At 69.1% G+C, this 54,546-nt stretch carries 56 protein-coding genes and 3 tRNA genes (1 of these 59 only partly in view); 33 read left to right on the plus strand and 26 right to left on the minus strand.

Annotation, left to right across the window (positions count from 1 at the left end; genetic code table 11):
- The 3 genes from V6M51_RS09500 to V6M51_RS09510 form a co-directional block, all read right to left on the minus strand.
- The coding region (locus V6M51_RS09500) for a GTP-binding protein (RefSeq protein ID WP_332766972.1) at positions 1–132 on the minus strand (132 nt) is incomplete at its 3' end.
- 29 nt (positions 133–161) lie between these two features.
- Positions 162–235, minus strand: a tRNA-Gly gene (locus V6M51_RS09505).
- A 51-nt stretch (positions 236–286) separates the two neighbouring features.
- Positions 287–372, minus strand: a tRNA-Tyr gene (locus V6M51_RS09510).
- A 92-nt stretch (positions 373–464) separates the two neighbouring features.
- Between V6M51_RS09510 and rlmB the strand changes: the two genes are divergently transcribed.
- The 6 genes from rlmB to V6M51_RS09540 all read left to right on the plus strand — a co-directional run bounded on the left by rlmB (position 465) and on the right by V6M51_RS09540 (position 5,510).
- Positions 465–1,262, plus strand: coding sequence for a 23S rRNA (guanosine(2251)-2'-O)-methyltransferase RlmB (rlmB, locus tag V6M51_RS09515; RefSeq protein ID WP_332766635.1), 798 nt, complete (start codon positions 465–467; stop codon positions 1,260–1,262).
- A 71-nt stretch (positions 1,263–1,333) separates the two neighbouring features.
- Positions 1,334–2,059 carry a TerC family protein gene (locus V6M51_RS09520; protein WP_332766636.1) on the plus strand — a complete coding sequence of 242 codons (726 nt, stop codon included), beginning with the start codon at positions 1,334–1,336 and terminating at the stop codon, positions 2,057–2,059.
- Positions 2,060–2,102: 43 nt separating this feature from the next.
- Entirely contained in the window at positions 2,103–3,035 is a 933-nt protein-coding gene (locus tag V6M51_RS09525) for a nucleoside hydrolase (RefSeq protein WP_332766637.1), read from the plus strand.
- Complete coding sequence (locus V6M51_RS09530; protein ID WP_332766638.1) at positions 3,032–3,880, plus strand: ribokinase; 849 nt, start codon at positions 3,032–3,034, stop codon at positions 3,878–3,880. The genes V6M51_RS09525 and V6M51_RS09530 overlap by 4 nt, the downstream gene beginning before the upstream one ends.
- Complete coding sequence (locus V6M51_RS09535; protein ID WP_332766640.1) at positions 3,877–4,800, plus strand: isopenicillin N synthase family dioxygenase; 924 nt, start codon at positions 3,877–3,879, stop codon at positions 4,798–4,800. Before V6M51_RS09530 ends, V6M51_RS09535 begins: the two co-directional genes overlap by 4 nt.
- A complete protein-coding gene (locus tag V6M51_RS09540) occupies positions 4,797–5,510 on the plus strand; it encodes an EcsC family protein (RefSeq protein WP_332766642.1) in 714 nt (237 codons plus the stop codon). Before V6M51_RS09535 ends, V6M51_RS09540 begins: the two co-directional genes overlap by 4 nt.
- A gap of 59 nt (positions 5,511–5,569) precedes the next feature.
- Here the strand turns inward: V6M51_RS09540 and V6M51_RS09545 are convergent, their stop codons facing one another.
- Both V6M51_RS09545 and V6M51_RS09550 read right to left on the minus strand, forming a co-directional pair.
- Positions 5,570–6,658, minus strand: coding sequence for an NADH:flavin oxidoreductase (locus V6M51_RS09545; RefSeq protein ID WP_332766644.1), 1,089 nt, complete (start codon positions 6,656–6,658; stop codon positions 5,570–5,572).
- A 20-nt stretch (positions 6,659–6,678) separates the two neighbouring features.
- On the minus strand, positions 6,679–6,981 hold the full coding sequence (locus tag V6M51_RS09550; RefSeq protein ID WP_332766646.1) for an ArsR/SmtB family transcription factor: 303 nt from the start codon (positions 6,979–6,981) through the stop codon (positions 6,679–6,681).
- A gap of 65 nt (positions 6,982–7,046) precedes the next feature.
- On the opposite strand from V6M51_RS09550, the gene V6M51_RS09555 reads away from it, so the two are divergent.
- Together V6M51_RS09555 and V6M51_RS09560 are read left to right on the plus strand one after the other, a co-directional pair.
- Positions 7,047–7,910 (plus strand): PhzF family phenazine biosynthesis protein, encoded by an 864-nt coding sequence (locus V6M51_RS09555; RefSeq protein ID WP_332766648.1) that lies wholly within the window; start codon positions 7,047–7,049, stop codon positions 7,908–7,910.
- A gap of 5 nt (positions 7,911–7,915) precedes the next feature.
- Complete coding sequence (locus V6M51_RS09560; protein ID WP_332766650.1) at positions 7,916–8,830, plus strand: DMT family transporter; 915 nt, start codon at positions 7,916–7,918, stop codon at positions 8,828–8,830.
- Positions 8,831–8,956: 126 nt separating this feature from the next.
- Here V6M51_RS09560 and metG read toward each other — a convergent pair whose 3' ends face one another.
- The gene (gene metG / locus V6M51_RS09565; protein ID WP_332766651.1) at positions 8,957–10,762 is read right to left on the minus strand and encodes a methionine--tRNA ligase; all 1,806 of its coding nucleotides are present in this window, start codon (positions 10,760–10,762) and stop codon (positions 8,957–8,959) included.
- Between the two features lie 189 nt (positions 10,763–10,951).
- Here metG and V6M51_RS09570 point away from each other — a divergent pair, with 189 nt between their 5' ends.
- The 5 genes from V6M51_RS09570 (at position 10,952) to V6M51_RS09590 (ending at position 15,379) form a co-directional block, all read left to right on the plus strand.
- Positions 10,952–11,359, plus strand: a complete 408-nt coding sequence (locus V6M51_RS09570; protein ID WP_332701233.1) for a DUF1761 domain-containing protein — start codon at positions 10,952–10,954, stop codon at positions 11,357–11,359.
- A gap of 75 nt (positions 11,360–11,434) precedes the next feature.
- Positions 11,435–12,538: a polyamine ABC transporter substrate-binding protein gene (locus V6M51_RS09575; RefSeq protein WP_332766652.1), complete on the plus strand. Its 1,104-nt coding sequence runs from the start codon at positions 11,435–11,437 to the stop codon at positions 12,536–12,538.
- Positions 12,535–13,698 (plus strand): ABC transporter ATP-binding protein, encoded by a 1,164-nt coding sequence (locus tag V6M51_RS09580; protein ID WP_332766654.1) that lies wholly within the window; start codon positions 12,535–12,537, stop codon positions 13,696–13,698. Before V6M51_RS09575 ends, V6M51_RS09580 begins: the two co-directional genes overlap by 4 nt.
- Positions 13,695–14,594: an ABC transporter permease gene (locus V6M51_RS09585; protein ID WP_332766656.1), complete on the plus strand. Its 900-nt coding sequence runs from the start codon at positions 13,695–13,697 to the stop codon at positions 14,592–14,594. Before V6M51_RS09580 ends, V6M51_RS09585 begins: the two co-directional genes overlap by 4 nt.
- Positions 14,591–15,379 carry an ABC transporter permease gene (locus tag V6M51_RS09590; RefSeq protein WP_332766658.1) on the plus strand — a complete coding sequence of 263 codons (789 nt, stop codon included), beginning with the start codon at positions 14,591–14,593 and terminating at the stop codon, positions 15,377–15,379. The genes V6M51_RS09585 and V6M51_RS09590 overlap by 4 nt, the downstream gene beginning before the upstream one ends.
- Here the strand turns inward: V6M51_RS09590 and V6M51_RS09595 are convergent.
- Positions 15,376–16,788, minus strand: coding sequence for an amidase (locus V6M51_RS09595; protein ID WP_332766660.1), 1,413 nt, complete (start codon positions 16,786–16,788; stop codon positions 15,376–15,378). The genes V6M51_RS09590 and V6M51_RS09595 overlap by 4 nt on opposite strands.
- A gap of 105 nt (positions 16,789–16,893) precedes the next feature.
- Here V6M51_RS09595 and V6M51_RS09600 point away from each other — a divergent pair.
- Both V6M51_RS09600 and V6M51_RS09605 read left to right on the plus strand, forming a co-directional pair.
- Positions 16,894–16,969 (plus strand) — tRNA-Thr (locus tag V6M51_RS09600).
- A 146-nt stretch (positions 16,970–17,115) separates the two neighbouring features.
- Positions 17,116–17,241 (plus strand): hypothetical protein, encoded by a 126-nt coding sequence (locus tag V6M51_RS09605; protein ID WP_332766662.1) that lies wholly within the window; start codon positions 17,116–17,118, stop codon positions 17,239–17,241.
- On the opposite strand, the gene V6M51_RS09610 is transcribed toward V6M51_RS09605, so the two are convergent.
- Positions 17,238–17,381: a hypothetical protein gene (locus V6M51_RS09610; RefSeq protein WP_332766664.1), complete on the minus strand. Its 144-nt coding sequence runs from the start codon at positions 17,379–17,381 to the stop codon at positions 17,238–17,240. The two genes, V6M51_RS09605 and V6M51_RS09610, sit on opposite strands and share 4 nt — an antisense overlap.
- 176 nt (positions 17,382–17,557) lie before the next feature.
- Between V6M51_RS09610 and V6M51_RS09615 the strand changes: the two genes are divergently transcribed.
- The 4 genes from V6M51_RS09615 (at position 17,558) to V6M51_RS09630 (ending at position 19,824) form a co-directional block, all read left to right on the plus strand.
- Positions 17,558–17,878: a hypothetical protein gene (locus V6M51_RS09615; RefSeq protein WP_332766666.1), complete on the plus strand. Its 321-nt coding sequence runs from the start codon at positions 17,558–17,560 to the stop codon at positions 17,876–17,878.
- A 142-nt stretch (positions 17,879–18,020) separates the two neighbouring features.
- Positions 18,021–18,695, plus strand: coding sequence for a PEPxxWA-CTERM sorting domain-containing protein (locus tag V6M51_RS09620; protein ID WP_332766668.1), 675 nt, complete (start codon positions 18,021–18,023; stop codon positions 18,693–18,695).
- A 132-nt stretch (positions 18,696–18,827) separates the two neighbouring features.
- On the plus strand, positions 18,828–19,313 hold the full coding sequence (locus V6M51_RS09625; RefSeq protein WP_332766670.1) for a YaiI/YqxD family protein: 486 nt from the start codon (positions 18,828–18,830) through the stop codon (positions 19,311–19,313).
- A gap of 61 nt (positions 19,314–19,374) precedes the next feature.
- Complete coding sequence (locus V6M51_RS09630) at positions 19,375–19,824, plus strand: c-type cytochrome (RefSeq protein ID WP_332766672.1); 450 nt, start codon at positions 19,375–19,377, stop codon at positions 19,822–19,824.
- Positions 19,825–20,002: 178 nt separating this feature from the next.
- Here V6M51_RS09630 and V6M51_RS09635 read toward each other — a convergent pair whose 3' ends face one another.
- From V6M51_RS09635 to V6M51_RS09645, 3 genes are all read right to left on the minus strand, one after another.
- Positions 20,003–23,209: an efflux RND transporter permease subunit gene (locus V6M51_RS09635; RefSeq protein ID WP_332766974.1), complete on the minus strand. Its 3,207-nt coding sequence runs from the start codon at positions 23,207–23,209 to the stop codon at positions 20,003–20,005.
- Entirely contained in the window at positions 23,209–24,402 is a 1,194-nt protein-coding gene (locus V6M51_RS09640) for an efflux RND transporter periplasmic adaptor subunit (RefSeq protein ID WP_332766674.1), read from the minus strand. Before V6M51_RS09640 ends, V6M51_RS09635 begins: the two co-directional genes overlap by 1 nt.
- 246 nt (positions 24,403–24,648) lie before the next feature.
- Positions 24,649–25,419 (minus strand): class II aldolase/adducin family protein, encoded by a 771-nt coding sequence (locus tag V6M51_RS09645; RefSeq protein WP_332766676.1) that lies wholly within the window; start codon positions 25,417–25,419, stop codon positions 24,649–24,651.
- A gap of 290 nt (positions 25,420–25,709) precedes the next feature.
- On the opposite strand from V6M51_RS09645, the gene V6M51_RS09650 reads away from it, so the two are divergent.
- Positions 25,710–26,288, plus strand: a complete 579-nt coding sequence (locus V6M51_RS09650; RefSeq protein WP_332766678.1) for a CHRD domain-containing protein — start codon at positions 25,710–25,712, stop codon at positions 26,286–26,288.
- A gap of 25 nt (positions 26,289–26,313) precedes the next feature.
- Here the strand turns inward: V6M51_RS09650 and glpK are convergent, their stop codons facing one another.
- Positions 26,314–27,810 (minus strand): glycerol kinase GlpK, encoded by a 1,497-nt coding sequence (gene glpK, locus V6M51_RS09655; RefSeq protein ID WP_332766680.1) that lies wholly within the window; start codon positions 27,808–27,810, stop codon positions 26,314–26,316.
- A gap of 126 nt (positions 27,811–27,936) precedes the next feature.
- On the opposite strand from glpK, the gene V6M51_RS09660 reads away from it, so the two are divergent.
- The 3 genes from V6M51_RS09660 (at position 27,937) to V6M51_RS09670 (ending at position 30,453) form a co-directional block, all read left to right on the plus strand.
- A complete protein-coding gene (locus tag V6M51_RS09660) occupies positions 27,937–29,052 on the plus strand; it encodes a DUF2336 domain-containing protein (protein ID WP_332766682.1) in 1,116 nt (371 codons plus the stop codon).
- Between the two features lie 59 nt (positions 29,053–29,111).
- The gene (locus V6M51_RS09665; protein WP_332766684.1) at positions 29,112–29,894 is read left to right on the plus strand and encodes an NAD kinase; all 783 of its coding nucleotides are present in this window, start codon (positions 29,112–29,114) and stop codon (positions 29,892–29,894) included.
- 76 nt (positions 29,895–29,970) lie between these two features.
- On the plus strand, positions 29,971–30,453 hold the full coding sequence (locus tag V6M51_RS09670; protein ID WP_305677059.1) for an Hpt domain-containing protein: 483 nt from the start codon (positions 29,971–29,973) through the stop codon (positions 30,451–30,453).
- A gap of 19 nt (positions 30,454–30,472) precedes the next feature.
- Here V6M51_RS09670 and V6M51_RS09675 read toward each other — a convergent pair whose 3' ends face one another.
- Both V6M51_RS09675 and V6M51_RS09680 read right to left on the minus strand, forming a co-directional pair.
- Complete coding sequence (locus V6M51_RS09675; protein WP_332766686.1) at positions 30,473–31,243, minus strand: NUDIX hydrolase; 771 nt, start codon at positions 31,241–31,243, stop codon at positions 30,473–30,475.
- A gap of 48 nt (positions 31,244–31,291) precedes the next feature.
- A complete protein-coding gene (locus V6M51_RS09680; RefSeq protein WP_332766687.1) occupies positions 31,292–32,440 on the minus strand; it encodes a DUF2336 domain-containing protein in 1,149 nt (382 codons plus the stop codon).
- A gap of 163 nt (positions 32,441–32,603) precedes the next feature.
- Here V6M51_RS09680 and V6M51_RS09685 point away from each other — a divergent pair, with 163 nt between their 5' ends.
- Complete coding sequence (locus tag V6M51_RS09685) at positions 32,604–34,418, plus strand: ATP-binding protein (protein ID WP_332766688.1); 1,815 nt, start codon at positions 32,604–32,606, stop codon at positions 34,416–34,418.
- Positions 34,419–34,495: 77 nt separating this feature from the next.
- Positions 34,496–35,692 carry a CaiB/BaiF CoA transferase family protein gene (locus V6M51_RS09690; protein ID WP_332766689.1) on the plus strand — a complete coding sequence of 399 codons (1,197 nt, stop codon included), beginning with the start codon at positions 34,496–34,498 and terminating at the stop codon, positions 35,690–35,692.
- Here the strand turns inward: V6M51_RS09690 and V6M51_RS09695 are convergent.
- Entirely contained in the window at positions 35,689–36,525 is an 837-nt protein-coding gene (locus V6M51_RS09695) for a transglycosylase SLT domain-containing protein (protein ID WP_332766690.1), read from the minus strand. The genes V6M51_RS09690 and V6M51_RS09695 overlap by 4 nt on opposite strands.
- Positions 36,526–36,770: 245 nt before the next feature.
- Here V6M51_RS09695 and V6M51_RS09700 point away from each other — a divergent pair, with 245 nt between their 5' ends.
- Both V6M51_RS09700 and V6M51_RS09705 read left to right on the plus strand, forming a co-directional pair.
- On the plus strand, positions 36,771–37,373 hold the full coding sequence (locus V6M51_RS09700; RefSeq protein ID WP_332766692.1) for a TonB family protein: 603 nt from the start codon (positions 36,771–36,773) through the stop codon (positions 37,371–37,373).
- A 64-nt stretch (positions 37,374–37,437) separates the two neighbouring features.
- The gene (locus V6M51_RS09705) at positions 37,438–38,190 is read left to right on the plus strand and encodes a TylF/MycF/NovP-related O-methyltransferase (protein ID WP_332766693.1); all 753 of its coding nucleotides are present in this window, start codon (positions 37,438–37,440) and stop codon (positions 38,188–38,190) included.
- Here V6M51_RS09705 and V6M51_RS09710 read toward each other — a convergent pair.
- The 6 genes from V6M51_RS09710 to V6M51_RS09735 form a co-directional block, all read right to left on the minus strand.
- Complete coding sequence (locus V6M51_RS09710) at positions 38,187–39,356, minus strand: acyl-CoA dehydrogenase family protein (RefSeq protein WP_332766695.1); 1,170 nt, start codon at positions 39,354–39,356, stop codon at positions 38,187–38,189. The genes V6M51_RS09705 and V6M51_RS09710 overlap by 4 nt on opposite strands.
- Positions 39,353–40,396 (minus strand): NAD(P)/FAD-dependent oxidoreductase, encoded by a 1,044-nt coding sequence (locus V6M51_RS09715; RefSeq protein ID WP_332766697.1) that lies wholly within the window; start codon positions 40,394–40,396, stop codon positions 39,353–39,355. Before V6M51_RS09715 ends, V6M51_RS09710 begins: the two co-directional genes overlap by 4 nt.
- Before the next feature lie 99 nt (positions 40,397–40,495).
- Positions 40,496–41,623: a ferritin-like domain-containing protein gene (locus V6M51_RS09720; RefSeq protein WP_332766698.1), complete on the minus strand. Its 1,128-nt coding sequence runs from the start codon at positions 41,621–41,623 to the stop codon at positions 40,496–40,498.
- A gap of 78 nt (positions 41,624–41,701) precedes the next feature.
- Complete coding sequence (locus V6M51_RS09725; protein WP_332766700.1) at positions 41,702–42,298, minus strand: TetR-like C-terminal domain-containing protein; 597 nt, start codon at positions 42,296–42,298, stop codon at positions 41,702–41,704.
- Positions 42,298–42,726: a DUF5360 family protein gene (locus V6M51_RS09730; RefSeq protein WP_332766701.1), complete on the minus strand. Its 429-nt coding sequence runs from the start codon at positions 42,724–42,726 to the stop codon at positions 42,298–42,300. The genes V6M51_RS09725 and V6M51_RS09730 overlap by 1 nt, the downstream gene beginning before the upstream one ends.
- Positions 42,727–42,936: 210 nt before the next feature.
- Complete coding sequence (locus tag V6M51_RS09735; protein ID WP_332766702.1) at positions 42,937–43,812, minus strand: sigma-70 family RNA polymerase sigma factor; 876 nt, start codon at positions 43,810–43,812, stop codon at positions 42,937–42,939.
- Positions 43,813–43,970: 158 nt separating this feature from the next.
- Here V6M51_RS09735 and V6M51_RS09740 point away from each other — a divergent pair, with 158 nt between their 5' ends.
- Complete coding sequence (locus V6M51_RS09740) at positions 43,971–44,618, plus strand: glutathione S-transferase family protein (RefSeq protein ID WP_332766703.1); 648 nt, start codon at positions 43,971–43,973, stop codon at positions 44,616–44,618.
- Here V6M51_RS09740 and V6M51_RS09745 read toward each other — a convergent pair.
- Positions 44,615–47,044, minus strand: coding sequence for an ATP-binding protein (locus tag V6M51_RS09745; RefSeq protein WP_332766705.1), 2,430 nt, complete (start codon positions 47,042–47,044; stop codon positions 44,615–44,617). The genes V6M51_RS09740 and V6M51_RS09745 overlap by 4 nt on opposite strands.
- Positions 47,045–47,139: 95 nt before the next feature.
- Positions 47,140–48,132: a LysR family transcriptional regulator gene (locus V6M51_RS09750; protein WP_332766707.1), complete on the minus strand. Its 993-nt coding sequence runs from the start codon at positions 48,130–48,132 to the stop codon at positions 47,140–47,142.
- 128 nt (positions 48,133–48,260) lie between these two features.
- Between V6M51_RS09750 and V6M51_RS09755 the strand changes: the two genes are divergently transcribed.
- The 5 genes from V6M51_RS09755 to V6M51_RS09775 all read left to right on the plus strand — a co-directional run bounded on the left by V6M51_RS09755 (position 48,261) and on the right by V6M51_RS09775 (position 50,762).
- Positions 48,261–48,788, plus strand: a complete 528-nt coding sequence (locus V6M51_RS09755; RefSeq protein ID WP_332766709.1) for a hypothetical protein — start codon at positions 48,261–48,263, stop codon at positions 48,786–48,788.
- Entirely contained in the window at positions 48,788–49,420 is a 633-nt protein-coding gene (locus V6M51_RS09760) for a GNAT family N-acetyltransferase (RefSeq protein ID WP_332766711.1), read from the plus strand. The genes V6M51_RS09755 and V6M51_RS09760 overlap by 1 nt, the downstream gene beginning before the upstream one ends.
- Positions 49,417–49,956: an isochorismatase family protein gene (locus V6M51_RS09765; RefSeq protein WP_332766712.1), complete on the plus strand. Its 540-nt coding sequence runs from the start codon at positions 49,417–49,419 to the stop codon at positions 49,954–49,956. The genes V6M51_RS09760 and V6M51_RS09765 overlap by 4 nt, the downstream gene beginning before the upstream one ends.
- Positions 49,953–50,210 (plus strand): hypothetical protein, encoded by a 258-nt coding sequence (locus V6M51_RS09770; RefSeq protein WP_332766714.1) that lies wholly within the window; start codon positions 49,953–49,955, stop codon positions 50,208–50,210. The genes V6M51_RS09765 and V6M51_RS09770 overlap by 4 nt, the downstream gene beginning before the upstream one ends.
- 99 nt (positions 50,211–50,309) lie before the next feature.
- Positions 50,310–50,762 (plus strand): helix-turn-helix domain-containing protein, encoded by a 453-nt coding sequence (locus V6M51_RS09775; protein WP_332766715.1) that lies wholly within the window; start codon positions 50,310–50,312, stop codon positions 50,760–50,762.
- On the opposite strand, the gene V6M51_RS09780 is transcribed toward V6M51_RS09775, so the two are convergent.
- The 3 genes from V6M51_RS09780 to V6M51_RS09790 all read right to left on the minus strand — a co-directional run.
- Entirely contained in the window at positions 50,759–51,520 is a 762-nt protein-coding gene (locus V6M51_RS09780; RefSeq protein ID WP_332766716.1) for a TrmH family RNA methyltransferase, read from the minus strand. The genes V6M51_RS09775 and V6M51_RS09780 overlap by 4 nt on opposite strands.
- A gap of 56 nt (positions 51,521–51,576) precedes the next feature.
- Positions 51,577–53,694, minus strand: a complete 2,118-nt coding sequence (locus V6M51_RS09785; protein ID WP_332766718.1) for a M13 family metallopeptidase — start codon at positions 53,692–53,694, stop codon at positions 51,577–51,579.
- Between the two features lie 117 nt (positions 53,695–53,811).
- Positions 53,812–54,546: the 3' portion of a sugar kinase gene (locus V6M51_RS09790; protein WP_332766720.1), read on the minus strand. Its footprint extends 288 nt past the window's final position; the window shows 735 of its 1,023 coding nt (coding positions 289–1,023); the start codon falls outside the window, past its right edge; the stop codon is at positions 53,812–53,814.

Genomic DNA, 54,546 nt, shown 5'->3' on the forward strand with positions numbered 1-54,546 from the left:
CGACTTGGCCCCGCCCGTCTTCGCCAGCGTAAACGTGATCGCCGCCGTCAGCGTCGTCTTGCCATGGTCAACGTGACCAATCGTGCCGATGTTGCAATGCGGCTTGTTGCGTTCGAACTTTTCCTTGGCCATCGGGGTCCTGCCGGCGTTTGAGGTTTAGTTGGAGCGGGTAGCGGGAATCGAACCCGCATATTCAGCTTGGAAGGCTGCTGCACTACCATTGTGCTATACCCGCCGAAGATGCGCGGCGTCGCGCCAGTCTCCTTGAACAGTTCGCTCCGAGGCGTGGTGGGGGAAGTAGGACTCGAACCTACGAAGGCGTACGCCAGGGGATTTACAGTCCCCCCCCTTTGCCACTCGGGACATTCCCCCAGCGCGCTCGGAACCATATCGAAAGCCTGGACAAAAGTTCCGTCGCGTGAGCGAAGGAACCGTCCGGCCCCCAATTTGGAGCGCGTCTTATAGTGTCCTCATCCCGCGAACGCAACGCGCCCTGGAAGGCTGGCAAAAAGGGCGGTCCCAGACCCTTCAACCGCAAGCCCGACAACGTCTCGGACGACTGGCTGTGGGGCTGGCACGCCGTCAGCGCGGCCCTGGGCAACACCGCCCGGGAGCATCCGATGCGCCTTCTGGCCACCGCGGAACGGGCCAAGGAGATCGAGCAGAGATTCGGCCGCCAGAAGATCCTGGAGATCCTCGACCCCCAGGCGATCGGCCATAACCTGCCCGCCGGGGCGGTCCACCAGGGGGTGGCGCTGCGCATTCCGCACCTCCAGGCCTGGGGCCTGGACGCCTTCGAACCCAAGCCTGGCGCCGTGCTGCTGATGCTGGACCAGGTGACCGATCCGCAGAACGTCGGCGCCATCCTGCGCTCGGCCGCGGCCTTCGGGGCGAGCGGCGTGATCTTGCAGGACCGCCATGCCCCCAAGCTGGCCGGGGCATTGGCCAAGGCCGCCGCCGGGGCCGTGGACACGATCCCCTCGGCGCGGGTGATCAATCTCTCGCGGGCCCTGGAAGAGCTGGCCGAGCTGGGCTGGCGGGCCGTGGGCCTGGCCGGCGGGGCGGACAAGACCCTGGAACAGGCGCTCGACGGAACCCCCACCGTGCTGGTGCTGGGCTCCGAGGGCGAGGGCCTGCGCCGGCTGGTGGCCGAGCACTGCGACGACCTTGCCCGGATCGACATGCCCGGCGGCTTCGAAAGCCTGAATGTGTCGGCCGCCGCCGCCGTCGCCCTGTACGAAGCCGCCCGTACCCGAAGCTAGGGCCTAGTTTTTCGCAACCGCCCGGCCATAGGCGGTTGCGGAGGCCGGCGCGCTGTCGCATTCAGGGCGCGATGTTGGAAACCCTATTCGCACCCGGCGCCTTCGCCGCCTTCCTTTCAGTCCTGATGATCGACCTGGTCCTGGCCGGCGACAACGCCGTGGCCGTGGGCCTGGCCGCCGCCGCCCTGCCGACCGATCAGCGCCGCAAGGCCATCCTCTGGGGCCTGGCCGCGGCGGTGACCATGCGGATCGGCTTCGCGCTGATCACCACCCAGCTGCTGGGCATTGTCGGCCTGCTGTTCGCGGGCGGCCTGCTGCTGCTCTGGGTCTGCTGGAAGATGTGGCGGGAGCTGAAGGAACAGGCCGAGCCCGAGGAGGCCGCCGCCGAGGCGGCCATGGACGACGACCCGTCGACCGAACCCTCCGCCGCCATGGCCGCCAAGCAGCCCAAGACCTTCAAGGCCGCCTTCATCCAGATCCTTGTCGCCGATGTCTCCATGTCGCTGGACAATGTCCTGGCGGTGGCCGGCGCGGCGCGCGAACACCCCGCCATCCTGGTGTTCGGCCTGCTGCTCTCCATCGCCCTGATGGGCATGGCCGCCAGCTTCATCGCCCGCCTGCTGCACCGCTATCGCTGGATCGGCTATGTGGGCCTGGCCATCGTGCTCTACGTGGCCCTGCACATGATGTGGGAGGGGCACCAGGACGTGGTGCGCGACCTGGGCCAGGCCGCGGCCTACAACGAGATCGTCCCCGATTTCATGGACATCAAGCCCAAGGCGCCCGCCGCCCACTAGCTTCGGCTTGCGGTGGGCCCCCGAATTCCTCGACAATGGGTCGGTGACAAAGCTCATCATCGATTGCGATCCGGGCGTCGACGACGCCGTCGCGCTCTTCCTGGCCTTCGCCTCGCGTGATCTCGAGATCCTCGCGGTGACCACGGTGGGAGGCAATGTCGGCGCGGACCTGACCGCCCGCAACGCCCGGATCATCCGCCAGATCGCCGGCCGCGAGGACGTGCCCGTCCACGCGGGTTCCCCACGGCCCCTCTTCCGCCCGCCGGTCGAGGCCGACCATTTCCACGGCGAATCCGGCCTGGGCGACCTCAAGGTGTTCGACCCCTCCGCGCCGCTCGCGTCGGGCCACGCCGCCGATGTCATCATCCAGACCCTGATGGCCCAGCCGGCCGGCAGCGTGACCCTGGCGGTCACCGGACCGATGACCAATGTGGCGCTCGCCTTCATCCGCGAGCCGGCGATCGTCGGCCGCCTGGCCCAGGTCGTGGTCATGGGCGGCGCCCGCACCGAGGGCGGCAACATCACCGCCTCGGCCGAGTACAACATCTATGCCGACCCGCACGCAGCCCAGGTGGTGTTCGCCTCGGGCTGCCGCTGCGTGGTCCTGGGCCTGGACGCCACCCATCAGGTGCGCGCCACCGCCGGACGGGTCGCCGCCCTCCGCGCCCTCGGCACGCCGGCGGCCCTGGCGGCGGCGCAGGTGATCGACTTCTCCAACGGCATCGAGCGCGACATCGTGGGCGGCAAGAGCGCGCCGCTGCACGACCCCTGCGTGATCGCCTACGTCCTTGCGCCCCAGCTATTCACCGCCCGGCCCTGCAGGCTGGAGGTCGAGACCGGCTCGGCCCTGACGCTGGGCCACACCGCCGTGGACTTTCGCCTGGACGATCCGGCCGCGGCCACGATCCAGTGGGTGACCGAGGTCGACGCCGACGGGGTCTTCGCGCTGCTGAACGAGCGGCTCGCCGGCCAATGACCGGCCCCGCCATCACCGTCGTCGGTTCGGTGAACCTGGACCTGGTCGCCACCGGCAAGGCCCTGCCGGCGCCGGGCGAGACGGTGACCGGCGCGGTGCTCGCGCGCCATCCCGGCGGCAAAGGCGCCAACCAGGCGCTTGCGGCCCAACGGCTGGGCGCGGCGGTCGCGCTCATCGCCCGGGTCGGGGAGGACGCCATGGCCGACGAGGCCCTGGCGCTGCTGGCGGCGGGCGGGGTCGATCTGTCCGGCGTCGCGCGAGACCCGCTGGCCCCCACCGGCGTCGCCCTGATCGCGGTCTCGGAGACCGGCGAGAACCAGATCGTGGTGGCGTCCGGCGCCAACGCCGCCTTTACGCCCGAGCGCCTGGGTCCGCTGCCGGCCGGGGCCCTGATCTGCCAATTGGAGATTCCGCTCGCCACCGTGGAGAAGGCGGTGGCCCAGGCTGAAGGCTTCGTCTGCCTGAACCTAGCCCCGGCCGCGGCGATCCCGGACGCCCTGTTCCAGCGCGCCGACCTGATCGTGGTCAATGAGACCGAGGCGGCGTTCTACGGCGACCAACTGCGGCAAGCGCGCGGCCTGGTGGCCTTGACCCTGGGCGGACGCGGCGCGGAGCTGCGACGCGGCGGCGAGCTACTGGCCTCGGCCAGTCCGCCCAAGGTCGAGGTGGTCGACACCACCGGCGCGGGCGACACCTTCGTGGCGGCGCTCACCCTCGCCCTGTTGGAGGCGCGCGCCTTGCAGGCCGCCCTGGCCTTCGCCTGCGCCGCCGGCGCGCTCGCCACCACTCGAGCCGGCGCCCAGCCCTCCCTGCCCCCGCGTTCCGAGGTCGAGGCCCTGCTATGACCCGCCACGTTCCCGAACTCAGCCTGAAGGCCTTCACCCATGGCGACGCCGCCGAGCGCGCCCGGTTCTCCGACGCCCTGATGGCGGGTCTTCAGGACTACGGCTTCGTCATCCTGAAGGACCACAACGTCCCGGTGGAGCTGCTGAACCGGGCCTATGGCCTGGCCGAACAGGTCTTCGCCCTGCCCGAAGCCGAAAAGCGCCGCCACGCCAAGGGCCTGCGCGGCTACACCCCGTTCGGGGTGGAGCACGCCAAGGACAATCCCCACGCCGATCTCAAGGAGTTCTGGCAGATCGGCCGCGAGCCGCGCCCGGACCTGGCCGAAGTGCTGCCGCCCAATGTCTGGCCCGATGGCGCGCCGGAATTCAAGGCGACCTTCTCGGCCCTGTTCGCCGGCCTGGACGAGACCGGCGCCCTGCTGCTGCGGGCGCTCGCCCCCAGGCTCGGCCTCGACGAGGGCTATTTCGATCCCCTGGTGGCCGATGGGACCTCGATCCTGCGGGTGCTGCACTATCCGCCGATCCCCGGCGACGCCGACCCCGAATGCGTCCGCTCCGCGGCCCACGAGGACATCAACTTCATCACCATCCTGGTGGCCGCCAAGGGGGCGGGCCTGCAGCTGCTGGACCGCGACGGAACCTGGCTGCCGGTGGAGACCGCCCAGAGCAATCTGATCGTCGATAGCGGCGACATGCTGCAGCGCCTGACCAACGGGGTGATCCCGTCCACAACCCACCGGGTGGTCAATCCCGAGGGGCCGAACGTCAGCCGCTATTCCATGCCGTTCTTCATGCACCCCACCTCGGCCACCTCTCTGGAGGTCCTGCCCTCCTGCGTCGGCGAGGGAGCGAAATATCCGCCGATCACCGCCGGCGCGTTCCTCGACGAGCGGCTGAAGGCTATCGGCCTGGCCAAATGAGCGAAGTCTACGAGGTCCAGGCCCGCGCCGAGCTGGCGGCCTGGAAGCGCAAGATCCTGAAGAAGCCGGGCGTCCTGGGCGAGGCCGCCCGCGCCGTCCAAGGCCGCATCAATCGCGCCATCCCGGAGAAGGTCCATGCGGTGATCACTGGGGTCATCGAGCAGATGACACGCGGGATCATGACCGGCTCCGACATCACCACGCCGGAACCGCTGATCGGCGCGGGCCTGGAGGAACGCGAGGCGCGGGTCCGCGAGAAGATCGCGCTCTACCGCACCACCGCGGCGGCCGAGGGCGGGGTCGCGGGGGCCGGAGGCTTCCTGCTGGCGGCGGTCGACTTCCCGGCCCTGATCGGGCTGAAGATCAAGCTGCTGTTCGACATCGCCGCCCTCTACGGCCACTACGGCGAGCGGCCGGCGGAACGGCTCTACATCCTGCAGATCTTCCAGCTGGCCTTTTCCAGCCCCGGCCACCGCCACGCCATCTACGACGCCATGACCCGGACCGGTTCGACGCCGGTCTCGCTGGAGGACTTCGACTGGCGGAAGTTCCAGCAGGAGTACCGCGACCACATCGACCTGGCCAAGCTCGCCCAGCTGATCCCGGTGATCGGCGCGCCGGTGGGCGCCATCGTCAACTTCGCCCTGGTCGACAAGCTGGGCGAGACCGCGATGAACGCCTATCGGATGCGCCGGTTCGAGGGTCGCTAACGTCCTTCTCCCCTTGCGGGAGAAGGTGGCAGGCGAAGCCTGACGGATGAGGGGGGCTCCTAGGCGTCCTGCGTCTCCTGCACGACGAAGCCCTTCCAGGTGTTCATGTAGTCGAGGAAGGCCGGGCCCAGGCCCTCGGCGCGCAGGTGCTCGCGGGTGACCGGCAGGGGGACGGGCCGGAAGGCGGCGTCGGCCGCCTGCTTCGGGAAATCGTGGTGCAGAATGGCCGCGCGGCCGATGATGACGAAGTCGGCGCCGGCCTCCAGGCAGGCCGCGGCCTCGGCCGGGGTGGTGATCTTGCCGGCCACGCCCAGGCGGACGGCGCCGCGCGGAAGGTCGGTGAAATAGGACATGAGGCTGGCGCCCTGGAAGGCCTCTTCCACCGGCTCCTTCCTGTGGTCCCACAGGGACATGTCCAGATAGTCGATCTTGCCCTCCGCCATCAGTTGGCGGGCCAGGTCGACGATGTCGGCGAGCTGCAGGCCGAAGCGTTCCGGCGACAGGCGCAGGCCGAGGTTGAAGTCCGGCCGGCAGCGGGCGCGCACGCCGTCGATGATCTCGTGGATGATCCGCGCCCGGTTCTCCGCCGAGCCGCCGTAACGGTCGGTGCGCTTGTTGATCTCCGGCGAGAGGAACTGGCAGAGCACATAGCCGTGGGCGCCGTGCAGCTCGACGCCGTCGAAACCCGCCTTCTCCGAGCGCACCGCCGCGGCGATGAAGTCCTCGATGAGCCCCGCGACCTCGGCCTCGGTGAGCGCGCGGGCGCCGAACTCCGCCTCGTCGGACGGACAGACCGGCGCCTCGCCGATCAGGTCCTTGGGCGAACGCATGCCGGCGTGGTGGAGCTGGACCACCGCGATGCTGCCGGCCGCCTTGATGGCGCTCGCCAGCCGGGTCAGGCCCTCCAGATGCTCGTCGCCGAACACCCCGAGCTGGCCCGGGAAGCCCTGGCCGATCCGCTGGACGTGGGCCGCGCAGGTCATGGTCAGGCCGAACCCGCCCTCAGCCCTCATGGTCAGCCACTTGAACTCGTCGTCCGACAGCCGCCCGTCGGGGTGGCTCTGCAGGTTGGTCAGGGGCGCCAGCATGAAGCGGTTCTTCATGGCCGGGCCGCGGGCGAAGGTCATCGGCTGGAACAGGTTGGGCAAGGCGGTCTCCTGGGAGGAATTCAAACGGCGGCCTCGATGGCCTTGGTCACTTCGGCGATGCGGACGTCGTTGCGGCGGTAAAACGTCCATTGCTTGATCTTGGTGGGCGTCACCAGGCCCGCCTGGATCAGGACGCGCATGTGTTCGCTGAGCGTCGGATGGCTGATGCCCAGTTTGTCGGCCAGATAGACGCCGCACACGCCGTCGGCGATCAGGTCGCCATGGATCTGGGGCGGGAAGTTCCCGACAGGGTCCTTCAGCCACTCCAGGATCTGCAGTCGCCGCTCGTTGGCGAGCGCGCGGAAGATGTCGGCCAATTCCATTTTGGGACTTTGCCAATCGACGAAGTTATGTCAAGCCTTGCCGCCTCCCAGCGACGGAATGTCCGATGCCCGCCTTTCCCTTCGTCACCCTCGACGTGTTCACCGACACCCGGTTCGGCGGCAATCCGCTGGCCGTCTTCACCGACGCCCGCGGCCTGACCGACGCCCAGATGCTGTCCCTGGCCGCGGAGATGAACCTGTCGGAGACCACCTTCATCCTGCCCGCCGAGGATGCCGCCAACACGGCGCGGGTGCGGATCTTCAACCGCACGGCCGAGATGCCCTTCGCCGGCCACCCGACCATCGGCACCGGCTGGGTGCTCTCCCAGATGGGTCGCGGGACGGACCTGCGCCTGGAAGTTCCCGCCGGCATCGTCGGGGTGACCGTGACCGAGCACGGCGCCACCATCGCCGCGCCCCAACCGCTCTCCCTGGGCGCCGAACTGCCGGTGGAGGTCGCCGCCGCCTGCGCCGGAATCGCGCCCTCCGACATCGTCACCACCGGCCATCGTCCGGTTGAGGCCACGGTCGGCGTCAACTTCATCTTCGCCGAGGTGACGGGCGGGGCCCTGACCCGCGCCGCGCCGGACCTGGCCGCGTTCCGCAAGGCGGGCGACGGCGACCCCGACTTCGGCGACCGGCTCTCCCTGCACCTCTACGCCCGCAACGGGCGGTCGATCCGGGCGCGCATGTTCGCTCCCAATTCCGGCACGGTCGAGGACCCGGCCACCGGCAGCGCCAACGCCACCCTGGCGGCGCTCCTGCTGTCGCTCTCCGGCGAGGCGAGCGGCGCCTGGGACATCGTCCAGGGCGTCGAGATGGGCCGTCCCTCGCGCCTGCGCGCCACCGCCCATCGCGCCGAGGACGGCGTTAGGGCCACGGTCGGCGGCGGCTGCGTCCCCGTCCTGCGCGGCGAAGCGACCCTCTGAGCGGCATGCGCAAGCCCCTCGACCTTCTGGCGGTCACCCTGATGATCGCCCTTTGCGTCTGCTGGGGCTTCACCCAGGTGGCCGTAAAGCTGATCGCCGACGACGTGACCCCGATGATGCAGATGGGCGTGCGCTCGGCCATCGCGGCGGTCGTCCTGGGCGCCATCACCTGGCGTCGCGACGGCGCGCGGATCTTCACCGACGGCACCCTGCCCTCCGGCCTGCTGGTGGGCTTCCTGTTCGCGGTGGAGTTCCTCTTCATCGCCCAGGGCCTGACGCTCACCAGCGCCTCGCACATGGTGGTGTTTATCTACAGCGCGCCAATCTTCTCGGCCCTGGGCCTGGCCCTGCGCTTCGCCGAGGAACGGCTGTCGGCTCTGCAATGGACGGGCGTGCTCATCGCCTTTGGCGGGATCGCGCTCTCGTTCCTGGGCGGCGGCGAGACGCTCGGCGCCACGATGCTGCTGGGCGACGCCTTCGGTCTACTGGCCGGCCTCGCCTGGGGCCTGACCACCGTGGCGATCCGCGGATCGAAGCTGTCTGACGCCCCGGCCGTGAAAACCCTATTCTACCAGGTGGCCTTCGCCGGCGTGGCGCTGATGGGCGTCGCGGCCTGGACGGGCGAGTTCCACGTCAACCTCACCTCGGAAGTCCTGCTGAACATGGGCTACCAGGCGGTCGTCGTGACCCTGATCAGCTACGTCGCCTGGTTCTGGCTGCTGACCAAGTACCTGGCCTCGCGCCTGTCGATCCTGTCGTTCCTGACCCCGCTGTTCGGGGTGATCTTCGGGGTGGCCGTGCTGAACGAGCCGCTGGAGCCGTCCTTCGTGGTCGGCGCCATCCTGGTCCTGGCCGGGGTGTCGCTGGTCAGCGGCGCGGAGCTGCTGCGCGACCGCTTCGCGCGCGCGGCCATCCCTTAACTCGTCATCCTCCGGTCGTCTGAAAGACGATCCGGGGGACCCAAGCTGACTCTCAGAGTGTGGCGGGCTCCGCTTGGGTTCCCCGGATCTCGCTTCGCGAGCCCGGGGGATGACGAAGGCTATGGGCTACTGTCCTTCCGCCCCGCCGAAGCGGGCGATCCAGTCGGCGACCTGTTCGTTCTCGACCTTCTTGAACAGCACCTCCGGCGCGGCGACCTTGCGGCCGGCGGGCAGGATGTCGAGGGCCGAGCTCCCCGTCGGCCAGGCGCCTGGGAACGGCTCGCCGACGGCGAGCGCGATCTTCTCCGCCGCGAAGGGGATGAAGGGCTCGGAGACCTTGGCGAACAGGGCGACCAGGTTGAGGCCGGTGCGTACGGCCGTGGCCGCCCGTTCCGGATCGGTCTTGATCGCCGTCCAGGGCGCGGCCTCGGTCAGGTACTGGTTGCCCAACACCCAGAGCTGGCGCAGCGACTGGCACGACTTCCTCATCTCGATGGCGTCGAGGTTCTCGGTCAGCTCGGCGAGCTTGGCGCTCACGTCGGCCTGGAGCTTGAGTTCGAGTTCGCCCGGCGCGCCGCCTTCAGGGACCACGCCCTCGAAGCGGGTCTCGGTGAACTTCAGGATGCGGTTGACGAAATTGCCGAGCACGTCGGCGAGGTCGGCGTTCACCTGGGCCTGGAACTGCTCCCAGACGAAGCTGGCGTCCGAACCCTCCGGGGTGTTGGCGGTGATCCACCAGCGCCAGTAGTCGGGCGCCAGCAACTCCAGGGCATGGTCCATGAACACCCCGCGCTGCTGCGAGGTCGAGAACCGGCCGCCATAATAGTCGAGCCAGTTGAAGCCCTTGAGCCGGTCGACCAGCTTCCAGGGGGCGTTGTTGGCCGGCCGCCAGGAGCCGTCGGCCTCCAGCCGCTCGTTGGAGCCGATCAGGGTGCAGGGGAAGCCCACGGTATGGAAGGGCACGTTATCCTTGCCCATGAACTGCACATAGGTGACGTCGGCCGCGGCGGGGCCGCGCCACCAGCGCTCCCAGTCCGAGTCCGGCGCCGGGCCCCTGCTCGCCTCGGCGGCCTGGGCGTCGGCCCACTCCCAGGTGGCGGCGATATATTCGATGGGGGCGTCGAACCAGACATAGAAGACCTTGCCGGCCAGGCCCTCGATGTCGGGCAGCTCGCCCTTGGGGTTGGAACCCCATTCGAAGGCGTTGACCGGCACGCCCCATTCCAAGTCGCGGGTGATGCCGCGGTCCTGCAGGCCTTCGTCCAGCCACTTGAGCGCGATGGAGGTGACCAGCAGAGGCCAATCGCCCTTCTTGCCGTCGATCCAGGCGCGCAGCTTGTCGGAGAACAGGCTCTGGCGCAGGAACAGGTGCTTGGAGTCGCGGATCTCGATGTCTTCCGAGCCCGAGATCGCCGAGCGTGGATTGATCAGGTCGGCGGGGTCCAGCACCCGGGTGCAGTTCTCGCACTGGTCGCCGCGCGCCGCGCCATAGCCGCAGTGCGGGCAGGTCCCGATCACGTAGCGGTCGGGCAGGAAGCGCTTGTCGAACTTCGAATAGACCTGCTGGGTGACCCGCTCCTCGATGAAGCCGGCCTCCCAGAGGCCCTGAGCCAAGCGCTGGGTCAGCCGGTGGTTCTGCGGCGAGGACGAGCGGCCGAAATGGTCCCAGGACAGACCGAACCTGCGGCCCAGGTCGTGCTGCACCTGATGCTGCTCGGCGCAGAAGCTGGCCGGGTCCTGGCCGGCCTCGGCGGCGGCCAGCTCGGTGGGGGTGCCGTGCTCGTCGGTGGCGCAGATATAGAGGGTCTCATTGCCCCGCGAGCGCTGGAACCGCGCATAGACGTCAGCCGGCAGCATGGAGCCCGCCAGAGTCCCCAGGTGCTTGATCCCGTTGATGTAGGGCAAGGCCGAGGTGATCAGGATGCGGGACATGGGGACTCTCGAAATGGGGAGGAGCGGCGGCTTATAGGGCGCCCCATCTGGTTCGCCAAAGCGCTCGCCGCAAGGCCCGATGCAATCGCCGCTGGTCTTTTAGATGGTTAAGCTTCAATCTGACCTTGCGGAAGGCGGCGCTTCGCCAACGAAAACAACAGGCTGCCTCCGAGGAAAAGGGAGAGACGCATGTTGAAAGGTGTCAATTGGATCGCCGTCCTGGTGGCGGTGGTCCTGCTCGAGGCCCTCGGCTATCTCTGGTACGGGCCGCTGTTCGGGGAACGGTGGATGGCCGCGTTGGGCAAGGAGCCCGACATGTCCAACACGGCCGTGACCATGAGCCTGGGCGTGGTCAATACGATCATCATCGTGCTGGGGCTGTCCTGGCTGCTGCGCCGCCTGGGCGCGGGTTCGCTCAACGCCGCCCTGATGGGCGCGCTGGCCGCCTGGTTCTTCTTCGATTTCACCACCATGGCCATCGACTATCTCTACATCCAGCTCAGCGCCGAACTGGTGCTGATCAACATGGGCTACCAGCTGGTCGCCTATCTAGTCGCCGGAGCCGTGATCGGGATCATCAAGCCGAAAGCGGCCTAGCCAACGGCCCCAGCGCCTTTCATTCGCGCCCGCGGCTCGCCTATAACGTCCCCTCCACCGGGGATGGAGAGCGGGATGCGGGGATGGGTGACGGCGCTGGGGCTCAGCGCGATGCTGGCCCTGGCGGGTTGCGGCCAGCAGGGCGGCGGCGACAAGCCGCAGACCCTCAAGATCTACAACTGGTCGGACTATATCGACCCGGCGATCCTGGCCGACTTCACCAAGGAGACGGGGATCAAGGTGGTCTACGACACCTTTGATTCCAACGAGATCCTCGAGACCAAGGTGCTGCAGGGCCAGACGGGCTACGACATCGTCACGCCCTCCAACCACAATGTGCCCCGCTATATCGCCGCCAAGGCCATCGCACCGCTGGACAAGGTCCGGCTGACGGGCGCCAAGAACCTGTGGCCCGACGTCATGGCCCACATGGCGCCCTTCGATCCGGGCGCGAAGTACGCGGTCCCCTACATGTGGGGCACCATCGGGATCGGCTACAATGTGGACGCCGTGGCCAAGCGCTTGCCCGGCGTGAAGATCGACAGCTGGGCGGTGGTGTTCGACCCCGAGAACCTCGCCAAGCTCAAGGACTGCGGCGTCTACTACCTGGACGCCTCGGAGGACATGTACGCGGTCGCGCTCAACTACCTGGGCAAGGACCCCAATTCCAAGGATCTGGCCGACTACCAGGCCGCCACCGACCTGATGGTCAAGGCCCGGCCCCATGTCCGCAAGTTCCACTCCTCGGAATATATCGAGGCCCTGGCCAACGGCGATATCTGCGTGGCGGTCGGCTATTCCGGCGACGTCCTGCAGGCCAGGGACCGCGCCGAGGAGGCCAAGAACGGGGTGAAGCTCGCCTATGTCATCCCCAGGGAAGGCAGCCAGGTCTGGTTCGACGTCTTCACCATCCCGATCGACGCGCCGAACCCCGACGCTGCTTACAAATTCCTCGACTACATGCTGCGGCCCGAGGTGATCGCTAAGGCGTCGAACTTCACCCAGTACGCCAACGCCAATGCGGCGGCGACCAAGCTGGTGGACCCCGAGGTGCGCGACAATCCCAACGTCTATCCCACCCCCGAGGTCTTCAAGCGGCTGTTCGTCACCAAGGACAAGGACCAGGCGTTGCTGCGGGAGGTGACGCGCATGTGGACCAAGGTCCAGACGGGGCAATGACCGAGCGCTCTCGCCCGCGCCTGAACATCGGCGCGGTCCGCTCGACCTTCGCGCCCTGGGCCGATCCGGCGGCCAAGCCGCTGGTGCGCTTCGAGAACGTGGTCAAGCGCTTCGACGGGGAGACCGCCGTGGCCGGGGTCTCGCTGGACATCTACGAAGGCGAGTTCTTCGCCCTGCTGGGCCCTTCGGGCTGCGGCAAGACCACCCTGATGCGGTTGCTGGCCGGGTTTGAGGACCCGGATGAGGGCCGCGTGACCCTGGCCGGCGAGGACCTGGCCGGACACCCGCCGCATCGGCGGCCGGTCAATATGATGTTCCAATCCTATGCCCTCTTCCCCCATCTCAGCGTCGAGAAGAACATCGCCTTCGGCCTGCGCCAGCAGGGTCTGGCCAAGGATGAGATCGCCGCCCGGACCGCCGAGATGCTGACCCTGGTGCGGCTGGAGGGCCTGGCGCGTCGGAAACCCCACCAGCTCTCAGGCGGCCAAAGGCAGAGGGTGGCCCTGGCCCGCGCCATCGCGCCGCGGCCCAAGATGCTGCTGCTGGACGAACCTTTGGCCGCCCTGGACAAGAAGCTGCGCGAGGAGACCCAGTGGGAGCTCATGGCCCTCCAGCAGAGCCTGGGCATGACCTTCCTGATCGTCACCCATGACCAGGAGGAGGCCATGGTCACCGCCGACCGCATCGCGGTGATGCGAGAGGGTCGGATCGTCCAGATCGGCCGTCCGGCGGAGGTCTATGAGGCGCCCAATTCCCGTTACGTGGCCGACTTCATCGGCGATGTGAATCTTTTCGAGGGCAAGGTGGAGCGCGCCGACGGACAGTCGGTGCGCCTCGCCAGCGACGAGGCGGAGGGCGGCTTCGAAGCCGTCGAGGACGATCGCCTGCCGCTGTCATCCACCGCCTGGCTCGCTGTGCGGCCCGAGAAGATCCAGGTGCATCTGGACGCCCCGCCGCCCGGCCCCAACCGGCTGTCCGGCAAGGTCGCCGACATCGGCTATCTGGGCGACTGGACCACCTATCTGGTCGAGCTGTCCAACGGGCGGACCCTGCGCGCCGCCCGCGCCAACGCCGCGCGGTTCGTCGAGCGGCCGGTGGACTGGGACGACCAGGTCTGGCTGACCTTCGCGCCGGACGCCGGCGTGGTGCTGACCCAATGAGCGTTCGGCGCGACAGGACGGGCCTGGCCGCGCTCGCGCCCTTCCTGTGGCTGGGTGTTTTCTTCCTGTTTCCGTTCCTGCTGGTGGCCAAGCTCTCGCTTTCGGACACCGCCCTGGCCATGCCGCCCTACGCGCCGCGGATGGACTGGGCCCAGGGATTGGCCGGGCTGCGGAGCTTCCTGGGCGCCCTGGACCTCGAAACCTACGCCCGGCTCACCTCGGACCACCTCTATCTGGTGAGCTATCTCTCCAGCCTGAAGTTCGCGGCGGCCGCCACCGCGATCCTGCTGCTGCTGGGCTATCCCATGGCCTACGCCATGGCCCGCTGCTCGCCGGCGGCGCGCCAAGCCCTGCTGATGGCGGTGATCCTGCCGTTCTGGACCAGCTTCCTGATCCGGGTCTATGCGCTGATCGGCATCCTCAAGCCCGAGGGCCTGCTCAACGCCGCCCTGGCCGCCGTCGGCCTGGGGCCGGTCGCCCTGCTGAACACCGACGCCGCCATCTATATCGGCCTGGTCTACGCCTACCTGCCCTTCATGGTCCTGCCGCTCTACGCGGTGCTGGAGCGCCAGCACCACGACCTGCTGGAGGCCGCCGCCGACCTGGGCTGCACGCCGCTGCAGGCCTTCTGGCGAGTGACCTTCCCCCTGTCCCTGCCCGGCGTCGGGGCGGGCGCCCTGCTCTGCTTCATCCCCATGGTCGGCGAGTTCGTGATCCCCGACCTGCTGGGCGGCTCGGGCACCCTGATGCTGGGCAAGACCATCTGGACGGAGTTCTTCGCCAACCGCGACTGGCCCGCCGCCTCGGCCGTGGCCATCGCCCTCCTGGCCACCCTGGTCATCCCCATCGCCCTCTACCAGCGCCAACAGGCGAAGCTGGTGGGACCGTCCCGATGAAGCGCGGGCTCACGGCGTTCAACCTCGTCTCGCTGCTGGTCGGGTTCGCCTTCCTCTACGTGCCGATCGTCCTGCTGGTGGTCTATTCGTTCAACGCCGGCCGGCTGGTGACGGTGTGGAGCGGCTTCTCCACCCGCTGGTACGCCGCGCTGTTCCGCGACGAACAGCTGTTGGACGCGGTCTGGGTGACCCTCCGGGTGGGGCTGGTCTCGGCGACCCTGGCGACGATCCTGGGGACCTTCGCGGCGGCGGCCCTGGTTCGCGCCGGGCGATTCAAGGGCCGGACCCTGTTCTCCAGCATGGTCTATGCGCCCCTGGTCATGCCAGAGGTCGTGCTGGGCCTGTCGCTGCTGTTGCTGTTCGTGGCCTTCGGCCTGCCGCGCGGCTTCTGGACGGTGGTGATCGGCCACGCCACGGTGACGCTCTGCTACGCCACGGTGGTGATCCAGGCCCGGCTCGCGGCCTTCGACCGCCAGCTGGAGGAGGCCGCCCAGGACCTGGGCTGCCCGCCCTTCAAGGCCTTCTTCCTGGTCACCCTGCCCAATATCGCCCCGGCGGTGGCCGCCGCCTGGATGCTGGCCTTCACACTGTCCCTGGACGACCTGGTGATCGCCAGCTTCACCTCCGGCCCCGGCGCCACCACCCTGCCCATGCGGATCTACAGCCAGGTGCGACTGGGGGTGAACCCGGAGATCAACGCCGTCTCCACCCTGCTGATCGGCCTGGTGGCCACAGGGGTGATCGCCGCCTACCTCATCCAGATGCGCAAACGCCAGGACGCCTAGAGCGGGGCCACGCGGTCGAACCACGGCCGCGCCTGCTCCAGTTGCCCGGCCAGGCGGAACAGGCCCGCCTCCTCCCCCATCCGGCCGACGAACTGGATGCCGATGGGCAGGCCGGCCGCGCTCCAGGCCAGGGGCACGGTCATGGCCGGCTGGCCGGTGTTGTTGAAAGCCTGGGTGTTGGGCATGAAGGCGAACAGCCGCGGGGTGTACTGGCGCAGCTCCTGCGTCAGCCAGCCGATGGGGATGGCCGGGCTGCCCAGGGTGGACAGCAGCAACACGTCATAGCGCTCGAACAGCCCCGCCACCGCCCGGCCATAGGCGTGGATCGCCGCCAGGCCGCGGACATAGGTCGATCCCGCCACGCCCTTGCCGCGCTGGTACATGGCCCAGGTCAGCAGCTCGACCTCGTCCTCGGCGATGGGCCGGCCGCGCCGGTCGCCCTCGGCTTCCAGCGTGGCGGCGATACTGGCGCCGATCACATCGCCGGCCGCCTGCTGCATGGCCGCCAGATCGCCCGGCACGGTCACTTCCTCGACCACGTGTCCCAGGCCCTCGCAGAGCCGCGCGGCGTCTAGCACGGCCGCCTTGCATTCCGGGTCCAGGGCGTCCGAGGCTAGGGCCGCGGTGGTGAAGCCGATGGCCAGCTTGCCCGGCTCGCGCCCGACCTCGCCGGCGAAGGGCCGTTCCGGGGCGCTGAGGAAATAGGGATCGCCCGGCTGCGGTCGGCACACCGCGTCCAGCAGGACGGCGGAATCGCGCACCGAACGGGTCACCGCGTGCTGGATCGATGCCCCGCCCCAGCCCTCGCCCATCGGCGCGAAGGAGACCCGGCCGCGCGAGGGTTTCATGCCGAACAGGCCGCAGGCCGAGGCCGGGGTGCGGATCGAGCCGCCGCCGTCGCTGGCGTGGGCCGCGGGCACGATCCCCGCCGCCACCGCCGAGGCCGCCCCGCCCGACGAGCCGCCCGGCGTTCGCGACACGTCCCAGGGGTTGCGGCAAGGCCCCAGCAGGGCCGGCTCGGTCACCGGCATCAGTCCGAATTCCGGGGTGTTGGTCTTGCCGAAAATCACCAGCCCCGCCTGCTTGTAGGACGTGACGATGGCGCTATCGGCGGTCGCCAGCTGGTCCTTGAACACCGCCGAGCCGGAGCTGGTGGCCGATCCCGCCAGCTGGGCGCCCAGGTCCTTGAGCAGGAAGGGCACGCCCGATAGCGGCCCGGGGGTCGGATCGCGCTTCACCTCCGCCCGGCCCCATTCGGTGAGGTCCATGGTCACGGCGTTGACCGCCGGATTGACCTCCGCCATCCGCGTCACGGCGGTCTCCAAGAGCTCGGAGGCGCTCACCTCGCCCTTGGCGACCAGCCCGGCCAGGCCGACAGCGTCATGCTTGCGATAGTCCTCGAACTTCATGGCGGTCCTCCCGGCGTTTTGGCCAAGGGACCACAGCCGAGGCGCGGGGCCAACGCGGACCTTGCGTCACCCTAGGCCTTCGCTTCATAAGCGGGCCGTCCAAGGGCCGGATTAGCTCAGCTGGTAGAGCAGCGGTTTTGTAAACCGAAGGTCGCGGGTTCGAGTCCTGCATCCGGCACCATGGAACGCCAGGCGGCTCTCGCCTCGAACTCAACCCCCGAAAACGCCCGTCACGGGAGCAAAACGCGCTTCGGGGCCGTCCCACGAGTTGAGTGGGTTTGACCCTCCCGCGAGCGTGGGGAAAGGTCGCTCGGTTGGAGGCGCCCGATGTTCAAGATCCTATTGCCGCTCGCGGCCGCGGCCGCGGCGTTCCTGTTCAGCGTCGGCAACGCCAAGGCCGCCACGTCTGCGTCGAGCCAGTCGCCCGCGCATCACCAGGGGCTGCGCCCCTAGGCCGACGGCCCTCGGAAGCGCCACGCCATCTCCCAGGCGTCGTGCGGAATCGCGATGGCCAGTAGAATTGCGCCGACGATCACGCCGACGGTGAATACGAGCGCCATGTCTTCGTAGCGGCGCGAGAATCTGGGGACCATGTAACGCTCGGCGGTTCGGACTGCGGATCGCAAAGGCCTAGCGCCCGATCGCGACACCTGCGTTCCAGATTTGCGACAATTTATTCAGTCGCTCCGACCAGCAACAGCTCGACCTTGTAGGTCTTGGCGCTAGGTTAGGCGCTGGGCAGACGACGAACTGGGGGGGTGAGTCGAGGTTGGAACGGCCACAGATCCAGGAAGAACCGGTTGAGGAGGGGCGCGACACCGCGTCCCGGCGGCTGGTCGACGGCCTGGACGAGGCGCTCGAGGCGCTGATCGCCGAGGGCTACGAGATCCGCTGCATCTTCACCTCGCCCGAGGGTGCGGCGCGGCTGTTCCTGGAGGCCGGCGAAGACGCCATCAACCTGGACAGCGATCCGGACCAGGACCGCGCCTGGTACGGCCCGTTCGAACTTAGCCCGACCACCGAAGGCGAGACCCTGATCCTGTACTGTCTCGGCGAGGAATGCTGGTTCAAGACCCTCGAAGGTCTCTGAGTCCCGCAACGGCGGCGATTGTCGCCAAATCTCCCGATCCCCAGAGCGCGAATCCCTGCAAGACCCGGCGCAACCCCGGGTTGGCACGCCCATTGCGAAGCTCGCTCGTGAATCTAGATCACATCCCTTTTGGAGACTCCATATGAACTACTTCGGAAAGGCCCTGGCCGTATCCGCCCTCGCGGCGGTGACGACCCTGGCCGCGACCGCGGCGAACGCCGCGATCGTCATCAAGCCCTTCGGCAGCTACCAGTCGGCCCTTAATCCCGGCGAGACGCTGGTTACGAACTTCAACAACCCTCTCGTCCTGGCTCCCGGCTTCACCATCGGCGGCACCTACTCGCTTCGGACCGGCACCACCGCCCAAGGCGCCGCCCCGGCGTTCGGTCCTCTGGATCCCGCCGATGACGACCACAGCCGCTATCTGAGCGTGCGCGCCGGCGAAGTGGCCCAGTTCACCGCGCCCTACGTGTCGCGTCTGAGCTTCTATGTCGGGTCGCTGGACGACTACAACTCCATCACCTTCCACCTGAAGGGTGGCGGGACCCAAACCTTCACCGGCACCGATCTCGGCCTGGTGTCGGGTGCGGCGAACGGCAACCAGACGGCCGCGAACACCAACGGTCGCTTCACCTTCTGGTCCGACACCGCCATCACCGGCTTCGACCTGGCCTCGAACAGCAACTCGTTCGAAGTCAGCAACATCGGCTCGGCGGTCCCGGAACCGGCGACCTGGGCCATGATGATCATCGGCTTCGGCAGCGTCGGCGGCATGGTCCGCAGCAGCCGCCGCCGGCAGGTCGCGGCGTTCGCCTAAGTCTTAGTGCCAGTAGCGTACCAGTAAGCGTAAGCGTAAATAGCGCCGTCGGTCCCCTGGGCCGGCGGCGTTTTTCGTTGAGGCCCGTCGCCGTCGCGGGCATGAGGAAGGCCCGCCCTGACCGGAGCTCCCGTGGCCGACAAACCCATCGAGGTCTTCATCGACGCCGACGCCTGTCCGGTGAAGGACGAGGTCTACAAGGTCGCCGCCCGCTATGGGCTGAAGACCTGGGTGGTCTCCAACGCCTTCATGATGATCCCCCAGTCGCCCACGATCGCTCGGGTGATCGTCGACGCCGGACCCGACGTCGCCGACGATTGGATCGCCGAGCATGTGGCGCCGGGCGACGTGGCAGTGACCAACGACATTCCCCTGGCCGAGCGGGTGCTGAACGCCGGCGCCCACGCCGTGGCGCCCAACGGCAAGCCGTTCACCGAGAACTCCATCGGCGCGGCCATCGCGCAACGGGCCCTGATGGAGCAACTTCGCTCCACCGGCGACATCCTGGGCGGCCCGAAGCCCTTCGACCGCAACGACCGCTCGCGGTTCCTGCAGGCGCTGGATGAGATCATCCAGAAGGAACGCCGCAAGCGCGCCTTGCAACGCCGCGATCCTTGACTAGCTTCCCATCGAATTCATTGCAGAGGTTTGGCTCATGATGCGCGCGGCGACGATCTTAATGGGGGCCTGCGCCCTGCTGGCCGGCTGCGGCCAGAAGACCGAGACGCCGCCCGCCGCGGCGCCGCAGGAGCTGACCGCCGAACAGAAGGCCGCCATCCTGGCCTCCCTGCCCGCCCCCTACAACACCGCCGACCTGGCGAACGGCAAGAGCAAGTTCGGCCTCTGCAAGTCGTGCCATACCATCGCGCCGGGCGGGGCCAACATGACCGGCCCCAACCTCCACGGGGTGTTCGGCCGCAAGGCCGGGTCGGTGGCGGACTACAAGTACTCCGACGCCGTCAAGAACGCGGGCTTCGTCTGGGACGCCGAGCACCTGGACAAGTGGCTGGCCGAGCCGCGCACCTTCCTGCCCGGCACCAAGATGAGCTTCGCCGGCCTCAAGGAGGCCAAGGACCGCGTCGACCTGATCGCCTATGTGAAGATCGAGTCCGGCTACACGGCGCCGTAGGTCGAGTAGCCTCGCCCTCCCAATTGCTCCCCTTCTGGGGGAGCTGTCAGCGAAGCTGACTGAGGGGGACTTTGACTCTTGTTTGTGGGCTGCAACCCCCTCCGTCACGTCGCCGAAGAGGGCGACGCGCCACCTCCCCCAAATCGCGCTGCGCGCTGGGGGAGGATCTAAGGAAGCCCTACTCCGCGGCGTTGGCGGCGCGGGTCTGCTCGGCGTCCTCGAAAGCCTCGATGCGCCGGGCGGTGGCCTGGGGCGACTTCGTGAAGCGGGCCAGCATATTGTAGAACACCGGCACGATGAACAGGGTCAGCATCGTCGCGAAGATGGCCCCGAAGAAGATCACCACGCCGATGGTCTTGCGGCTCTCGCCGCCCGCCCCGCCCCAGACGATCAGCGGGATTGAACCCGCCGCCGCCGAGATCGAGGTCATGATGATCGGACGCAGGCGCAGGGAAGCGCTCTCGATCACCGCCTCGCGGATGGTCAGGCCGTCGTCGCGGAGCTGGTTGGCGAACTCGACGATCAGGATGCCGTTCTTGGCGGCGATCCCCACCAGGATGATCAGTCCGATCTGGCTGTAGGTGTTGATGGTCGAGCCGGCGATCAGCAGGCCGAACAACCCGCCCAGCGCCGCCACCGGCACCGTGAGCATGATGACCGCCGGGTGGATCCAGCTCTCGAACTGGGCGGCCAGCACCAGGAAGACCAGGATCAGGGCCATGCCGAAGGCCAGGCCGACGGCGCCGCCGGCCTCGAGGAAGTCGCGCGCGGACCCGCCCCACTTGATCTGGAACCCGGGCGGCTGCTTGGCCACCTCGGCCTCGAAGAACTTCACGGCCTCGCCCACCGGATAGCCGGGGTTGAGCTGGGCCGAGAGCGAAATCGCCCGCAGGCGGTCGACCCGGGACCGGTCGGGCGTATCGCCACGGACCTTGGTGGTCACCACAGCGGCCAGCGGAACCTGGGCGCCGCTGGCGGTGCGGACATAGAGGTTCTCCAGGTCGGACTCCGTCTGGCGCCGCGCCCGGTCGGTCTGCAGGATGACGTCGTACTCCTGGCCGTTCTTGATGTAGGTCGTGATCCGCCGCGAACCGAACATGGTCTCCAGCGCCCGCCCGACGGCCTGGGCCGAGACGCCGAGGCTGGCGGCCTTCTCCCGGTCGATCTCAACCAGCACCCGCGGGCTGGTCGGCTCGTAGTCCAGGCGCGCGCGGGCCAGGCCCGGATTGCTCTGGGCCGCCGCCAGGATCGGCCGGATCCAGCGTTCGATGTCGGCATACTCGTTGCCGACCACGATCAGGTCGACGCCGCCGCCGCCGCCCCCGCCGCCACCGGGGCCGCCGCGTTGCAGGCCCCCGCGCACCGAGGCGATGGCCCGCACCGAGGTGATCGAGGAGAATTCCCGGTTCAGCTGGGCGGCCAGCTCATTGGAGGTGATCCCCGCGTCCTCGGCCAGGGCCGCGTTGCCGCCGGCGGTGTTGAAGGAGTTGTTGCCGAAGCGCGGCGCCGAAAGGATGTAGCGCTGGATGACGCCTTCCTTCAGCAGCTCCAGCAGGCGGGCCTCGACCTGCTTGGCGGCGACCTGGACATAATCGTAGCCCGCGCCTTCCGGCCCGTTGATGCTCAGCTCGACCCGCCCGCGATCCTCGTCGGGCACCAGCTCCCGTGGCAGGGCCGTAAAGAGCCCGAAGGCGCCCAGGGCCAGGACCAGCACCAGCCCGCCGGCCGCGAACGACGCGGCGCGGCGGCCCAGCAGGGCGTCCAGCGACGCGTGATAGGAGTTGCGGAGCTGGTGCATCGCCGCATCCACCCGCCGGGCGATGAAGCCCTGCCCGTGGGCGGGCCGTAGCAGCTTCGAGGCCAGCATCGGCGACAGGCTGAGCGCCAGCACGGCCGAGAAGGCCACGGCCGCGGCGATGGCCACCGCCAGTTCCACGAACAGCTTGCCGATGTAGCCGGGCAGGAACATCAGCGGCGCGAAGACCGAGATCAGCACGATGGTGGTGGCCACCACGGCGAAGAACACCTGCCGCGCCCCACGCTGGGCCGCAACGATCGGCGGTTCGCCTTCGTCGATCCGGCGCTGGATGTTCTCAACCACCACGATGGCGTCGTCCACCACCAGGCCGATGGCCAGCACCAGGGCGAGCAGGGTCAGCAGATTCAGCGAGAAGCCCAGCGGCGCCAGGACGATGAAGGTGGACAGGATGCAGATCGGCGCCACGACCGAGGGGATCAGGGCCGCGCGCCAGGTTCCGAGGAAGACGAAGTTCACCAAGGCCACCAGGGCGAGCGAGATGCCCATGGTGATCCAGACTTCTTCAATGGCGTGCTTGGTGAAAACGGTGAAGTCCACCGCAACTTCCAGCTTGGTGCCCCTGGGCAGCGACTTGTTGATCTCGGGCAGTTCGGCCCGCACGCCCTCGGAGATTTCCAGGTCGTTGGCCTGAGACTGGCGGGTGATGGCGATGCCGACCTGCTCGCGGCCGTTCGAGCGGAACATCCGCCGCCGCTCGTCTGGGCCTTCCTCGACACGGGCTATGTCGCCCAGCCGGGTGACGTAGTCGGCGCCCGGCGCCGGCGTGACGGCGGCGTTGGCCGTGGCCCCGGTCGTGGCCGTGGCCGTGGCCGTGGCGCGGGAGCTGGAAGAGACCACCGGCAGGTTGGCGAACTGTTGCGGGGTGGTGTAGCCGCGGGCCACGCGGATGGTGAAGTCCTTGGACGGCGCTTCCAGGGAGCCGGCCGGCAATTCCAGGTTCTGGGCGTTGAGCGCGGTCTCGACATCGTCGACCGTGATTCCGCGGGCCGCCATGGCGTCGGCGTCGAGCCAGATTCGCATCGAGTAGAGCTGGCTGCCACCGACCCCGACATTGGCCACGCCGGGAATGGTTGAGAACCGCTCCACCAGATAGCGGTTAGCGTAGTCGGAAAGCTGCAGCCTGTTCAGCGTCGTGGAGCTGAAGCTGATGAAGATGATCGGCTGGGCGTCGGCGTTGGCCTTGGCGATCTGCGGCGGGTCGGCCTGCAGCGGCAGGTTGGCCGAGACCCGGCTGACGGCGTCGCGCACGTCGTTGGCCGCGTCATCCAGGTCGCGGTCCAGCCGGAATGAGATGTTGATCCGCGACTGGCCGTCTCGCGACGAGGAGTTGACGCGGTCGATCCCCTGGATGCCGGACACCTGGCGCTCGATCACCTCGGTGATCCGCTCCTCGACGACCTCGGCCGAGGCGCCGCGATAGGTGGTTGAGATCGAGACCACCGGCGGATCGACGCTGGGCAGCTCGCGCACGGTGAGCGAGGCGAACGACGCCAGGCCGATCACGCAGAGGATGATCGCGGCCACCGCCGCGAACACCGGCCGACGGACGGAAATGTCCGACAGCATCATGGGGCGGGCCGCGCGCCCGGCGGGCGTGCTCTCGCCTGGCCGTCCGCCGCGGCCAGCATCGGACGAACTGGTTGGCCGGGCTGCAGCTTGTTCAGGCCGTCGGCCACCAGGCGGTCACCGGCGTGGACACCGTCGAGGATCTCCACGAAGCCGTCCTGCCGCGCGCCGGTGCGGACCGGCCGCTGCTCGGCCGTCATGCGCTCGCCCTGGCCGTTGAGGACATAGACGAAGGCGCTGTCGCCCTGCACCGAGAGGGCGGCCTCCGGGATGGCCAGGCCCTGGCGCTGGCCGCGGGCGATGGCCACCCGCATCATCATGCCAGGCTTCAGCCTGCGGCCGGGATTGGGGAACTCGGCCCGGGCGGTGATCGCGCGCGTGCGTTCGTCGATGCGGGTGTCCAGCTTGGCGATCCGCCCCTGGATCGTCTCGCCCGGATAGGCGTCGGCCTTGGCGTGGATCGGCTGGCCCTCACGGAGCGAGGCCAGGTAGCGATCCGGAATCTCGAAGTCGACCCGAACGGTGCTGATGTCGTCCAGGGTGACGATGGCCGACCCCGGATTGATCAAGGCCCCGGGCGCGATGTCGGACAGGCCGACCACGCCGGCGAACGGCGCGCGGATGGTGCGATCGGCCTGGCGGGCCTGGGCCGCCTGCACGTCGGCCCGGGCGGCGAGATAGGTGGCTTCGCGCTGGTCGAGCGCGGTCTTGGAGGCATAGCCCTGCCCCGCCAGGGCCTTCCAACGGTCGAAGTCGCGCTGCGCCTGGACCAGGCGGGCCTGGGCCTGGGCGAGGCCCGCGTTCTGTTCGGTGTCCTTCAGCTCGACCAGCACCGCGCCCTTGGCGACCGCCTGGCCGTCGCTGAAACGCACGCGGTCGACCAGCTGGGTCGCCGCCGCGGTCAGGGTCACGGACTGGCGGCCCTTGGCCACCCCGATCACGTCGATGGAATCCATGAACACCCTGGACTGGACAGCGGTCACGCTGACCGGCGCGGGACCGCCCATGCCGCCGCCCATGCCGCCGCCGCCCTTGCCCCTAGGCGCCCCGCCGCCCTTCTGGGCGGCCATCGCCGCGCCCGGAGGACCGCCCGGCCCCTCCTTCTTGCCGAGGGTCAGCTTCCAGCCTCCGGCTACGACCATGAGGGCGAGGACCAGGATGGCGCCGACGAGGAAGAAGTGGCGTCTGATCAAGCGACTGGAACTCCGGGAGCCTCGAAATGGGGGCGGAAAATCTATTAATCTCCGCTGGTCTTAGGGCGACCACATAGGCGCCGTCCAGTGACAGAACGATGGCTCTGCGTGTCTGCGATGAAATAGAGGGCCAAGCTCCGGGCAAGTAGGCAGTCCGGCCGCCTCCGGATGCCTAGGGATGCTGACGTCGCAAAGAAAATGGGCGCCCCAAGGGGCGCCCACATCGCCGATAGACTTGATCTCGACTCAGGCGTCGTAGCCGGGGAGCGCCCGATCGAGTTGGCGCAGGGCGCCGGGCCAGGCGAGGCCGCCGCCCAGGCCGCGCGACAGCTGCTTCGCGACCTCGTCCTGGGCATGCTCGGGGGCGAACAGCACGTTCTCGCGACCGGCCGATAGCGCCATGACCTGCTGCTTGCAGGCGCGTTCCAGATAGAACATGCGAATCCAGCAGTCGGCGGCGCTGGCGCCCACGGCCAGCGTGCCGTGATTGCGCAGCAGCATGACGTGCTTGTCACCGATGTCGGCCACCAGGCGCTCGCGTTCGTCGAGGTTGAGCGCGATGCCTTCATAATCGTGATAGGCCAGCATGGTCCGCACGATCAGCGCGTGCTGGGCCAGCGGCAGCAGGCCCTCGGACTGGGCCGAGACCGCCACGCCCTGGTCGGTGTGCAGGTGCATGACGAAATGGGCGTCCTCCCGCGCGGCGTGGATGGCCGAGTGGATGGTGAAGCCCGCTGGATTGATGAAGTACGGGGTCTCCTGGAGGAGGTTCCCGTCCAGGTCGATCTTCACCAGGGACGAGGCGGTGATCTCCTCGAAGTACATTCCATAGGGATTGATCAGGAAGTGATGCTCAGGCCCCGGGATGCGGGCGGAGATGTGGGTGTAGATCGCATCGTCCCAGCCGTGCAGGGCGACCAGCCGGTACAGGGCGGCGAGATCCACCCGCGCCTGCCACTCTTCGGCGCTGACCTTGCCCTTAAGCGAACTCACGCCCGCGAGCGAACCATCGGCCATGGCGGCCTCCCTGTCTGAACTTTGGGCGGCAGGGTCGCGCCGCGGGATCGTAGCGTCAAGGTGCAACTTCAAACGCCTGTTCGAAACCGCCTCACCGCGCTTCACGGAAAATTTCGTTAACGAATACTGCATTTCTGCAAGTATGAGATCCGTCTGATTTCGGTATTCGATGCGACAACGGCAGAGCTTGTTTCGTCGACAGGCGGAAGATGGTTTCGACACTTCCTAATCTATTGTAACGCGTTCCTCATTCAACAGAGTCGGAGGCTAGGATGTCTCGTAGCTTGCTTATGGCGACGGCAGCCGCAGCGCTGCTCTTCGCGGGCCAGGCGGAAGCGACCACCTATGTGTTTGAGACCGTCCTACTGGGCGCCAATGAGGTTCCCGTCGCGGCGACCCCGGGAACGGGTTTCGCGCGCGTGACCATCAATGACGCGCTCGACACCATGCGGGTCGAGGCGAATTTCTCGGGACTGCTGGGCACGACCACGGCCGCGCACATCCATTGCTGCGCGCCGGCGGGGACCAATGTGGGCGTCGCGACCCCCACCCCGACCTTCCCGGGCTTCCCGGGCGGCGTCAGCAGCGGGACCTATGACAACACCTTCGATATGACGAACCTCACCAGCTACAACGGCACGTTCGTCACCAACAACGGCGGCACGGCGGCGAGCGCCTTCGCGGCGCTGTTCGGCGGCATGCAGGCCGGCAACGCCTATTTCAACGTCCACAGCACGAGCTTCCCGGGCGGGGAAATCCGCGGACAGCTCAGCTATGTGCCCGAGCCTGGGACCTGGGCCTTGATGATCGCGGGCTTCGGGATGGCGGGCGCGGCGCTGCGCCGGCGGGCCCGACCGCTCGCAGCCTGACGGGCCGGGCGGACGGTTCCCGATCTCAGCCCGTCCGCACCCGCGCCACCGCGTCCAGCCAGCGGGCGTAGGCCTGCTCGCGGCCATGACCGTCCAGCGTGGGTTCGAAGCGCTCGGTCTTGGCCCGAGCGGCGGTCGCCTCCTCGGCGTCGGCGTAGATCCCCGCGCCGATACCCGCGAACAGAGCCGCGCCCAGGGCGGTCATCTCCTGGAAGCTGACCCGGCCCACCGCCACACCGGTGAGGTCGGCCAGGCGCTGGCTGAACCACTTGCTGCGCGCCATGCCGCCGTCGATCCGCAGCTCGACCTGGGCGCCGAAGGCGCCGGGCGCGTCGGCCCGCATGGCCTCGATCAGGTCGCGGGTCTGCAGGGCGCAGGCGTCGAAGGCGGCCTCGGCGATCTCGGCCAGGCCGGAGTCCCGCGTCAGGCCGAAGATCGCCCCCCGCGCGCCGGCGTCCCACCAGGGCGCGCCCAGGCCCGTGAAGGCCGGGACCAGCACGACGCCGTGGTCTTCCTTGGCGGTCTGGGCCAGGGCCTCGACACCTGAACCGCCGCCCGCCACACCCAGGCCCTCGTTCACCCACTGCAGGGCCGCGCCGGCGATGAAGATCGAGCCCTCCAGGGCGTAGGTCGCCCGGCCGTTCAGCCGCGCGGCCACGGTGGTCAGCAGCCGCGAGCGCGATGGCGCCAGGTGCTCGCCGGTGTTGACCAGCATGAAGCAGCCGGTGCCGTAGGTGGCCTTCATCTCGCCGGCCCGGATACAGCCCTGCCCCATCAGCGCGGCCTGCTGGTCGCCGGCGACGCCGCGGATCGGCACGGCCGCGCCCAGTAGCTCGGCCTGGGTCGTCCCGTAGTCATCGGCGCAGTCCAACACCTTGGGCAGCAGGGCCGCGGGCACGTCCAGCATGTCCAGCATCTCGGTCGACCAGGCCTGGGCCCTGAGGTCGAACAACAGGGTGCGCGAAGCGTTGGTGGCGTCGGTGGCGTGGACCGCCCCGCCGGTCAGCTTCCAGATCACCCAGGTGTCCATGGTGCCGACCAGCAGTTCGCCGGCCTGGGCGCGGGCCCGGGCGCCGGGAATCGCCCCCAGCAGCCAGGCGATCTTGGTCCCGGAGAAATAGGGGTCCAGCAGCAGGCCGGTGATACTGGTGACCTTCGGCTCCAGCCCCGCGGCGCGCAGCCGCTCGCAGGTGGGGGCCGTGCGGCGGTCCTGCCAGACGATGGCCTTGTGGATCGGCTTGCCCGTGGCCTTGTCCCAGATGACCACCGTCTCGCGCTGGTTGGTGACGCCGATGGCGGTGACCTCGGACATCGACCGTCCGGCCTTCTCCACCGCCTCGCGCAGCACCTCCACGCAGGTCTCGAAGATCTGCTCGGCGTCGTGCTCGACCCAGCCGTCCTCGGGATAGAACTGCTCCAGCGGGCGCCCGGCGTCGGCCAGGGGCGCACCCTTGGCGTCGAACAGTATGGCGCGGGTCGAGGTCGTGCCTTGGTCCAGGGCCAAGATCAGCGGATCGGCCATCCTCGTATCGCTCCCTCAGGCGCCCACGACCCTTAAGGGCCTCTCATGGTCAGAGCCTTCTAACCATGTTTTCATTCAGCCTCAGCAGATTCGCCAGCTTGGGCGCCGGGAGTTCCGAGTTTGAGCGTGGCCGCGAAAGCCGACGAGATTCTGGGCCTGGCCAAGAGCAAGGCGCCCGCCGATCGCGAACGCCTGCTGCTGGCCATCGTCGACCTGTGCGACGCGGGCGAAGGCGCCCAGGCGGTGATGAAGGCGCCGCCGATCCAGGCCCTGCTCAACTCCATCTTCATGAGCCTGGTGGTCGAGGCCGAGCGCGATATCCGCGCGCGCCTGGCGGAGAAGCTGGCCGGCGCCGACTGGGCGCCGGTGGCCCTGGTCAACGTCCTGGCCCTGGACGACATCGAGATCGCCCGTCCAATCATCGCGGGCAGTCCGGTGCTCAAGGACCACGACCTGGTTCGGCTGCTGGTCGAAGCCACCATCGAGCACCAGATCGAGGTGGCGCGACGGCCCAATCTGGGCCCGCCGGTGGTCGCCGCCATCCTGCAGCAGCAGGAGCCGGCGGTGCTGACCGCGCTGGCCGGTAATTTCACCGCCCAGGTCAACACCCACGACATGAGCCGGCTGGTCACCGCCTCCGAGCGGATCGTCGCCCTGCGCGCGCCGCTCTCGCATCACCCGGCCCTTACCGACGATCTGGCCCGGCAGCTCTATATCTGGGTCGGCCAGTCCATGCGCCAGGCCCTGGTCGCGCGCTTCCGCCTGGACGGCGCGGCCCTGGACGCGGCGCTCGGGGCCGCGGTCCGCGAGGCCCACGGCGGCCTGGCGTCGCCGTCCGGCGAACTCGTCGTCCGTCGCGAGGGCGAACGTGAAGAGATGGAGGAACAGCTTCTGGCCAAGCTCAACGCCGCCGGCCAGCTGCGTCCCGGCTACCTGCTGCGCGCCCTGCAGGACGGCAAGCTGTCGCTATTCGTCGGCGGCCTGGCGACCCTGGGCCGCTTCGACCCGACCCAGGTGCGGCGGGCCCTGAACTCCGACCGGCCCGAATTGCTGGCCCTGGCCTGCGCCTCGGTGGATATCGACCGCAGCGTCTTCCCAACCATCCTGGAGCTGGTCCGCAAGCTGAACGGCGGGCGTCCCGGCGGTGGGGACGAGGCCGCGCGCCGGGCCGGAGGCGCCTTCGGCCCCCTGGGCGCCGACATCGCCGGCGCCGCCTTCCGCCAGGCCGTCACGCCGCGGTGACGCGCCAGGTTTACGACCCTGGTTGACGGAATGGGCGATGCAGGAGCTTTTGACCGCCGATGTTCAAAGCTGAGCCCTTCATCACCCGCCTGGCCTTCACCGCCAGCGACCGGCCCGAGGCCCAGGAGGCATGCGCGGCGCTGATCGCCCGCTATGGTCAGGCGTCGCCCGCCGACGCCCAGGCGATCGTGGCCCTGGGCGGCGACGGATTCATGCTGGAGACCCTGCACGAGAACCTGACGAGCGACCGGCCGATTTACGGCATGAACCGCGGCTCCGTCGGCTTCCTGATGAACGAGTACAGCGAGGACGCCCTGCTGGAACGGATTAACGCCGCCGAGCGCGCCGTCATCCACCCCCTGCAGATGGTGGCCATCGACGCCCACCATCGCGAGCACCGGGCCGTGGCGATCAATGAGGTCAGCCTGCTGCGCCAGACCCGGCAGACCGCAAAGCTGCGCATCTCCATCGACGGCAAGGTGCGGCTGGGCGAACTGTCCTGCGACGGAGCCCTGGTGGCCACGCCGGCCGGCTCGACCGCCTACAACCTCTCGGCCCACGGCCCGATCATCCCCCTCGACGCCCGCGTCCTGGCCCTGACACCGATCAGCGCCTTCCGCCCGCGCCGCTGGCGTGGCGCGCTGCTGGCCCACACCGCGCGGGTCAAGTTCGAGATCATGGAGGCCGACAAGCGCCCAGTGAGCGCCGTGGCCGACAATCTCGAGGTCCGCGACGTCCTGGAGGTCCGTATCGCCGAGGATCGCGACGTCGCCCTGCACATGCTGTTCGACGCTGGCCGCAGCCTGGAAGAGCGGGTGTTGGCGGAGCAATTTTCCGTTTGATATCAATCAGATTCACGCTCCATTCGTTGTTAACGGATGCGCCTTAGTCTGTTGACGACTGTTTAGGAGGCGCCTCGTGAGCCAGCAGAATCCGGGCCAGGTCATTCCCGCCCCCACCAATCTTCGACTCAAGGTTGGCGGCCGCTTCGGCGCGATCGACCCCAGCGCCATCGCCAAGGCCGAAGCGGCGCTGAAGAGCCTGTCGGGGAACTTCTCGCAATGGCTCGCCGACGAAGTGGTCAAGCTGGACGCCGCGCGTCAGACCGTGCGCGCCCAAGGCGTTTCGCCCGAGACCATGGAAACGCTCTATCTCCGCGCCCACGACCTCAAGGGCCTGGGGACGACCTACGAATTCCCGCTGATCACCCGGATCGGGGCCTCGCTCTGCCGGTTGATCGACGACAAGGACAAGCGCCTGACCGTCTCCATGCCCCTGGTCGACGCCCATATCGACGCGATCAAGGCCGCCGTCCGCGACGACATCAAGACCGACGAGCATCCGGTGGGGAAAATCCTCATCGAGGAGCTGGAACGCAAGGTCATCGAGACCGGCGCCTGACCCGCCCGGGGCGACCGCCTCACATCACATTGGAGAGCGGCTCGGCCACGTCGCCGTAGCCGGCGTCCGGCGGCAGGACCAGCACCTTGCCGCCCGGCCCGTCCTGGATCTGCGGCTCGACGGTGACCAGCGTGCGACCGACCGCCCGGGCGATGCAGTCGCCGGCGCTGCCGGCCTCGGCCAGCAGCTGCACGTTCATCCGCGTCGGAAAGATCACCTTGCGCTCCCCGGCCGCCGCCAGGCGCAGCACCTCCTTGGGCTCGATCCACTCGGCGTCGACGGTTTCGTGTCCGTCGCAGGCGGCGAGCTGATCGGCCGGGGCGTCGGCCACATAGAACCAGGTGTCGAACCGCTTCGGTGTCAGCGGCGGAGTGATCCAGCGGGCGAAGACGGTGAGCGCGTTGAGGTCGAGACGCACGCCCAGGTCCTTCACCACGTCCAGGAAGGCGGTCTCCCCCTTGTCCACGGCGCGGCGCACGTCCATCGGACAGGCCTCGCCGCCGATCGGCGACCCGTCCAGTCGCGCGCCGAACAGGATGCCGGCCTCCTCGAACACCTCGCGGATGGCCGCGATCCGCAGGCCTCGCTGGTCGGCGTCGAAGTCGTCCCAGCCCAGGACATGGTTCGCCCACGCCGGGTCATGGTCGCCCGCATGGCTCTTGCCGCCCGGGAACACCAGGGCGCCAGAGGCGAAATCGATCTGGTGGTGGCGCTTGACCATCAGCACTTCGAAGGTCGGATCGTCGCGCAGCAGCAGGATGGTGGCGGCGGGCTTGATGTCCTGGGTCATGACGCCAGCTTGAAAGCCCCGGCGCCCGCGCGCAAGTCTGACCCTAGGTCAGGCGCTCTGTTCGGCGCGGAACGACTTGCGGGTCTCGCTGGAGATGCGGTCCATCTTCTCCAATAGGTAGTCCACGTCCTCGCGCGACGCGGCCGTGGGCTGGGTCAGGAACCGCTGCAGCATCTTCTCCTGGAAGCGCTCCCGATCGCGCGCGCCGCCGTCGAACTCCATGGAATGGAAGGTGTCCACGCCCGAGCGGAACGCCGGATAGAGCCGCGCCGGCAGGCCGGCCCGCTCATAGATCGCCCGCAGGCCCAACGGGCCGGCGTCGTGGATCATCAGCCAGGTTCGGTGATGCGGCACTCCGGCCAGCTCGGCCAGGCCCCATTCCAGGAAGGTCATGTGGCCGTGCGCCATGCCCCGCAGCAGCAGCGAGGCCGACAGGCGCTGGTTCTTGTTCAGGTGCGCGACGAAGGCCCTCACGTCGCTGGTGCGGCCGGCCTGGTCGACCAGGTCGATGGTCGCCCGCTCCTTGGCGCCAATGGCGATCTGCAGGGCCAGTTCCGGCGAGACGGCGTGGTGGTTCAGCAGGTGGTCGCGCACCGCGTCGCCGACCATGTCGATCAGCCGCTCGGTCACCGAGACCGGCAGGGCGTCGCGATAGGCGACCGCCGCCAGCACGCGCTCGGACTGCTCGAAGCGCTCGATCACCCGCTGCAGGGTCAATTCGGCGAAGTCGGCGTTGTCGTTGGCGCAGGCGGCCTCGACGGCCCGCTCCACGCCGTGCTCGACGATGGCGGCGGTGACGGCCTGCGACACCCTCGGCCGCTTGGCGATCACCACCTGGCGGACCGGGCCGCCCAGGCGGATGATCTCGGCGAGATCCTCATCCGTGAAGGCGGGCGAGGCGCCCAGGATCGGCAGGGCGACGCTTTCCACGTCGCGGGCCAGGGTCAGGGCCACGTCGCGGGGCACCACCGAGGAGTTCTTCAGGGTCACGGCCACGGCGCGACGCACCAGTTCGGCCGCGTCGGCGGCCATTACCCGCAGGATTTCATGGGCTTGGGTGCGCTCCTCGTCGGAGAGGGTCGCGGTCTCGATCGAGCGGCACAGCCGGTGCGCGGCGACGGCGCGCTCGTCGGGCGTCGCACCCTTCACGAGCGTGCGAATATCGTCGTCCGTCAGCGCCGCACGCGTGGTCGCCATCTCCGCCTCACCCCAACTCGGAACCGAAGGCTCCGAGCGCCATAGTGGACGGTTAGGCTTAATGATCGGTTGCCCTGGAAGGTGTGGATTGGCGGGCGGCGTAAACCCCTCGCAAACCCTGCCGCGACTAGACTTGCGGTTCGTCGCCGAGGAGCTCGATTTGATGATTGGCCAGACCGAGCAGACCCCCGAGCAAATCCGGGACCACGGCGGGCTTTCGGTCACCCAGCAGGCGCTCGACGCCCAGACCGCCCTCCTCCCCTATGCGCTCGCCGTGTTCTCGGTCAGCCTGCCGGCCTATGTCTGGGCCGGCTCCCACGCCGAGAACGCGGTCTGGATGAGCGGGACTTTCGCCATCTTCGCCGCCGCCTGGGGCGCCTTCTACGCCGTGGTGAACTGGCTGAAGCGGCCCGAGGCCCGGACCAATCTGGCGTTGCGCGGACGGCTCCAAATCCTAAGCGGCCTGCTATGGGCCGCCGCCGTCGCCCAGATGTCGGCCTTCGCCGACGGAGCGGGCCTGGCGCGGGAGCCCTTGCTGCTGGTGTCCCTGGCCGCGGCGATCGTGGTGATCTTCTTCGCCGCGTCCTGGCTGCCCAGCCTGCTGATTCTGGGATCGGCGGCGGTGGCCGGTCCGCTGTTCTTCCTGTTCTCCAGGCCCGAGACGCGTGAGCTGGCCAACATTGCCTGGGGGGCCGTGGCGCTGGCCATGGCGCTCGCCCTCATCGTGAATCGCATCCTGCGCAGCCAGTTCGCCCTGGCCGTCGACCGCGAGGTGCTGATCGCCGACCGCGCCGGGATGGTGGACGCCGCCAACAAGCTGGCCCGCTCCAAGTCCGACCTGGTGGCCACGCTCAGCCACGAGATCCGCAACGGCTTGACCGGCGTCGCCCACGTGCTGTCGGCCGCGGTCGGCCACAACGGGCGTTCGGCGCCCTCGCGCGAGCAGCTCGCCGCGGCCCTGGATGCCGCCAACGACCTGATCTCGGTGCTGAACACCACGCTCGATTCCGAAACCGCCGAGGCCGGACGGCTGTCGGTGGACACCCGGCCCTTCGATCCGGTCGCCCTGATCCGCGACCTGGTGCTGCTCAACCGGCCCAACGCCTCGGCCAAGGCGCTGGAGATCAACCTGCACGTCTCTCCCGAATTGGCCCTGGCCGAGCGTGGCGCGGCGATCGCCGACGTGCACCGGGCCCGCCAGATCCTCGCCAACCTGCTGGGCAACGCGCTCAAGTTCACTGTCCGCGGCCGCGTCGAGGCGCGGATCGAACTGGCGGCCTCCGGACGCCTGGCGGTCGAGATCGCCGACACCGGTCCGGGCCTGGCGGTCGACGAGCTGGAGCGGGCCTTCGAACCCTTCAACCGCATCGAGCGGACCAGCGCCGGCACTTCCGGCGCGGGGCTCGGCCTGTCGTTGTCGCGCCAGCTGGCGCGGCTGATGGGCGGCGATCTCACCGGCCACAGCGCGGTCGGGGTCGGCTCGTGCTTTCGGCTCGAACTGCCCTACGACGTCAACGCCCTGCCCGACCGTGACGGCCAGCCGCCCGAGGCCGCCGCCCCGGTCGCCGTGGAGCGCCACGCCCTGCGGGTGCTGATCGCCGAGGACGACGCGCTCAACGCCGCCATGCTCCGCGCGGTGATCGAACAGCTGGGCCATCAGGTGGTGCACGCCATCGACGGCCGTCGCGCCGTGGACCTGTCCAAGGTCTGCGAGTTCGACCTGCTGATGATCGACGGCCGGATGCCCAACATGGACGGTCCCGCGGCCATCGCCGCCATCCGCGGCCTGGACGGCCCGATGCGCCACGTGCCGATCGTCGCGGTGATCGGCGGCGACGCCGCCGAGGCCATGGAATGCACCCAGGCCGGCGCCGACGCGGTGCTGCGCAAGCCGGTCAGCGTCGGGGCGGTGGCCCGCGCCGTGGCCGACGCCATCGCCGTGGAACGCGAGGAGCCGAAGGTCCGCGTCGTCGCCTGAGACCCGGCTCCGCCGAGCGCCCTTGAGACACCCCTCCCCAGCGGTCACTATGGCCGAAAAGGTCGGGAGGGATGTGCGTGGTTCTCAAGGGTCTGAAGGTCGTCGAGTTCGCCTCCTACATCGCCGCGCCCGGCGCCGCCGGGGTCATGGCCGACTGGGGCGCGGAGGTGATCAAGGTCGAGCGGCCGCAGGGCGACCCGATGCGCCACGTCTTCGCTGACGCCAAGAGCGAAATCTCGATCAACCCGACCTTCGACCTGGACAACCGGGGCAAGCGCGCCGTGGTCCTGGATATCGCCAAGCCGGAAGGCCGCGACGCCCTGGCCCGGCTGGCGGCCGAGGCCGACGTCTTCCTGACCAACGTACGACCCGCCTCGCTGAAGCGCGCGGGGCTGGACGATGTGACCCTGCGCGCGGCCAATCCACGCCTGGTCTATGCGGTGGTCACCGGCTACGGCCTGGAGGGGCCGGACGCCCACCTGCCCGGCTTCGACGTCACCGCCTTCTGGTCGCGGGCCGGGGTGGCGCGGATGCATGCGCCCAAGGGCCAGGACCCGCACATCCTGCGCACCGGGGTCGGCGATCACATGACCTCTCTGGCCACCGTCTCGGCGATCCTGGCCGCGCTCTACGAGCGTGAGCGGACGGGCGAAGGCCGGCTGGTGCAAACCTCGCTGCTGGCCACCGGGGTCTATGCGGTCAGCTCGGACCTGGCGGTGCAGTTGGCCCTGGGCAAGCTCGCCTCCAACCGCCCGCGCAGCGATCCCTTCGATCCCGTGGCCAATTTCTACAAGAGCCGCGACGAGCGCTGGTTCGTGCTCAATCCGCGCGGCGCGTCCAAGGACTTCGCGCTGATCACGCAGGCCTGCGGCCGGCCGGAGCTGGCGGCGGACGAACGCTTCGCCTCGGGCAAGCTGCGCCGGGTGAACAACCGAGCCCTGGTCGCCGAGTTCGACGCGGCCTTCGGCGCCCTGGACTTCGAGGAGATCGCCAGCCGGCTCAACGCCGCCGACCTGGTCTGGGCCCCCGTCCAAACGCCGGCCGAGGTCGCCGCCGATCCGCAGGTCCAGGCCGCCGGGGCCATTGTCGAGGTGGAGGACGGCCACGGCGGAACCTTCCGCTCGCCGGCCGCGCCCGCGCGCTTCCCAGGAGCCGATTCAGACCGGCGCCCCGCCTCGCCGGGCCTGGGCCAGCACACCCACGAAGTCCTCGCCGAGCTCGGCTATTCGCCAGGGCAGATCGAAGCGATGGTGGCCGCCGGAGCGGCGGTCTAGCTCGACTTGTCGCGGGCCTCGGCCAGGACGCGGAGCATCTCGCTGGAGAACATGGAGCCGCTCAGCCGCGAACTGACGCTGGCGCCGGCGTCGTCGCGGGACTGGGAGCCGCGCAGGATGATCTCGACCAGGGCGTCCTGATCGCGCTGGACCGCGCTCTGGCGCGCTGAGGCGTACTGGATGAAGCCGCCCTGGGGCTCCGGCGTGGCGACCGGGCGATCCACCGCGGCGCCCGAACCCCCGGTCTTGGTCAGGTTGGCGTAGACCTCGGCCACCGTGGCCGCCCGACCGTCGCGGTAGAAGATCGCGCGGTTGGCGCCCGCCGCGTCGGGGAAGATGCTGGCGGCGCTGGCGCCCGGCCGGGTGCGCATGGCCTCGATCAGCCGCGCCGAACCCTGCGGGCCCAGGAAGTGCGCGGCGTAGAGCTCACCCGCCGTCGGCGTGCGGCCCGTGCGGCCCTTCAGATAGGAGGCATGGTCCGAGGTCAGTTCGCCGGCCATCAACGAGGCCGCGTGCGGGTCCATCCGCAGGTCCATCACCGCCTTGCGCGCCTCGGCGCCGCTGACGCGGTAGCGCCCGTCCGAACCCTTCTGGATCAGCTCGGCGTATCGGGCGTAGCCGTACTTGGCCCCGTGCTGCTTGAGGGTTGAAAGCCAGGTCTGCTCGACGAATTGGAACAGGCCCGCGGCCGAGGAGCTCGACGCCTTGGCCTTGGGGTTGTAACCGCTCTCACGCGCGGCCGTGCCCATCAGGAAGCTGAAATCCACGCCCGTCGCATTGGACGCGCGTTGGATCGCGGCTTCGACGACGCCCCGGATTCCATGGATGGCCATGGTCCCTGGTTTGCGCCGACATGGTTAACGCCCCGCTAACCATACCGCGACCAGATCGCGCACTATTCCGGCGCGAAAGCGTCACCATTCGGCTTCCCCAAGGTCAAGGTCCGGCCACGATCCCGGCGCGACCCTTTGTTTCGGCGACGAAACAAACAAGGGAGGTCTCCATGGTCATCCGTCAGGCTCTGCCGGTTTTCGCGGGCCGCACAGGATCGGGACGCAGGCGCTCACCGAAGGTGACGATGGCGATCGCCGCCTCGATCGCGGTGCACGCTGGGCTGGTGGTCTATCTGGCCGCCAAGACCTGGACCCCGCCGGAGGTGGTCGAACTGCCGGAGGGACCGATCATCGAGGTCCAGACCGTGACCCTGCCCAAGGCGCCGATCGAGGCGCCGAAGCTGACTCCATCCGCCATCCAGCCCCGCGTATCCGTGCCGACACCCTTCCCGACCCCGACGCCCATCCCGATCGAGCCGACCCCGCTACCGCAGCCGATCCAGCCCGATCCGCCGATCCTCACGGCGCTGATCCCGACGCCGACGCCGGTCAGCCAGGTGATCCAGCCGTCCTGGCTCAGCAAACCAGGCGCTCGGGAGTTCGCCCGGTTCTATCCGGACTCGGCCTTGCGCCGGGAAGTCGGCGGCCTGGCCATGTTGAGCTGCACGGTCAGCGCGGCGGGCACGCTGGGAGGATGCCAGGTGGTCAGCGAGACCCCAGTGGGCGAAGGCTTCGGCCGCGCCGCGCTCCGGCTCGCCCCCTACTTCAAGATGCGGCCGCAAACAGCCGACGGACAACCCGTGGACGGCGGCCAGGTGCGCATCCCCGTGCGGTTCGGCGTGGGGTGATCGGCCTGGACACGCGGTCCCCGCTTCGTGCTAGAGGCGGGGACCCGTCACCTTCAGGATCGCCATGAAGCTTCCCTTTCCATCCTTCCTGGGCCGGGCGTTCTTCGGCGTCCGCGACGCCGAGACCTTCTTCAAGCACCGCGACGCGCTGATCGGAGAGTTCGTCCATCCCGCGGGCGTGTTCGCCGCCGACAACCTGATCACCTGGGGCAAGACGCTCGGCTTCCTGCGCGACCCGGCCTTTGGCGAGGCGATCAACCGCAACACCCGAACGGGACCGGAGCGCGGCACCCTGTGGCGGATCTCGACCCTGGTCTGGGCGGCGAAGCAGACCTCGCACCTGGACGGCGATTTCGTCGAATGCGCCTGCTATCGCGGCAGTTCGGCGCGCACCGTCGCCGACCTCGTGGACATCTCGGCCCGCCGCTATTTCCTCTACGACCTATTCGAGCACGACGAGGCCATGCCGCACCACTCCATGGCGGAGCATTCGGCGACGCTCTACGACGAGGTGCGCGCCCGCTTCCCCGAACCCAACGTGATCATCACCAAGGGCCGGGTTCCTGACAGCCTGGCCCAGGCGGCGCCCGAGCGCATCGCCTTCATGCACCTGGACCTCAACAACGCCGAGGCCGAGATCGGCGCCCTGGAAGTCCTATGGGATCGAATCCTGCCCGGCGGCGTCCTGGTGCTCGATGACTTCGGCTGGGCCCCCTACATCGCCCAGCACGCCCTGGAGACCGAGTGGTTCGCCAAGCGAGGCCACGCCATCCTGGAGATGCCGACCGGCCAGGGCCTGGTGATCAAACACGCCTAGTAGCTCTTGGGCAGGCCCAGCACGCGTTCGGCGATGTAGTTCAGCACCATCTCGCGGCTGATCGGCGCGATGCGGGCGATCATGGCCTCGCGGAAGTAGCGCTCCACGTCGTACTCCTTGGCGTAGCCCATGCCGCCATGGGCCAGGACCGCGGCTTCGCAGGCGTTGAAGCCTGCCTCCCCGCCTAGGTATTTGGCCGCATTGGCCTCGGCGCCGCAGTCGCGGCCGGCGTCGTAGAGGGCCGCGGCCTTGAAGGCCATCAGATTGGCCGCCTCCAGCTCCACCCAGGCCTTGGCCAGGGGATGGGCGACGCCCTGGTTCTGGCCGATGGGCCGGCCGAAGACGATCCGCTCCTTGGCGTAGGTCGCCGCCCGCGCCAGGGCCGCGCGGCCCAGGCCCACGGCCTCGGCGCCGAACAGCACCCGCTCGGGGTTCAACCCCTCCAGCAGGTAGTAGAATCCCCTGCCCTCCTCGCCGATCAGGCTGTCGGCGGGGATCTCCAGGTTGTCGATGAACACCTGGTTCGACTCCACCGCCTTGCGGCCCATCTTGGGGATCGGCTTGGCCTCGATCCTGGTGCGATCGAAGTCGATGTAGAACAGGCTCAAGCCCTGGGTCGACTTGGTCACCTGGTCGCGCGGGGTGGTGCGCGCGATGATCAGCATCTTGTTGGCGCGCTGCGCCGAGGTGGTCCAGGTCTTGCGGCCCTGAAGGACGTAGCCGTCATTGGTCCGCGTGGCCTTGGTGGTCAGGCTGGTGGTGTCGAGGCCCGCGTCGGGCTCGGTGATGCCGATACACATCTTGTCCTGCCCGGCGATCAGCCGGGGGATGTGGCGGCGCTTCTGCTCGTCGCTGCCGAACTTCACGATGGGCATGGGGCCGAAAATGTTCAGGTGCAGGGCGCTGGCGCCGGAGAACCCGGCCCCGGACTGGGCGACCGCCTGCATCATCACCGCCGCCTCGGTGAGGCCAAGGCCCGAGCCGCCCAGCTCGACGGGCATGGCCGCGCCCAGCCAGCCGGCCTCGACCATGGCGGCGACAAAGGCCTCGGGGAACTCGCCGGTCTCGTCGGTTCGGCGCCAGTAGTCGGCGTCGAACCGGGCGCAGAGGCGCCCGACGCTCTCGCCGATGGCCTCCTGCTCCTGCGTCAGCCAGAACCCGGTCATTTCGCCTCCCCAGTGACGCCGAACCGCGCAGGATCCAGCCGCTGGGCATAGGGCGCGGCTTCCCCTTCCGTCACGCAAGCCGCGATGATCCGGGCCGCCAGGGGCGCCAGCAGCCAGCCGTTGCGCCGCGCGCCCACCGCCAGCAGCACCCCGTGATGGCGGCCACGCCCGACCATGGGCAGGCCGTCGGCGGTGGCCGCGCGCACGCCGGCGGCGGCGCTGAATTCCGCGCCGGCGATCTGGGGGAACAGCCGCGCGCCGGCCGCCAGCAAGGTAGAAACCTCCGCTGGCTCGACCTCCCGGTCGTCGCAGCCGGGTTGCATGGTGGCGCCGATGGTCATGGCGCCCGGGGCGGCGGTGACATAGGCGCCCTTGCCGCGCACCACGATCCCGTCATAGGCGCAGGCCCGGCTGCGCAGGATGTGACCCTTGATCGGACTGAGCGCCGAAAGTTCGGGCGCGACCACGGCCAGGTCGCGGGCGGCGCCGGTGGCGACCACCAACCAGGTTCCGCCCTCGAAGCCGCGGGCCGCCGTCTGGCGGAACACTACTCCCGCCGCCTCGCAGGCCGCGCGCAGGGCGGCCAGGGCGACGCCCGCCTCGATCCGCCAGTCCTCGCGGATCAGGACGCCGCGGCCCCAGGCCGGGGCGAGGCCGGGCGCGAGCCCCTCGAGCGCCTGGCGGGAAAGATCGGCGGGATGCAGGCCTAGCGACCGCAGGCCCGCATCGGCGCGCGCCAGGAAGTCGGTTTCGCCCACCGCCACGGCGCCGGCCCGGTCGACCACGATCCCGATCCGCGCCTCCAGGGCCGGCCACAGGTTGCGGGCGGCCAGCATCAGGTCCAGCTGCGGCGCGGCGGCGGGGTCGAGCACGCACTCGAAGGCCGGCGCCAGCATGCCGGCGGCCACGCCCGAAGCGTTGTCCAGCGGGCCCGCGGGATCGAACACCGTCACCTCGGCCCCGGCGTCGGCCAGGGCGAGCGCCGTGGTCAGCCCCAGGGCGCCGGCGCCCGCCACCGTGATCTTCACCCGCTTGGCCATGCGCCTAACCAGCCGTCTTCGCGTGCGAAATCAAGCTCGGAACGAAGGGCGCCCGCCGTTCGCACGGCGGGCGCCAGGTCGTCGGAGCGCAGACCGCGCCTATTCAGCGGCGATGGAGATCGCCCGGCCGCGGTCCTTGAAGTTGATCTCCTGGAGGTACTTGATCCCCTCCTCGGCGATGTCGTCGCCGACCATCTTGTCGCCTTCCGCCTTCAGCTCCTCCATGTCGACATAGGTCGCATAGAAGGACCGGGTCCGATCGGTGATCAGGCCGGCGTTGAGCAGGGTCTTGATGAGCACCCGGAAGATGTTGGTCTGGCTCTTCAGGCGCTCGCGGCGGCGGTCGTCGTTCTGGATCAGGACCACCATCTCGGCGCGGACCCGGTCGGGATCGAGGCCGAAGTCGGCATAGACGCCGGCCTGCTGGTTGGGCGAACCCATGTTGAACAGCAGCGACTGGAAGCAGTGGGCCGCCCAGTCCTCCACCATTTCCCGCTCGTCCTTCGTCATCTTGGGGATGGTGCGGTCGGCCCAGATCTTCCCGAACTTGTGGTGGAAGGCCTCGTCGGTCATCACCAGCTGGAACAGCTTCTTGGCCAGCGGATCGCGGTTGAACTGGAAGCCGGCGGCGAAGGCGCCCATGGCCAGGCCCTCGACCAGCATCTGCATGCCGATGATCTTCTTATAGACCTCCGGCGCCTCGATGATGTCGACCAGGAGCTGCTTCAGCACCGCGCCGCAGGGGCGGGGGCGGCCCCAGCGGGCCTTGATGTACTTGGCGAAGGCCGTGACGTGGCGGGCCTCCTCGCGGGTCTGGTTGGCGGCGTATTCCTGCGCGCCCTGGTCCTTCAGCACGTGGCAGAGGCTAGCCGACAGGTTCAGCGCGCCCTGCTCGCCATGCAGGATCGAGGAGAAGTTCCACAGCGCCATCTCATTGATGAACTTGGCCTTCTGGCCGGTCTTCTCGAGGTGATCCAAGACATAGGGCACGCCGAGCGACATGATCTGGTCGTCGGGCAGCAGGGCCTCGTTCTCCATGTCCCAGGGGGCGGAGAAGTCGATGTACTTCGGGTCCAGCGGATCCCAGAAGTGATCGTGCGTGGCCGAGATGATCTTGTCGAACGCCGTCGAGCGGGCGTTGTAGCGATCGAGTTCCAGCATGGACTCGAAGTCGTTCGGAGCCACCGCGTCATACATGACGTCTTTGGTGATGTTGCCGTCGGCCATTCTCTTCCTCCCGGTACAGCAACCTGGAGGAGATTCCGGTGAACGGCGTTTGGATAGGCCCCGACTCCGCCGGTTAAATCAGTCCCGCCGGAACAACACTTCCAGGCCCTGGATCACGTCTTCCATCAGCGGGGTCTGAGCCCCCTCCCCGCCGGCGAGGGTCATGGAGGCCGCGCCGTGGCCGCAGGCCCAGACGGCCAGGGCCACCTTGTACACCTGCTCCTCGGTCCGATCCTGCTGGCTGGCGGCGTGGCCGATCACCTGGACCAGCACGTCGAAGGCGCGGTCTCGGGCGGCGCTGACCTCGGGCTCGGCCAGGATCTGCGGATCGAACATCAGGCCGTAGACCCCGGGCTGGCCGCGGGCGAAGCCGAAATAGGCGAGCGCCGAGGCGCGGATCGGCGTGCCCTCCGGCGAGGCCGCCGCATGGCTGAGCGCAGCCTCCAGCTCGCCGAAGCCCTCGGCCGCCAGGCCCGCCAGCAGGGCGTTCTTGCTGGCGTAGTGGTGATAGACCGAGCCCGCCGCGATGCCGGCCCGCGCCGCCAGGGCCCGCAGGTTCAGCTTGGCGATGCCGCCCTCGCGCAGCAGGGTGCGGGCCTCATCCAGCAGCTGGATGCGCAGGTTGCCCACATGGTAGCCGCGCCGGCGGCCGGAATCGGCGTCAGCCCAAGGCATCAGGCGGCCTCGCCCTGGCTGGGGCCGGCCAGGTCGCAGACCAGGCCCGGCAGGAAGACGAAGGGCCAGGCCACCAGGGCCAGGTTGGGCAGGAACCAGCTCGGGTCGAACTCCCGCAGGATCGCCCAATAGGCCACGGCCATCAGGCCGGCGACCACCGTCAGGGTCAGGGAGATCAGCGCCAGCGGCCGCCAGGCTGGATCGCCTCGCCGCGACGCGCGCACCGCCATCAGGCCGGTGACCGAAAAGGCCAGGTCCAGCGGGAAGAACGACCAGTTCCAGGCCACCACCCTCGGGTTGTCGTAGCCGGCGTACATCAACTCGGCCGGGATCGCGATGACGCCGGTCTGGCTCAAGAGGGCAAGCGACCAGTAGGCCAGGAACAGGAGATCGGTGATCGCCAGGCTAAGGGCGAGGCTGCGGCTCATGGTCCAGGCTCCGGCCAATGACGGGTCGCATTGTCCACCGCGTCGCCGGGCGTTGTCGAGACCCGGCCCGCGTCGAACTAACCGCTGATAACACAAAACCGCGTCGCTAGCCTTTGGGCGACCAGAACACGCGAAGGGACATTCATGCCCGCCGACTACGAGGTCACCATCCTGGGCGCGAGTTTCGCCGGCCTGTGCATGGCCTGCAGCTCAAGGCCCGGCGGAATAGGCGACGGCCGCGCCTTCCATGGCGTAACGCGCGTATCGAAAGTCCCGGATGGCGGCCAGCCGGCCGTCGGCCCAGTCCAGCAGGATGAAATAGGCCACGGCGAGCGTCCCGGGCTCGAAGACCAGAGCCGCGGGCCGCCCATCGACGGCGCCGACCGCCAGCCGGACCGGCGAGCCACGCTCATAGTTGCCGAAATAGCTGCCGACATCCGGGCGCCCCGTCATGCGGACGTGGTTGACCAGCTCCAAACGGACCTCGTCGGCCAGCATGTCGCGCAGGCCGTCGAAATCGCGGGCGTTGAAGCGGTCGACATAGCCGCGCAGCCGCACCAGATCGGCGGCGGTCAACGGATTGCTCGCACGTCCCGGCTCGGCGGCGAGCCGGCGCAGGCGCGTGCGCCCCCGATGCAGCGCCGCCTTCACCGAGGCAAGGCTCGCGCCCTCGATCTCGCAGATCTCGGCCAGGCTGTAGCCCAGCACGTCCATCAGGATGACAGCGCTGCGTTGGGCCGGCGGCAGAGCCATGAACGCGCGCAGGCTAGTCGACGCGGCGACCACCTGCGGCGCGGCGGCGCTTGTCTCGTCCAGCACGATCTCCGCCCGCCGCGAACGGCGGCGCAGGATGTCGTGCGCCGCGTTCTGGGCGATCCGGAACAGCCAGCCCTCTGGATTATCCAAGGCGGCGAGGTCCGGCTTGGCCTGCAGCGCCTTGGCCATGGCGTCTTGCACAGCGTCCTCGCCGTCGATCACCGAGCCGGTCATGCGCGCGCAATAGCGGTGCAGTTTCGGCCGAAGTTCGACCAGCAACCGATCGAGGTCTGCGGTTGGCGGTCGGGCGTTCGACAGGGGCGCGTTCAAGGAACCTCCAGGGACTCTCCAAAGATGGAGACGCGCGGGCCAGCGCGAAGGATTCGCCCGCCGAGAATTAGTTTGCCCAGAGAATCCTCGGGCGTCGCGGCGACGTCTTGTTGATGAACCGGACGCCGAGGTGGCGGCCGGGACAGAGGAACTCACCGATGAGCAACGTCCCGATGCTGAAACTCCATACCGTCGCCGGCTCGCCCAATGGCCGCAAGGTCGAGGCCGTGATCGCCCACCTGGGCCTGAAGGTGGAGATCCTGCGCCACGATTTCGGAGATCTCGCCTCTCCAGCCTTCAAGGCGATCAATCCCAACGGCATGGTCCCCGTGCTGGCCGTCGAGGGGTATCGTCTCACCGAGTCCAACGCGATCATGCAGTACCTGGCCGAGATGGCCGGCGACGAGCGGCTCTATCCGCGCGACGCCCGGGGCCGCGCCGAGGTGGCCCGCTGGCAGGCCTGGGAGCTGGTCCATTTCAACCGGGCCTTCGGCGCCCTAGCCTTCGAGATCGTCGCCAAGCCGTTGCTGAAGCTCGGCCCGGCCGATCCGGTTGCGGTCGCCGAGGCCCAGGTCGGGCTCGCCCGTTTCGCTCCGGTCCTGGAGGCGCACATGAAGGACCGCAGCTTCCTGCTCGGCGACAACTTGACGATCGCCGACTATTCCGTGGCCACCTTCGAATCGTACCGGACGATCACGCCCTTCGACTGGTCGCCGTTCCCAGCGGTGAACGCCTATCTCGATCGCGTGCACGCGACCGAGGTGTGGCGGCGGGTCTCGGCCAAGCCGGAACCCGTGGCGGTCTAGGCCGCCTGCGCCGCGTCCCGGGCTTCCAATACCGCCTGCAGGGCGTCGAACAGCCGGCCGACCTCGATGGGTTTGGCGACGAAACCGTCCATGCCGGCCGCGGCGTACTCCGCCACCTGATGGGCCATGGCGTTGGCGGTGAGCGCGATGATCGGCGTCCGCGGACGGTCCTCGGCGGTCTCGCGGGTGCGAATGATCCCGGTGGCCGTGGGGCCGTCCATCTCGGGCATCTGGACGTCCATCAGGATGACGTCCCAGATCTCGCGGCTCCAGGCCTCCACAGCCTGGGCGCCGTTGTCGACGATGACCGGATCGATGCCGATTTGTTGCAGCAGGGTCTTCAGGACGAGCTGATTGACCGCATTGTCCTCGGCGGCCAGCACCCTCAGCGGCGGGGCCTGCGCCTCGCCGTTCGAGGGCGCGGTCTCGCTTGGCGACGGCGGCGGAGCGGGCAGCGGCACGCTATCGCCGATCCTCGCCAGGGGCAGGCTGACGACGAAGGTCGTGCCCGCGCCGGGGGCGCTGGAGGCGTCGACCACGCCGCCCATCAGGCTGGCGAGTTCGCGGCAGATGGCCAGGCCGAGGCCGGTCCCGCCATAACGGCGCGTCGTCGAGGCGTCGGCCTGCTCGAACTTCTGGAACAGACTGGCCAACCGCTCGGCTGGTATGCCGATGCCGGTGTCGGCCACGGTCAGCCGCAGGGCGTCGCCGGCGCGGTCCACGGTGACCCTCACCTCGCCGCTCTCGGTGAATTTCAAGGCGTTGGAGACCAGGTTGTAGAGGATCTGCCGCACCCGCGTGGAATCGCCGCGATAGACTCCCTGCGCCCCGGGGGCGATGGCCAGGTCGAAGGCTAGGCCCTTCTTGCTGGCGATAGCGCTGAAGGCCGCATGCGCCCCGCGGGCCAGCTGCGCGACGTCGAACGGCGCCTCCTCCAGCTCGAACTTCCCCGCCTCGATCTTCGACAGGTCCAGCACGTCGTTGAGGATTGCCAGCAGGGTCTCGCCGGACTGGCGGATGACGTCCAGCCGGTCGCGCTGACGCTCGGTCAGGCCGTCCATGGCCATGGCCTGGGCCATGCCCAGCACCCCGTTCAGCGGGGTGCGGATCTCGTGGCTCATGGTGGCGAGGAAGGTGGACTTGGCGCGATTGGCGGTCTCGGCGTCTTCCTTGGCCTGCAGCAGCGCGCGCTCGGCGGCCTTGCGTTCGGTGATGTTCTGGAGGGCGCCGATCAGGCGGTGCGGCTGGCCTCTCTCGTCAAGGATCAGCTGGCAGGCGCCCTGCACCCAGACCTCCTTGGCGTCGCTGCGCACCACCCGGTATTCCGGGCGATAGGGGACGCCTTCGTTCAGGTGCCGGTCCCACTCCTGCATGACCTTGGCGCGGTCGCGCGGATCTATGGTGCCGAAGATGTCGGCATAGAGTTCATCGAAGGTCTTCGGCTCGGAGAAGAAGGTGTCCTCGCTGCCGGTCTTGATCAACTCGCGGCGCGCCCAGTCGACCTCGTAGACGTGGAGCTCGGCGATCTCCATGGCCAGGGTCAGCCGCTCCTCGGAGCGCCGGGTCTCGTCCAGGGCCTCGACCATGTTGGTGATGTCCAGGCTGACGGCGACCATGCCGCCGACCTCGCCGCGCGCGTTCCACCAGGGCGCCAGCTCGATCTTACTCCAGACGACCCGGCCGTCGGCGGCGGTGGCCGGGAAGCGCTCATTGCGTATGGTCTCGCCCGCCAGGCAGCGCTCGTAGCTCTTGCGATGGTTCTCGGCCCAGGGCGACACCTCATAGAGCGAGCGTCCGATCACCTGGCCGACCTCGTAGCCGATCCGTCGCGCCCAGGCGGGGTTGCAGCAGACCACCCTCAGGTCATGGTCGGTCAGCACCACCGTCCCCGGCAAGGCGCCGAAGATCGCCCCCATGGTCGCCGACAACTCGGCGTTCTCGCGCTGGATCGCCTCGCGCGCCCGGGTCGCCTGGGCGCGGTCCCACTCGTCGGCGACGAACTCGGCCAGATCGGCCAACCGGTTGGCCAGGCTTTGGTTGAAGGCTCGCGGCTCCAAACCCGTGACGCCCAGGACGCCGGCGCAGGCCCCGTCCGCCAGCAGGATCGGCGCGCCGGCGCAGAACCGCACATGGGGCGGGCCCACTACGGAGGGAGAATTACAGAAGCGTGGATCGAGCCGGGTGTCGGGGATCCACAGCAACTCCCCGCTGTCCAGGATGATGTCGATGGCCGCGGGCCGGCCCTGAACGACCTTTCCCTCCGGGTCGCGATTGCTCCAGAAGGCGTCGCCATTGACCAGGACGATCCGGGAATCGACGGCGCCGAACAGGGTCTTGGCCAGCCGCGTGGCGCGATCACAGACCGCCTGGGAGATATCCAGGCCGAACGGACGCACGTCTGGTGTCGCCGCCCCCTCGCCCGACATCCGCACTCCCCGTGTTTTTCTTCTCGCTGACGGAGACTGGAGCGTGGTCGAACAAGGTTAAGGTCGAATTTAGCCCGGCTCGCGCGATCCGCGGCCTAGCGGCGCACGCCGGCCGTGGCGGCGGGCCAGGACCATTCGGCGAATTCCGAGGGATGGACGAACTCCGGCCGGAACCACGGCCGCTCGCGCGCGTCGAAGATCGAGACCAGCCACTCGGCCACCCGGGCCACCCGCGCCGACTTCATCGCCTCCCGGTGATGGCACAGCCAAAGGGTCGGCGAGGCCAGCGGCGGGATGTCCAGCATCACCAGATCGGGGGCGAGCGGCAGGATCGCCGTCGGGATCGCCCCTATGCCGGCGCCGCGCCGGATCGCCTGCAGCATCGCCGTCGACGAGTTGAGGATCAGCGCCGGGGCCGCCAGCTCCATGAAGGCGTTGGTCTTCGGATCCCAGCGATCCCGCGCCTGGGCGGCGTGATAGACGAACCTATGGCCCGCCGCCGCATCCAGGCGCGTGGGCGCGCCATACGTATCCAGGTACTCCCGGGCGGCGAATAGGGCGTAATGCAGCGTGGCGAGCGGCTTGGCGGTCATGTCCGTGGCGCCGCCGGCGTCGCCGAGCTGGATCGAAAGGTCGACGTGCCCGTCGACTGGATTGTCCGGGTGAAAGCCGCAGTCGATCGCCAGCCGGATCGCCGGATGCTCGCGCATGAAGTCGGCGACTTCCGGCCCCAGGATGTAGCCCCCGATGCCTTCCGACACCGCGATCGTCACGTCGCCAGCGTTCGGATTCTCGGCGTCGAGGACCAGCCGTTCGATGTCGCCGAACGCGCGCTGCATGGTGAAAGCGCGGTCGAAGACCAGTTCTCCAGCCCGAGTCAGGGTCACCCCGCGCAGGCCGCGATTGAACAGCCGAGCGCCCAGACGGGTCTCGAGATCGTCGATCCGGCGGGTGATCGTCGGCTGGGTGGTGCGCAGGCGGCGCGCTGCGGCGCCGAAGCTGCCGGTCTCCGCGGCGGCGACGAAGGCTTTGATGTCGTCCCAGTCCGCGCGGCTCGCGCCCCGACCGTCCATCCGCACACCCGTCATATCCGTGGGGCTCTCATACAGACTTCGTGGCTCCACGGTTGCGGGAGCACGCCCTAAGGAATGATAGCTTCGCAAAGACCGGGCGTCGACAAATGCCAGTCAATCGTCTGCCGCACGCAAGACGGGCCATGGCCGAACTGGGCCTTCGCTTGGCGACGGACGAGGATATCGCCGAGGGCCACGCCCTGGCGGAACACCTGATCGGACCGGCGATCGCCTCCCTCGACACCATGCTTCGGGTCCAGGCGCGCACCGGGTGCGCCACGTTCGCGATGCGCTCGCGCGACGGCCAGTTGATCGGCGCGCTCGCGGTTATCCCGCTCTCCGCGGCGGCCTGTCCCAGCCTGGCCCGGGGCGATTTCGACGGCTTGTCCCCACCCGACGCGATGCTGGCGCGACCTGGCGAGGCGGCCAGGGCCTTCTATGGCTGGGGGATGGCCGGACTGACTCCGCGAAGCCGCGCCGCGGTCATCGTCGGCGCCATGAAATTGCAGCGCGAGGTCTATGGCGCCCTTCCATTCTACGCCCGGGCCGCGACGTCGGAAGGCGAGCGCGTGCTGCACGACCGCATGGGCGCGCGCGCCCATGCGGGGGGATTGGTGTCGGCGCCGCCCTGGCGCGCCAACGATCGCCTCACGCCCAGAAAGGCCGCCTGATGAACGCCAATGTCCGTCTGCCGCTGGAAGCGCGCGCCGCCACCGAGATCGACGAGGCCGAACTGGTGGTCACCGTCTGCCGGACCCTGGACGACCTGATGCAGGCCGTGGCGGTGCGGACGCTGGTCTATATGGGCGAGCAGGCTTGCCCGTATCACGAGGAGTATGACGGCAACGACTTCGCCGGCGCCACCCACCTGGTCCTACGCCGGAATGGAGAGCCGATCGGGACCCTGCGCATCCGCTGGTTCGCCGACTTCGCCAAGGTGGAGCGGGTGGCGGTGCGGCGCGAATACCGGCGCGGCCGCGCGACGCTGATGCTGATCCTGGCCGCCAAGCGGCTCGCCGAGAAGAAGAACTACCGCACGATCCTCGGTTACGGCCAAGTGCGCCTGATCCCTTTCTGGGAACAGTATTTCAACGCCAAGATCCGCGAGGATCGCCGCAGCTTCGTGGTGTCGGACCACGACTATGTGGAGATGATCGTCGAAGGCGTGCCGCCGCCCGACGCCTTGACCCTCGACAGCCCTGCCCTGGAGCTCTTGCGCCCGGAGGGCGCCTGGGACCAGTTCGGCGTGCTGGACCGCTCGGCCGCGCGTCCCGCGGCCAACTTCGGGGCGCTCAGCCAATGAGGTGCGGTCCCTCCGTCCTGGTCTGCCTGGACCTCCAGCGTGGCCGGGCCACCGCCGGAGCCGGTTGCGAGGGCGCCGAGCGCGCCATCGAGGCCTGCCGCCGGGTGCTGGACCAGGCCCGCCGCCGGCGCTGGCCGGTGCTGCACGTCCACCGCCGCGAGGCGACGCTGGAGGCCGGGCGGCCCATCGCGGGCCTGGAACCCCTGCCCAGCGAGCCGGTCTATCTACGCAACGGCCCGTCGGCCTTCTCGCACCGCGGCTTCAGCCAGACGGCGGGGGCCTATGGCGGTCCGCTGGCGCTGATCGGGTTTTCCCTGTGCGACAGCGTGCTGGCCACCGCCTTCGCCGCCGTCGACCGGGACCTGTCGGTCGAGGTGGTGCGCGACGCCGTGGCGCTGGGCGCCCGCGACGAACTCGCCCTGCGCCAAGCCATGGCCGCGCCGCTCGCATCCCTGTCGCCGATGGCCCGCATCATCGATTCCCATGAGCTTTTTGTAGAGGACGCCGGGGCGCTCGCCGCGGCCAACGCCCCATGACCTTCAAGACTCCCTCCGAGACTCGCGGCCGCCCCATCCGTTCGCAACCGCTTCGCGGCGACGCCAGGCCGCGGTCCGATGAGACCGAACAGTTGTTGCAGATGGCCAGCCTGCTGGGCCCACGCGACCTGGCCGCCCTGTCATGCATCATCCATCGGGCCGGCGAGATATGCGAGAGTCACGGCGAGGAAACGGCCCTCGCGGTCCTCGACCAGATTGGCGCCATTCTTCAGGATCGCGCCCCGAACGCTTGAATTCCCTCAACAAGCGAATATTAACCCTGCACTGCGGCGCAACGTCCACTTCACCATAAAGATGTGGCGGCCTAGCTTGCCGCTGTGTCAAATAACAGTGTGCGCAAAGTGCAGCGGCGCGATGAGGACGTTTCGGTGAACGAGAACGGCGAAGACCAAGGCCCAGACCCGATCGATGTGGCGGTGGGCCACCGTATTCGGGTTCGACGCAAATGGCTGGGCATCTCGCAGTCGACCCTGGCCGACCATCTGGGGGTCAGCTTCCAGCAGGTCCAGAAGTACGAGCGCGGCGCGAACCGCGTCTCGGCCTCGATGCTGGTGAAGATCGCCCAGAAGCTGGACACCTCGGTCGGCGAACTGGTCGGCGAGACGGCCAGTTCCCAGGGGGACGAGAGCCTGTTCGAGAAGCTGGCCGTGCCTGGCGCGGTGCAACTGCTCGAAGCCTTCGCCAGCGTCCAGCAACCGGCGCTGCGCACCGCCATTCTCAACCTGACCCGCTCGCTGATCGAGGAAACCGAGGACGGCGCGGCCACGGTGCGCCGCGCCCGCTAGCGCTTCGCCGAAGCCGGGGCCGCGAAGGCCAGGTGGTGTAGGACCACGCCCGCCGTCACCGCGACGTTCAGGCTGTCGAAGCCGTCCGCCATGGGAATCCGCACGGTCCTGGCCCGCGCCAGCAGAGGCTCCGACAATCCAGCCCCCTCCGCGCCCAGCACCACCGCGGCCCGGGGCGGTCGCGAGAGCTGCGCCAAGGTCGTCGCCCCACGCGGGCTGAGCGCCACGGCCTCGAAGCCCTGACCTTCCAGCAGGCCCAGCAGGTCCGCCCCCGGCGCCAGCCGCGCGAAGGGCGTGGTCAGGGCCGCGCCCACTGAAACCCGGATGGCCTTGCGGTAGAGCGGATCGCAACAGTCGGCGTCCAGCAGCACGGCGTCCGCGCCGAAGGCCGCGGCGTTGCGGAACAGCCCGCCCATATTGTCGTGGTTGGCGATAGCGCTCAGCACCAGAACCAGGGCGCGCTCCGGCAGGCCGGCCAGCAATACGGCCGGATCGGGTTCGGCGACGCGGGTCCCGAGCGCCAGGATGCCACGATGGATCGGGAAGCCGACCACCGCGTCCATCACCGCCTGGCCGGCGGCATAGACCGGGACGTCGTCGGCGATCGCCGCCAGGATCTCCGACAGGCCCGCCACCCGCTTCTCCGCGATCAGCAGCGACACGGGCCGGTGCAGGCGCGAGCGCGCCAGCACCCGCAGCACCACCTCGCCCTCGGCCACGAACAGTCCCTGGCGACCCACCAGGTCGCGCTCGCGCACGTCGCGATAGGCGGCGACCCGCGGGTCGTCCGGATCATTGATGGGGACGATCTGGGCTACCAGATCTTCACCCGATCGGCCGGCGCCAGATAGAGGCCCTGCCCCGGCTTGACGTCGAAGGCGCCGTACCAGGGGTCCTGGTTGCGCACGGTCTGGGCGCGGTACATGCCCGGCGAATGGACGCCGGTGAGCACCGCCCGCCGTAGGGCGGCTTCCCGGTACTTGGAGCGGTAGTTCTGGGCCCAGCCGAAATAGAACCGCTGGTCGGCGGTGAAGCCGTCGATCACCGGGGCCGGCGCGCCCTTCAGCGACAGGTGATAGGCGTCATAGGCCGTGGCCAGGCCGGCGAGGTCGGCGATGTTCTCGCCCAGGACCTGTTCGCCGTTGAGATGCAGGCCGGGCAGCGGCTCATAGGTGCTGTACTGCCGGGCCAGCGCCGCGCCCCGCGCCTTGAACTGGGCCATGTCGGCCGGCGTCCACCAGTTCTTCAGATTGCCCCTGGAGTCGAACAACGCGCCGATATCGTCGAAGCCGTGCACGATCTCGTGGCCGATCACCCCGCCGATGGCGCCGTAGTTCACCGCGGCGTCCGCGTTCGGATCGAAGAAGGTCGGCTCCAGGATCGCGGCGGGGAAGATGATCATGTTCTGCATGGGCATGTTCAGCGCGTTGACGTCCTGCGGCAGCAGGAACCATTCGTCGCGGTCGACAGGCTTGGAGAGCTTGGCGACATTGCGCCGGTACTCGAACAGGCTTCCCCGCTCCCAATTGCCGTAGGCGTCGCCGCGCACGATCCGCAGGCCCGAATAGTCCCGCCATTTGTCGGGATAGCCGACGCCCACCTTGAAATTGGCCAGCTTCTCCTTGGCCCGGGCCTTGGTCTGCGGGCTCATCCAGTCCAGCCGATCGACGCGTGCGTCGAAGGCGACGAGCAGGTTCTTCACCATGTCCTGCACCTGCGCCTTAGCGTCAGGCGAGAAGTGCCGCTCGGCATAGAGCTTCCCGACGGCCTCACCCAGGGCCAGGCTGGTGTTGTCCACCCCCCGCTTCCAGCGCTCGCGCTGCTGGGGCGTGCCCGAAAGCGCCGTGCCGTTGAAGGCGAAATGCTCGTCGACCAGGGCCTGGCCCATCAGCGGGGCGCCCCGCTCCACCGCATGGAAGGCCAGATAGTCCTTCCAGGCCGCGATCGGCTGGTCGCCGACGAGCTTGGCGAGACCGGCGATGGCGCTCGCCTGCCAGGCGCCGAAACGCGGTTGGTCGGCCAGGCCCGCGGCGGCGAGATAGGCGGTCCAGTCGAGGCCCGGCGCCTTCGCGGCGAGTTCGGCCCGCGTCCAGACCGTGTTGGCCTTGGCCACGTCCGAGGTGGCGTCCACGGTCCAGTGCGCCTTGGCGATAGCGGTCTCCAGGGCCAGGACCCGCGCCGCGCGCCGGGGCGCGTCGTCATAGCCGGCCAGGGTCAGCATCCTGGCGATGTGGTCCTGGTACTTGGCCCGCAGATCCTTGAAGCGCGGCGTGTCGCCCAGATAGTACTCGCGGTCCGGCATCCACAGGCCGCCCTGCATCAGATAGGGCCGGTACATGGAGGTGTCGTTCATGTCCTCGGCGACCCACAGGCCAAACAGCCGGTCGGTCTGGAAGTCGGTGGCGTTCAGCGCATCGACATCGGCTCGTAGGCCCGCGCCCAGTTCGCGCGACAGGTCGGCGCGGGTCTTGATGGCCGCGATCCGATCGAGTTCCGGCTTCAGCGGGTTGAGCCCCGCGGCCTCGATGGCCGCCTGGTCCATGAAGCTCGCATAGTAGTCGCCGATCTTGCGAGCCTCGGAGCCTTCGGCCCCCGGCGCCTTGGCGGCGTCCTCGATGATCGCCCGGGTCCGCACTCCGGCGATCTCGGTGAGGATGCCGAAGGTGTTGTAGCTGCCGCGGTCGGCGGGGATCTCGGTGGTCTTGGCCCAGGTCCCGTTGGCGTGCTCAAAGAAGTCGTCGCCGGGGGCGACGGCCTTGTCCATGCCGGCCACATCGAAGCCGAAGGTCCCGAATTTCGGCTGCGGCTTGGGCGTCTCGGCGACCGGGGCCGGAACGGACTGGACGGGCGGGGTCGGCGCGGGGGCGGTGGCGCAGGCGGCGAGCAGGACGGGCGCGCAGGCCCCCAGCAGGACGGACTTCCAAGTGTTCATTGCGGGCTCCCAGGGCGCGGCGCTCTCGGGCGCCGGCGGCGTTTGGGGCCTTTCATACACCGCGCGCGGGCGGTGGCGCGGGGCGGTGGATTAAACTTCCGTCATGTCAGGCGCCTGTCAGCGCCGGACATCCAGGCTGTCGCTGGCGACCAGGGCCTCGACCTCGGCGCGGGTGGCCAGGTTGAAGTCGCCGGGGGTGGCGTGCTTCAGGGCCGCGGCGGCGATGGCGAACTCCAGCCCCGCCCCCTCCTCCAGCCCGGCCAGTAGACCGTGCAGGACGCCGGCCGCGAAGGCGTCGCCCCCGCCGATCCGGTCGATGATGGGGTTGAGCGGCCGGCTCTCGGTGCGCCAGGTCCGCTCACGGGTGAAGACCAGGCCCGAGATGTCATGGTGGTTGACGGTGTGCTGCACCCGGTCGGTGCAGGCCATCCGCTGGAGTTTGGGGAAGGCCTCGAAGGCGGCGCTAGCCGCCCTGCGGCGCAGGTCGCCCGTGCTCTCCCCCGGCTGGGCGGCGGCGAAGCGGGAACCCAGCACCAGGGCGATGTCGCGGTGGTCGCCGAACACCAGGTCGGCGTGGCTCAGCATCTCGCCCAGGATGGCCGGCGCGTCGCCGTTCCAGGCCTGCCAGAGGCTTGCCCGGTAGTTGCAGTCCATGGAGACCTTGACCCCCAGCCGGTGGGCGGCCCGCACCGCGGCGATGGCGGCGTCCGCCGTCTGCTGGCCGATGGCCGCGGTGACGCCCGAGACATGCAGCCACTCCGCCCCGGCGAGGGCCACGTCCCAGTCGAGACTTCCCGCGCCCAGGGCGAAGGCCGAGCCGGCACGGTCGTAGAGCACCTGCGAGGCGCGCTG

Source organism: Phenylobacterium sp. (assembly GCF_036677185.1).
Taxonomy (GTDB): Bacteria; Pseudomonadota; Alphaproteobacteria; order Caulobacterales; family Caulobacteraceae; genus Phenylobacterium.

What these genes read in the sequence shown, in the direction of transcription:
- V6M51_RS09520 (WP_332766636.1), top strand. Translation starts at nt 1,334, where the DNA reads ATGTTGGAAACCCTATTCGCACCCGGCGCCTTCGCCGCCTTCCTTTCA.
- V6M51_RS09530 (WP_332766638.1), top strand. Translation starts at nt 3,032, where the DNA reads ATGACCGGCCCCGCCATCACCGTCGTCGGTTCGGTGAACCTGGACCTG.
- V6M51_RS09535 (WP_332766640.1), top strand. Translation starts at nt 3,877, where the DNA reads ATGACCCGCCACGTTCCCGAACTCAGCCTGAAGGCCTTCACCCATGGC.
- V6M51_RS09540 (WP_332766642.1), top strand. Translation starts at nt 4,797, where the DNA reads ATGAGCGAAGTCTACGAGGTCCAGGCCCGCGCCGAGCTGGCGGCCTGG.
- V6M51_RS09550 (WP_332766646.1), bottom strand. Translation starts at nt 6,981, where the DNA reads ATGGAATTGGCCGACATCTTCCGCGCGCTCGCCAACGAGCGGCGACTG.
- V6M51_RS09555 (WP_332766648.1), top strand. Translation starts at nt 7,047, where the DNA reads ATGCCCGCCTTTCCCTTCGTCACCCTCGACGTGTTCACCGACACCCGG.
- V6M51_RS09560 (WP_332766650.1), top strand. Translation starts at nt 7,916, where the DNA reads ATGCGCAAGCCCCTCGACCTTCTGGCGGTCACCCTGATGATCGCCCTT.
- metG (WP_332766651.1), bottom strand. Translation starts at nt 10,762, where the DNA reads ATGTCCCGCATCCTGATCACCTCGGCCTTGCCCTACATCAACGGGATC.
- V6M51_RS09570 (WP_332701233.1), top strand. Translation starts at nt 10,952, where the DNA reads ATGTTGAAAGGTGTCAATTGGATCGCCGTCCTGGTGGCGGTGGTCCTG.
- V6M51_RS09575 (WP_332766652.1), top strand. Translation starts at nt 11,435, where the DNA reads ATGCGGGGATGGGTGACGGCGCTGGGGCTCAGCGCGATGCTGGCCCTG.
- V6M51_RS09580 (WP_332766654.1), top strand. Translation starts at nt 12,535, where the DNA reads ATGACCGAGCGCTCTCGCCCGCGCCTGAACATCGGCGCGGTCCGCTCG.
- V6M51_RS09585 (WP_332766656.1), top strand. Translation starts at nt 13,695, where the DNA reads ATGAGCGTTCGGCGCGACAGGACGGGCCTGGCCGCGCTCGCGCCCTTC.
- V6M51_RS09590 (WP_332766658.1), top strand. Translation starts at nt 14,591, where the DNA reads ATGAAGCGCGGGCTCACGGCGTTCAACCTCGTCTCGCTGCTGGTCGGG.
- V6M51_RS09595 (WP_332766660.1), bottom strand. Translation starts at nt 16,788, where the DNA reads ATGAAGTTCGAGGACTATCGCAAGCATGACGCTGTCGGCCTGGCCGGG.
- V6M51_RS09605 (WP_332766662.1), top strand. Translation starts at nt 17,116, where the DNA reads ATGTTCAAGATCCTATTGCCGCTCGCGGCCGCGGCCGCGGCGTTCCTG.
- V6M51_RS09610 (WP_332766664.1), bottom strand. Translation starts at nt 17,381, where the DNA reads ATGGTCCCCAGATTCTCGCGCCGCTACGAAGACATGGCGCTCGTATTC.
- V6M51_RS09620 (WP_332766668.1), top strand. Translation starts at nt 18,021, where the DNA reads ATGAACTACTTCGGAAAGGCCCTGGCCGTATCCGCCCTCGCGGCGGTG.
- V6M51_RS09630 (WP_332766672.1), top strand. Translation starts at nt 19,375, where the DNA reads ATGGGGGCCTGCGCCCTGCTGGCCGGCTGCGGCCAGAAGACCGAGACG.
- V6M51_RS09635 (WP_332766974.1), bottom strand. Translation starts at nt 23,209, where the DNA reads ATGCTGTCGGACATTTCCGTCCGTCGGCCGGTGTTCGCGGCGGTGGCC.
- V6M51_RS09645 (WP_332766676.1), bottom strand. Translation starts at nt 25,419, where the DNA reads ATGGCCGATGGTTCGCTCGCGGGCGTGAGTTCGCTTAAGGGCAAGGTC.
- V6M51_RS09650 (WP_332766678.1), top strand. Translation starts at nt 25,710, where the DNA reads ATGGCGACGGCAGCCGCAGCGCTGCTCTTCGCGGGCCAGGCGGAAGCG.
- glpK (WP_332766680.1), bottom strand. Translation starts at nt 27,810, where the DNA reads ATGGCCGATCCGCTGATCTTGGCCCTGGACCAAGGCACGACCTCGACC.
- V6M51_RS09665 (WP_332766684.1), top strand. Translation starts at nt 29,112, where the DNA reads ATGTTCAAAGCTGAGCCCTTCATCACCCGCCTGGCCTTCACCGCCAGC.
- V6M51_RS09675 (WP_332766686.1), bottom strand. Translation starts at nt 31,243, where the DNA reads ATGACCCAGGACATCAAGCCCGCCGCCACCATCCTGCTGCTGCGCGAC.
- V6M51_RS09680 (WP_332766687.1), bottom strand. Translation starts at nt 32,440, where the DNA reads ATGGCGACCACGCGTGCGGCGCTGACGGACGACGATATTCGCACGCTC.
- V6M51_RS09685 (WP_332766688.1), top strand. Translation starts at nt 32,604, where the DNA reads ATGATTGGCCAGACCGAGCAGACCCCCGAGCAAATCCGGGACCACGGC.
- V6M51_RS09695 (WP_332766690.1), bottom strand. Translation starts at nt 36,525, where the DNA reads ATGGCCATCCATGGAATCCGGGGCGTCGTCGAAGCCGCGATCCAACGC.
- V6M51_RS09700 (WP_332766692.1), top strand. Translation starts at nt 36,771, where the DNA reads ATGGCGATCGCCGCCTCGATCGCGGTGCACGCTGGGCTGGTGGTCTAT.
- V6M51_RS09705 (WP_332766693.1), top strand. Translation starts at nt 37,438, where the DNA reads ATGAAGCTTCCCTTTCCATCCTTCCTGGGCCGGGCGTTCTTCGGCGTC.
- V6M51_RS09710 (WP_332766695.1), bottom strand. Translation starts at nt 39,356, where the DNA reads ATGACCGGGTTCTGGCTGACGCAGGAGCAGGAGGCCATCGGCGAGAGC.
- V6M51_RS09715 (WP_332766697.1), bottom strand. Translation starts at nt 40,396, where the DNA reads ATGGCCAAGCGGGTGAAGATCACGGTGGCGGGCGCCGGCGCCCTGGGG.
- V6M51_RS09720 (WP_332766698.1), bottom strand. Translation starts at nt 41,623, where the DNA reads ATGGCCGACGGCAACATCACCAAAGACGTCATGTATGACGCGGTGGCT.
- V6M51_RS09725 (WP_332766700.1), bottom strand. Translation starts at nt 42,298, where the DNA reads ATGCCTTGGGCTGACGCCGATTCCGGCCGCCGGCGCGGCTACCATGTG.
- V6M51_RS09730 (WP_332766701.1), bottom strand. Translation starts at nt 42,726, where the DNA reads ATGAGCCGCAGCCTCGCCCTTAGCCTGGCGATCACCGATCTCCTGTTC.
- V6M51_RS09740 (WP_332766703.1), top strand. Translation starts at nt 43,971, where the DNA reads ATGAGCAACGTCCCGATGCTGAAACTCCATACCGTCGCCGGCTCGCCC.
- V6M51_RS09745 (WP_332766705.1), bottom strand. Translation starts at nt 47,044, where the DNA reads ATGTCGGGCGAGGGGGCGGCGACACCAGACGTGCGTCCGTTCGGCCTG.
- V6M51_RS09750 (WP_332766707.1), bottom strand. Translation starts at nt 48,132, where the DNA reads ATGACGGGTGTGCGGATGGACGGTCGGGGCGCGAGCCGCGCGGACTGG.
- V6M51_RS09755 (WP_332766709.1), top strand. Translation starts at nt 48,261, where the DNA reads ATGGCCGAACTGGGCCTTCGCTTGGCGACGGACGAGGATATCGCCGAG.
- V6M51_RS09760 (WP_332766711.1), top strand. Translation starts at nt 48,788, where the DNA reads ATGAACGCCAATGTCCGTCTGCCGCTGGAAGCGCGCGCCGCCACCGAG.
- V6M51_RS09765 (WP_332766712.1), top strand. Translation starts at nt 49,417, where the DNA reads ATGAGGTGCGGTCCCTCCGTCCTGGTCTGCCTGGACCTCCAGCGTGGC.
- V6M51_RS09770 (WP_332766714.1), top strand. Translation starts at nt 49,953, where the DNA reads ATGACCTTCAAGACTCCCTCCGAGACTCGCGGCCGCCCCATCCGTTCG.
- V6M51_RS09785 (WP_332766718.1), bottom strand. Translation starts at nt 53,694, where the DNA reads ATGAACACTTGGAAGTCCGTCCTGCTGGGGGCCTGCGCGCCCGTCCTG.